The organism is Streptomyces sp. NPDC025793, from assembly GCF_055558375.1.
Window position 1 is genome coordinate 1 of the sequence record NZ_JBVHMR010000013.1, and the last position, 54,674, is coordinate 54,674.

General features: G+C 73.8%; 52 protein-coding genes and 2 pseudogenes (1 of these 54 running past the window's edge). 28 read left to right on the forward strand and 26 right to left on the reverse strand.

Features of this window, described 5'->3' with window-relative positions; translation table 11 throughout:
• Window positions 1-273: 273 nt before the first annotated feature.
• Window positions 274-1,317 carry an NUDIX hydrolase gene (locus tag ACZ4MF_RS24010; RefSeq protein ID WP_467493971.1) on the forward strand — a complete coding sequence of 348 codons (1,044 nt, stop codon included), beginning with the start codon at window positions 274-276 and terminating at the stop codon, window positions 1,315-1,317.
• A gap of 18 nt (window positions 1,318-1,335) precedes the next feature.
• Here ACZ4MF_RS24010 and ACZ4MF_RS24015 read toward each other — a convergent pair whose 3' ends face one another.
• Together ACZ4MF_RS24015 and ACZ4MF_RS24020 are read right to left on the reverse strand one after the other, a co-directional pair.
• The gene (locus ACZ4MF_RS24015) at window positions 1,336-2,040 is read right to left on the reverse strand and encodes an MBL fold metallo-hydrolase (protein WP_467493972.1); all 705 of its coding nucleotides are present in this window, start codon (window positions 2,038-2,040) and stop codon (window positions 1,336-1,338) included.
• Between the two features lie 83 nt (window positions 2,041-2,123).
• Entirely contained in the window at window positions 2,124-3,476 is a 1,353-nt protein-coding gene (locus ACZ4MF_RS24020; RefSeq protein ID WP_467493973.1) for a M20/M25/M40 family metallo-hydrolase, read from the reverse strand.
• Window positions 3,477-3,607: 131 nt separating this feature from the next.
• Between ACZ4MF_RS24020 and ACZ4MF_RS24025 the strand changes: the two genes are divergently transcribed.
• On the forward strand, window positions 3,608-4,849 hold the full coding sequence (locus ACZ4MF_RS24025) for a geranylgeranyl reductase family protein (RefSeq protein WP_467493974.1): 1,242 nt from the start codon (window positions 3,608-3,610) through the stop codon (window positions 4,847-4,849).
• Here the strand turns inward: ACZ4MF_RS24025 and ACZ4MF_RS24030 are convergent.
• On the reverse strand, window positions 4,839-5,288 hold the full coding sequence (locus tag ACZ4MF_RS24030; RefSeq protein ID WP_467493975.1) for a nitroreductase family deazaflavin-dependent oxidoreductase: 450 nt from the start codon (window positions 5,286-5,288) through the stop codon (window positions 4,839-4,841). The genes ACZ4MF_RS24025 and ACZ4MF_RS24030 overlap by 11 nt on opposite strands.
• A gap of 127 nt (window positions 5,289-5,415) precedes the next feature.
• On the opposite strand from ACZ4MF_RS24030, the gene ACZ4MF_RS24035 reads away from it, so the two are divergent.
• The 3 genes from ACZ4MF_RS24035 (at window position 5,416) to ACZ4MF_RS24045 (ending at window position 8,106) form a co-directional block, all read left to right on the forward strand.
• A complete protein-coding gene (locus ACZ4MF_RS24035) occupies window positions 5,416-6,102 on the forward strand; it encodes a TetR/AcrR family transcriptional regulator (protein ID WP_467493976.1) in 687 nt (228 codons plus the stop codon).
• A 103-nt stretch (window positions 6,103-6,205) separates the two neighbouring features.
• Complete coding sequence (locus tag ACZ4MF_RS24040) at window positions 6,206-7,444, forward strand: sensor histidine kinase (RefSeq protein ID WP_467493977.1); 1,239 nt, start codon at window positions 6,206-6,208, stop codon at window positions 7,442-7,444.
• The gene (locus tag ACZ4MF_RS24045) at window positions 7,441-8,106 is read left to right on the forward strand and encodes a response regulator (protein ID WP_467493978.1); all 666 of its coding nucleotides are present in this window, start codon (window positions 7,441-7,443) and stop codon (window positions 8,104-8,106) included. The genes ACZ4MF_RS24040 and ACZ4MF_RS24045 overlap by 4 nt, the downstream gene beginning before the upstream one ends.
• Here ACZ4MF_RS24045 and ACZ4MF_RS24050 read toward each other — a convergent pair.
• The 3 genes and pseudogenes from ACZ4MF_RS24050 to ACZ4MF_RS24060 form a co-directional block, all read right to left on the reverse strand.
• Complete coding sequence (locus ACZ4MF_RS24050; protein ID WP_467493979.1) at window positions 8,067-8,351, reverse strand: DUF6332 family protein; 285 nt, start codon at window positions 8,349-8,351, stop codon at window positions 8,067-8,069. The two genes, ACZ4MF_RS24045 and ACZ4MF_RS24050, sit on opposite strands and share 40 nt — an antisense overlap.
• 62 nt (window positions 8,352-8,413) lie before the next feature.
• Window positions 8,414-8,710: pseudogene (locus tag ACZ4MF_RS24055) on the reverse strand (leucine zipper domain-containing protein); the annotation flags it as partial.
• A gap of 102 nt (window positions 8,711-8,812) precedes the next feature.
• Window positions 8,813-10,309, reverse strand: coding sequence for an MFS transporter (locus tag ACZ4MF_RS24060; RefSeq protein WP_467493980.1), 1,497 nt, complete (start codon window positions 10,307-10,309; stop codon window positions 8,813-8,815).
• 85 nt (window positions 10,310-10,394) lie between these two features.
• Here ACZ4MF_RS24060 and ACZ4MF_RS24065 point away from each other — a divergent pair, with 85 nt between their 5' ends.
• A complete protein-coding gene (locus ACZ4MF_RS24065; protein ID WP_467493981.1) occupies window positions 10,395-10,793 on the forward strand; it encodes a MarR family winged helix-turn-helix transcriptional regulator in 399 nt (132 codons plus the stop codon).
• Window positions 10,794-10,827: 34 nt separating this feature from the next.
• Here the strand turns inward: ACZ4MF_RS24065 and ACZ4MF_RS24070 are convergent, their stop codons facing one another.
• A complete protein-coding gene (locus tag ACZ4MF_RS24070) occupies window positions 10,828-11,604 on the reverse strand; it encodes a maleylpyruvate isomerase family mycothiol-dependent enzyme (RefSeq protein WP_467493982.1) in 777 nt (258 codons plus the stop codon).
• Between the two features lie 73 nt (window positions 11,605-11,677).
• Window positions 11,678-12,856, reverse strand: a complete 1,179-nt coding sequence (locus tag ACZ4MF_RS24075; protein WP_467493983.1) for an MFS transporter — start codon at window positions 12,854-12,856, stop codon at window positions 11,678-11,680.
• 417 nt (window positions 12,857-13,273) lie between these two features.
• On the opposite strand from ACZ4MF_RS24075, the gene ACZ4MF_RS24080 reads away from it, so the two are divergent.
• Entirely contained in the window at window positions 13,274-13,669 is a 396-nt protein-coding gene (locus ACZ4MF_RS24080; RefSeq protein ID WP_467493984.1) for a luciferase domain-containing protein, read from the forward strand.
• A gap of 323 nt (window positions 13,670-13,992) precedes the next feature.
• Here the strand turns inward: ACZ4MF_RS24080 and ACZ4MF_RS24085 are convergent, their stop codons facing one another.
• Entirely contained in the window at window positions 13,993-14,772 is a 780-nt protein-coding gene (locus tag ACZ4MF_RS24085; RefSeq protein WP_467493985.1) for a DeoR/GlpR family DNA-binding transcription regulator, read from the reverse strand.
• Between the two features lie 123 nt (window positions 14,773-14,895).
• Between ACZ4MF_RS24085 and ACZ4MF_RS24090 the strand changes: the two genes are divergently transcribed.
• Both ACZ4MF_RS24090 and ACZ4MF_RS24095 read left to right on the forward strand, forming a co-directional pair.
• Window positions 14,896-15,777 (forward strand): SIS domain-containing protein, encoded by an 882-nt coding sequence (locus ACZ4MF_RS24090; protein WP_467493986.1) that lies wholly within the window; start codon window positions 14,896-14,898, stop codon window positions 15,775-15,777.
• 328 nt (window positions 15,778-16,105) lie between these two features.
• Window positions 16,106-16,966 (forward strand): class II fructose-bisphosphate aldolase, encoded by an 861-nt coding sequence (locus ACZ4MF_RS24095; RefSeq protein ID WP_467493987.1) that lies wholly within the window; start codon window positions 16,106-16,108, stop codon window positions 16,964-16,966.
• 8 nt (window positions 16,967-16,974) lie between these two features.
• Here the strand turns inward: ACZ4MF_RS24095 and ACZ4MF_RS24100 are convergent, their stop codons facing one another.
• Window positions 16,975-18,108, reverse strand: coding sequence for a methyltransferase (locus tag ACZ4MF_RS24100; protein WP_467493988.1), 1,134 nt, complete (start codon window positions 18,106-18,108; stop codon window positions 16,975-16,977).
• A gap of 79 nt (window positions 18,109-18,187) precedes the next feature.
• Between ACZ4MF_RS24100 and ACZ4MF_RS24105 the strand changes: the two genes are divergently transcribed.
• The 3 genes from ACZ4MF_RS24105 to ACZ4MF_RS24115 are packed head-to-tail and all read left to right on the forward strand — an operon-like array spanning window position 18,188 to window position 20,854.
• Entirely contained in the window at window positions 18,188-18,838 is a 651-nt protein-coding gene (locus ACZ4MF_RS24105; RefSeq protein ID WP_467493989.1) for an alpha-ketoglutarate-dependent dioxygenase AlkB family protein, read from the forward strand.
• Window positions 18,839-18,884: 46 nt separating this feature from the next.
• Entirely contained in the window at window positions 18,885-20,123 is a 1,239-nt protein-coding gene (locus tag ACZ4MF_RS24110) for an ROK family protein (RefSeq protein ID WP_467493990.1), read from the forward strand.
• Window positions 20,120-20,854, forward strand: coding sequence for an NUDIX domain-containing protein (locus ACZ4MF_RS24115; protein WP_467493991.1), 735 nt, complete (start codon window positions 20,120-20,122; stop codon window positions 20,852-20,854). The genes ACZ4MF_RS24110 and ACZ4MF_RS24115 overlap by 4 nt, the downstream gene beginning before the upstream one ends.
• Before the next feature lie 145 nt (window positions 20,855-20,999).
• Here the strand turns inward: ACZ4MF_RS24115 and ACZ4MF_RS24120 are convergent, their stop codons facing one another.
• From ACZ4MF_RS24120 to ACZ4MF_RS24130, 3 genes are read right to left on the reverse strand one after another with little or no spacing between them, the layout of a single operon-like run.
• Window positions 21,000-21,908 (reverse strand): phosphotriesterase family protein, encoded by a 909-nt coding sequence (locus tag ACZ4MF_RS24120; protein WP_467493992.1) that lies wholly within the window; start codon window positions 21,906-21,908, stop codon window positions 21,000-21,002.
• Entirely contained in the window at window positions 21,905-22,483 is a 579-nt protein-coding gene (locus tag ACZ4MF_RS24125; RefSeq protein WP_467493993.1) for a DUF4865 family protein, read from the reverse strand. Before ACZ4MF_RS24125 ends, ACZ4MF_RS24120 begins: the two co-directional genes overlap by 4 nt.
• Window positions 22,484-22,488: 5 nt before the next feature.
• Window positions 22,489-23,079: a TetR/AcrR family transcriptional regulator gene (locus tag ACZ4MF_RS24130; RefSeq protein WP_467493994.1), complete on the reverse strand. Its 591-nt coding sequence runs from the start codon at window positions 23,077-23,079 to the stop codon at window positions 22,489-22,491.
• A 207-nt stretch (window positions 23,080-23,286) separates the two neighbouring features.
• Between ACZ4MF_RS24130 and ACZ4MF_RS24135 the strand changes: the two genes are divergently transcribed.
• From ACZ4MF_RS24135 to ACZ4MF_RS24145, 3 genes are read left to right on the forward strand one after another with little or no spacing between them, the layout of a single operon-like run.
• Window positions 23,287-23,580, forward strand: coding sequence for an SHOCT domain-containing protein (locus ACZ4MF_RS24135; protein WP_467493995.1), 294 nt, complete (start codon window positions 23,287-23,289; stop codon window positions 23,578-23,580).
• Complete coding sequence (locus ACZ4MF_RS24140; RefSeq protein ID WP_467493996.1) at window positions 23,577-24,329, forward strand: ABC transporter ATP-binding protein; 753 nt, start codon at window positions 23,577-23,579, stop codon at window positions 24,327-24,329. The genes ACZ4MF_RS24135 and ACZ4MF_RS24140 overlap by 4 nt, the downstream gene beginning before the upstream one ends.
• Window positions 24,326-26,887, forward strand: a complete 2,562-nt coding sequence (locus tag ACZ4MF_RS24145; RefSeq protein WP_467493997.1) for an ABC transporter permease — start codon at window positions 24,326-24,328, stop codon at window positions 26,885-26,887. The genes ACZ4MF_RS24140 and ACZ4MF_RS24145 overlap by 4 nt, the downstream gene beginning before the upstream one ends.
• 924 nt (window positions 26,888-27,811) lie before the next feature.
• Here the strand turns inward: ACZ4MF_RS24145 and ACZ4MF_RS24150 are convergent.
• Window positions 27,812-28,291, reverse strand: a pseudogene (locus tag ACZ4MF_RS24150) (ATP-binding protein); the annotation flags it as partial.
• Between the two features lie 251 nt (window positions 28,292-28,542).
• Window positions 28,543-28,866, reverse strand: coding sequence for a hypothetical protein (locus ACZ4MF_RS24155; protein ID WP_071374519.1), 324 nt, complete (start codon window positions 28,864-28,866; stop codon window positions 28,543-28,545).
• 304 nt (window positions 28,867-29,170) lie between these two features.
• Here ACZ4MF_RS24155 and cds1 point away from each other — a divergent pair, with 304 nt between their 5' ends.
• Window positions 29,171-30,295: an L-cysteine desulfhydrase Cds1 gene (gene cds1, locus ACZ4MF_RS24160; RefSeq protein ID WP_467493998.1), complete on the forward strand. Its 1,125-nt coding sequence runs from the start codon at window positions 29,171-29,173 to the stop codon at window positions 30,293-30,295.
• 61 nt (window positions 30,296-30,356) lie between these two features.
• On the opposite strand, the gene ACZ4MF_RS24165 is transcribed toward cds1, so the two are convergent.
• Window positions 30,357-30,818, reverse strand: coding sequence for an SRPBCC family protein (locus tag ACZ4MF_RS24165; RefSeq protein ID WP_467493999.1), 462 nt, complete (start codon window positions 30,816-30,818; stop codon window positions 30,357-30,359).
• A 77-nt stretch (window positions 30,819-30,895) separates the two neighbouring features.
• Window positions 30,896-31,738: a DeoR/GlpR family DNA-binding transcription regulator gene (locus tag ACZ4MF_RS24170; RefSeq protein WP_467494000.1), complete on the reverse strand. Its 843-nt coding sequence runs from the start codon at window positions 31,736-31,738 to the stop codon at window positions 30,896-30,898.
• Window positions 31,739-32,034: 296 nt separating this feature from the next.
• Between ACZ4MF_RS24170 and ACZ4MF_RS24175 the strand changes: the two genes are divergently transcribed.
• Window positions 32,035-34,410 carry a hypothetical protein gene (locus ACZ4MF_RS24175; protein ID WP_467494001.1) on the forward strand — a complete coding sequence of 792 codons (2,376 nt, stop codon included), beginning with the start codon at window positions 32,035-32,037 and terminating at the stop codon, window positions 34,408-34,410.
• Window positions 34,411-34,436: 26 nt separating this feature from the next.
• Here ACZ4MF_RS24175 and ACZ4MF_RS24180 read toward each other — a convergent pair whose 3' ends face one another.
• From ACZ4MF_RS24180 to ACZ4MF_RS24195, 4 genes are all read right to left on the reverse strand, one after another.
• Window positions 34,437-36,875: a right-handed parallel beta-helix repeat-containing protein gene (locus tag ACZ4MF_RS24180; RefSeq protein ID WP_467494002.1), complete on the reverse strand. Its 2,439-nt coding sequence runs from the start codon at window positions 36,873-36,875 to the stop codon at window positions 34,437-34,439.
• Window positions 36,876-37,106: 231 nt separating this feature from the next.
• The gene (locus ACZ4MF_RS24185; protein WP_467494003.1) at window positions 37,107-37,715 is read right to left on the reverse strand and encodes an Rv1733c family protein; all 609 of its coding nucleotides are present in this window, start codon (window positions 37,713-37,715) and stop codon (window positions 37,107-37,109) included.
• Window positions 37,716-37,901: 186 nt separating this feature from the next.
• Window positions 37,902-38,726: an MOSC domain-containing protein gene (locus tag ACZ4MF_RS24190; RefSeq protein ID WP_467494004.1), complete on the reverse strand. Its 825-nt coding sequence runs from the start codon at window positions 38,724-38,726 to the stop codon at window positions 37,902-37,904.
• Between the two features lie 43 nt (window positions 38,727-38,769).
• On the reverse strand, window positions 38,770-39,204 hold the full coding sequence (locus ACZ4MF_RS24195) for a DUF6643 family protein (protein WP_467494005.1): 435 nt from the start codon (window positions 39,202-39,204) through the stop codon (window positions 38,770-38,772).
• Window positions 39,205-39,491: 287 nt separating this feature from the next.
• On the opposite strand from ACZ4MF_RS24195, the gene ACZ4MF_RS24200 reads away from it, so the two are divergent.
• The gene (locus tag ACZ4MF_RS24200) at window positions 39,492-40,766 is read left to right on the forward strand and encodes a TerD family protein (RefSeq protein WP_467494006.1); all 1,275 of its coding nucleotides are present in this window, start codon (window positions 39,492-39,494) and stop codon (window positions 40,764-40,766) included.
• 6 nt (window positions 40,767-40,772) lie between these two features.
• On the opposite strand, the gene ACZ4MF_RS24205 is transcribed toward ACZ4MF_RS24200, so the two are convergent.
• Window positions 40,773-41,948: a glycosyltransferase gene (locus tag ACZ4MF_RS24205; protein ID WP_467494007.1), complete on the reverse strand. Its 1,176-nt coding sequence runs from the start codon at window positions 41,946-41,948 to the stop codon at window positions 40,773-40,775.
• A gap of 57 nt (window positions 41,949-42,005) precedes the next feature.
• Between ACZ4MF_RS24205 and ACZ4MF_RS24210 the strand changes: the two genes are divergently transcribed.
• Together ACZ4MF_RS24210 and ACZ4MF_RS24215 are read left to right on the forward strand one after the other, a co-directional pair.
• A complete protein-coding gene (locus ACZ4MF_RS24210) occupies window positions 42,006-42,791 on the forward strand; it encodes a glutamate racemase (protein ID WP_467494008.1) in 786 nt (261 codons plus the stop codon).
• A gap of 100 nt (window positions 42,792-42,891) precedes the next feature.
• A complete protein-coding gene (locus tag ACZ4MF_RS24215; protein ID WP_467494009.1) occupies window positions 42,892-43,437 on the forward strand; it encodes a hypothetical protein in 546 nt (181 codons plus the stop codon).
• Between the two features lie 27 nt (window positions 43,438-43,464).
• On the opposite strand, the gene ACZ4MF_RS24220 is transcribed toward ACZ4MF_RS24215, so the two are convergent.
• Complete coding sequence (locus tag ACZ4MF_RS24220; RefSeq protein ID WP_467494010.1) at window positions 43,465-44,436, reverse strand: O-antigen ligase family protein; 972 nt, start codon at window positions 44,434-44,436, stop codon at window positions 43,465-43,467.
• 417 nt (window positions 44,437-44,853) lie between these two features.
• Between ACZ4MF_RS24220 and lnt the strand changes: the two genes are divergently transcribed.
• From lnt to ACZ4MF_RS24250, 6 genes are all read left to right on the forward strand, one after another.
• Window positions 44,854-46,461, forward strand: a complete 1,608-nt coding sequence (gene lnt / locus ACZ4MF_RS24225; RefSeq protein WP_467494011.1) for an apolipoprotein N-acyltransferase — start codon at window positions 44,854-44,856, stop codon at window positions 46,459-46,461.
• A 68-nt stretch (window positions 46,462-46,529) separates the two neighbouring features.
• Window positions 46,530-47,009 (forward strand): NUDIX hydrolase, encoded by a 480-nt coding sequence (locus tag ACZ4MF_RS24230; protein ID WP_467494012.1) that lies wholly within the window; start codon window positions 46,530-46,532, stop codon window positions 47,007-47,009.
• 54 nt (window positions 47,010-47,063) lie between these two features.
• Window positions 47,064-47,879, forward strand: a complete 816-nt coding sequence (locus tag ACZ4MF_RS24235) for a 3-hydroxybutyrate dehydrogenase (RefSeq protein WP_467494013.1) — start codon at window positions 47,064-47,066, stop codon at window positions 47,877-47,879.
• Window positions 47,880-47,957: 78 nt separating this feature from the next.
• Entirely contained in the window at window positions 47,958-49,877 is a 1,920-nt protein-coding gene (locus ACZ4MF_RS24240) for a helix-turn-helix domain-containing protein (protein WP_467494014.1), read from the forward strand.
• Window positions 49,878-49,998: 121 nt separating this feature from the next.
• Window positions 49,999-50,559 (forward strand): pyridoxamine 5'-phosphate oxidase family protein, encoded by a 561-nt coding sequence (locus ACZ4MF_RS24245; RefSeq protein WP_467494015.1) that lies wholly within the window; start codon window positions 49,999-50,001, stop codon window positions 50,557-50,559.
• Window positions 50,560-50,579: 20 nt separating this feature from the next.
• On the forward strand, window positions 50,580-51,035 hold the full coding sequence (locus tag ACZ4MF_RS24250; RefSeq protein ID WP_467494016.1) for a VOC family protein: 456 nt from the start codon (window positions 50,580-50,582) through the stop codon (window positions 51,033-51,035).
• Between the two features lie 8 nt (window positions 51,036-51,043).
• On the opposite strand, the gene ACZ4MF_RS24255 is transcribed toward ACZ4MF_RS24250, so the two are convergent.
• The gene (locus tag ACZ4MF_RS24255; protein ID WP_467494017.1) at window positions 51,044-51,409 is read right to left on the reverse strand and encodes a DUF1330 domain-containing protein; all 366 of its coding nucleotides are present in this window, start codon (window positions 51,407-51,409) and stop codon (window positions 51,044-51,046) included.
• Window positions 51,410-51,706: 297 nt separating this feature from the next.
• On the opposite strand from ACZ4MF_RS24255, the gene ACZ4MF_RS24260 reads away from it, so the two are divergent.
• A complete protein-coding gene (locus ACZ4MF_RS24260; protein WP_467494018.1) occupies window positions 51,707-52,381 on the forward strand; it encodes an ankyrin repeat domain-containing protein in 675 nt (224 codons plus the stop codon).
• 124 nt (window positions 52,382-52,505) lie between these two features.
• Here ACZ4MF_RS24260 and ACZ4MF_RS24265 read toward each other — a convergent pair whose 3' ends face one another.
• Both ACZ4MF_RS24265 and ACZ4MF_RS24270 read right to left on the reverse strand, forming a co-directional pair.
• Window positions 52,506-53,579, reverse strand: a complete 1,074-nt coding sequence (locus tag ACZ4MF_RS24265; protein WP_467494019.1) for an NAD(+)/NADH kinase — start codon at window positions 53,577-53,579, stop codon at window positions 52,506-52,508.
• 196 nt (window positions 53,580-53,775) lie between these two features.
• Window positions 53,776-54,582, reverse strand: coding sequence for a helix-turn-helix transcriptional regulator (locus ACZ4MF_RS24270; RefSeq protein ID WP_467494020.1), 807 nt, complete (start codon window positions 54,580-54,582; stop codon window positions 53,776-53,778).
• 54 nt (window positions 54,583-54,636) lie between these two features.
• On the opposite strand from ACZ4MF_RS24270, the gene ACZ4MF_RS24275 reads away from it, so the two are divergent.
• On the forward strand, window positions 54,637-54,674 hold the start of the coding sequence (locus tag ACZ4MF_RS24275) for an MFS transporter (RefSeq protein ID WP_467494021.1). The gene runs 1,357 nt beyond the window's last position; 38 of the gene's 1,395 nt are visible here — the first part of the coding sequence; the start codon lies at window positions 54,637-54,639; its stop codon lies off the right edge, out of view.

A 54,674-nucleotide genomic window follows, 5' to 3' on the forward strand; every position in this document is an offset into this window, starting at 1 on the left:
CCCCCCCCCCCCCCCGCCCGCCCCCCCCCCCCCCCCCCGCCCGTAGGCGCGCGCCCCGCCCTCTGTCTGGGCCCCCTTGTTGGGGGGGTGGGCCGCCGCCCCGGCGCTCCCCCCCCCCCCCCACCCCCTGGCTTCGGCGCTCTCCGCGCGCATGCCGGTGTTCCCGCCGCAGGGGGCACCGGCACTCCTGTGCGGGCGCCCTCACCGGGGCGGGGTTTCCGTGGCAGGGTGTTGCGGGCAAGCCACAGGGGGCCAACAGAAGAGGGGGAGTCCGTGACCGTCGTCTGGATCAACGGCGCGTTCGGTGCGGGGAAGACCACCGCCGCACGGGAACTGATCGAGCTGATCCCGAACAGCACGCTCTTCGACCCCGAGGTCGTCGGCGGGTCGCTCACGCACCTCCTGCCGCCCAAGCGCCTCGCCGAGGTCGGCGACATCCAGGACCTGCCGATCTGGCGCCGGCTGGTCGTCGACACGGCCGCCGCGATGCTGGCCGAGCTGGGCGGGACCCTCGTGGTGCCCATGACCCTGCTCCGCCAGGAGTACCGCGACGAGATCTTCGGCGGCCTCGCCACCCGCAGGATCCCCGTGCACCATCTGCTCCTCGCCCCGGCCGAAACGATCCTGCGCGAGCGGATGGCCGGCCGGGAGATCCCGCCCGACCTGCCCGACGGCGAGATACGGATACGGCAGTGGTCGTACGACCACATCGAGCCCTACCGCGCCGCCCTCGCCTCCTGGCTCACCGCCGACGCCCACCTCGTGGACACCGGCGACCTCACCCCGCATGAGACCGCCGTCCGCATCGCCGACGCCGTCTCCGGCGGGACCGTACCCCCCTGCGACATCGTGCAGACCCCCGAGCCGACCGCCGAGACGCTCGCCGCCGGGGTGCTGCTCTTTGACGAACACGACCGGGTGCTGCTCGTCGACCCGACCTACAAGCCCGGCTGGGAGTTCCCCGGCGGGGTGGTCGAGCGGGGTGAGGCGCCCGCCCGCGCCGGGATGCGGGAGGTCGCCGAGGAGACCGGGATAGAGCTGCGGGAGGTGCCCCGGCTGCTCGTCGTGGACTGGGAGCGGCCCGCGCCGCCCGGCTTCGGCGGGCTGCGGCTGCTGTTCGACGGCGGCAGACTGGAGCCCGCCGAGGCGTCCCGGGTGCTGCTGCCGGGCCCGGAGCTGCGCGCCTGGCGCTTCGCCGGCGAGCAGGAGGCCGCAGGGATGCTCCCGCCGGTCCGCTATGAGCGGCTGCGCTGGGCGCTGCGGGCCCGTGAGCGGGGCACCGCCCTGTATCTGGAGGGCGGGGTGCCGGTCGGCTGATCCCCGGTGGTCCGGTGTTCAGGCGGTGGCTGCCACCTCGCACAGCGCCGCCGCCGCACCCGTCAGCACCGGGTCGCCGTGCCCGAAGCACGCCACCTCCGCGTCCAGCTCCGCCAACCGCCGCAGAGAGGCGAAAAGTTGCGGGCGGTCGAGGTTGAACACCCCTGGGATCACCGAGCCGTCGGCCGGTGACGCGGCCACCGTGTCCCCGGTGAACAGCACGCCCTCGGTGGGCAGGAACAGCGCGATGCTGCCGTCCGTGTGCCCGGGGACATGGAGCACGCGTGCCCCGCCGCCGAAGTCGAGCACCTCGCCGTCGGACACGTCGGTGACCGAGGAGGGCGGCACCGGCGTCCCCTGCGGCAGTCGCCTGCTCACTTCCAGGCGGATCGGCAGCTCCCAGTCCTCGAACCGGGGCCGCGGGCCGGGGAGTTCCCCGCGGACGACCGGGGCGTCGAGGCGGTGCGCCAGCACCTCGGCGCCGCTCAGCGCGGCGAACTCGCCCGCCCCGCCCACGTGGTCCTCGTGGAAATGGGTCAGCACGATCCGCCGTACGTCCGAGGGCGCGTGCCCCAGCGCCGTGATCGCGTCGGCGATCGCCGGGCCGGCACCGATCGTGCCCGCGTCGACGAGCGTCAACTCGTCGTCGTCGCGCCAGAGATAGGCCTGGCCGACGGGGAAGCGCAGCAGGTGCAGCCGGGGGAGCAGTTCGATGACGTCCATGCCCCGACCGTAGGCAGCGCCCCCGCCCACAGGCGAGGGCGCTCTGCCGCCGGCAGAAGCGGCGGACGGGAGACCCGGAGGGGTCAGCCGGCGTAGTTGCGCAGGAACAGTGCCTCGGCGACCGACAGGCGCTCCAGCTCCTCGGGGGAGACGCTCTCGTTGACCGCGTGGATCTGCGCCTCCGGCTCGCTGAGACCGATGAGCAGGATCTCGGCCCGCGGGTAGAGCCCGGCGAGGGTGTTGCACAGCGGGATGGAGCCGCCCTGTCCGGCGTACTGCATGGTCTCGCCGGGGTAGGCCGCGGCCATCGCGTCGGCCATGGCCCGGTAGGCCGGGCTGGTGGGGTCGGCGCGGAAGGGCTGGCCCTGGCCGATGTGCTCGGTGCTGACCCGGGCGCCCCACGGGGTGTGCGCCTCGATGTGCGCCTGGAGCAGCTTGGTCGCCTCGGCGGCGTCCACGCCCGGCGGTACCCGCAGGCTGATCAGGGCCCGGGCCGTGGACTGCACCGAGGGGGTCGCGCCGACGACCGGCGGGCAGTCGATGCCGAGGACGCTGACCGCGGGGCGGGCCCACAGGCGGTCGGCGACGGCGCCGCCGCCGGTCAGTTCGACACCGTCGAGCACCCGGGCGTCGGAGCGGAACTGCTCCTCGGTGTACTCCAGGCCGTCCCACGTGGCCGAGGCGTCGAGACCGTCGACGGTGGTCGAGCCGTCCGCGGCGCGCAGCGAGTCCAGGACCCGGATGAGCGCGGCCAGCGCGTCCGGGGCGGCACCGCCGAACTGGCCCGAGTGCAGGTTGCCCTCCAGGGTGTCGATCTGCACCCGGAGCAGGGTCATCCCGCGCAGGATGGTGGTCACGGTGGGCAGGCCGGCCCGGAAGTTGCCCGCGTCGCCGATCACGATCGTGTCGGCCGCGAGCAGCTCGGGGTGCTGCTCGGCGTAGCGCTCCAGGCCGCCGGTGCCCTGCTCCTCCGAGCCCTCGACGATCATCTTCACGTTCACCGGGACGCCGCCGTTCGCCTTCAGGGCGCGCAGCGCGAGCAGGTGCATGATGAAGCCGCCCTTGCAGTCGGCGCTCCCGCGGCCGTACCAGCGGCCGTCACGCTCGGTCAGCTCGAACGGCGGGGTGGTCCAGCCGGCCTCGTCCAGCGGCGGCTGCACGTCGTAGTGGGCGTAGAGCAGAACCGTTTTCGCACCCTCGGGGCCCGGCAGGTAGCCGTAGACCGACTGGGTGCCGTCCGGGGTGTCCAGCAGGGCCACGTCGACGAAGCCCTCGGCGGTGAGCGCCTCGGTGATCCAGCGCGCGGCGGCCTCGCTCTCGCTCTTCGGGAACTGCGCGAAGTCGGCCACCGACCGGAAGGCGACGAGCTCGGTCAGCTCCGCCTTCGCCCGGGGCATCAGCGAGGCGACGGTCTCGGCGACCGGATTCGACGACATGGGCACGCTCCTCGTGGGTGCGACGTTGAACGGGGTGAGTACCCCGATACTCCCACAGTGGCCTGCGGCGACGACCGCCGTAGGATGCGGGGGACACTACGGCAGCGGCTGGATCGGAGCAGTAGACCATCGTGAGCGGCGAGAACTCTTCGGCGGACGACGTGCAGCAGGTGTGGGACGTCGTCGTGGTGGGCGCGGGACCCGCGGGGGCCTCGGCCGCCTATGCGGCCGCGGTCGCCGGACGGCGCGTGCTGTTGCTGGAGAAAGCCGAGTTGCCGCGCTACAAAACCTGTGGCGGCGGCATCATCGGCCCCTCGCGCGACGCCCTGCCCCCGGGCTTCGAGCTGCCCTTCCGCGACCGGGTGCACGCGGTCACGTTCTCCCACAACGGCCGTTTCGCCCGCACCCGCCGCTCCAAGCAGATGCTGTTCGGCCTGATCAACCGCCCCGAGTTCGACCAGCAGCTGGTCGAGCACGCCCAGAAGGCGGGCGCCGAGCTGCGTACGGGCGTCACGGTGCAGCGCGTGGAGCAGCACGGCTCGGCGGTCCCCGACCGGCGCACGGTCGCCGTCCTGCTCCAGGGCGGCGAGACGGTGCTGGCCCGCGCGGTCGTCGGCGCCGACGGCAGCGCCAGCCGGATAGGGGCCCATGTCGGGGTGAAGCCGGCCCAGGTGGACCTCGGCCTGGAGGCGGAGATCCCGGTCCCGGAGTCCGTCGCCGAGGACTGGAAGGGCCGGGTCCTCATCGACTGGGGCCCGATGCCGGGCAGTTACGGCTGGGTGTTCCCGAAGGGCGACACCCTGACGGTCGGCGTGATCTCCGCGCGCGGCGAAGGCGCCGCCACGAAGCGGTACTTGGAGGACTTCATCGCCCGGCTCGGCCTGGCCGGCTTCGAGCCGTCCATCTCCTCCGGGCATCTGACCCGCTGCCGCGCGGACGACTCGCCGTTGTCCCGGGGGCGGGTGCTGGTCTGCGGTGACGCGGCCGGTCTGCTGGAGCCGTGGACGCGCGAGGGCATCTCCTTCGCGCTGCGCTCGGGCCGGCTCGCGGGGGAGTGGGCGGTGCGCATCGCCGAGGCGCACGACGCGGTCGACACCCGCCGCCAGGCCCTGAACTACGCGTTCGCGGTCAAGGCCGGACTCGGCGTCGAGATGAGCGTCGGCAAGCGGTTGCTGACCGCGTTCGAGAAGCGTCCCGGCCTCTTCCACGCGGCCCTCACCGGATTCCGCCCCGCCTGGCGGGCGTTCCGGGAGATCACCCAGGGCAAGACCTCGGTCGCCGAGATCGTCCGCTCCCGCCCGCTCGCCCAGCGCGCCCTGACCGCGCTGGACCGGGAACAGAGCGCCCCGGCGGAGGATCCGGTCAGTTCGTGACGGTGATCCGGAAGACGGGGTGGTCGGGGGCGATACGGCGCAGGTCCTCGTCCGGGGAGTCGGGGCCGACGCCGTCGAAGAAGACTCCGACCTCCGCCTTCCAGCGCTTGAGGTAGGCGCGCAGCAGCGGGACCTTGTCGTCGTCGGCGACCTCGGCGGCGGTGAAGACGTCCACGCTGCTGCCGAGCCGCAGTTCGCCCCCGCCGACCGCCCGCATGTTGCGGGTCCACTGGACATGGCCGCGCGGGGCGACCAGGTACTGCTGCCCGTCGACCGTCAGCAGGTTCACCGGAGTCGTACGCCACTGCCCGCTCTTGCGTCCGCGCACCGCGAGGACCCGGGAACCCCAGATGCTGATGCCGCGCCCGGTGAGCCAGGCCACCGTCCGGTTGAAGACGTTGACGGTGAACCAGCCCGGCTTCTTGACGTGTGACGACATGGTGACCCCCACGGTTTGGGAGAGCGGTGCTCTCGGTTGGCTCCAGTGTGGGGGAGGTCGGCACGAGAATGCAAGAGCGCTGCTCTCTTTTGTGTGCACTGCTCTCTCTCGTGGCAGACTGGAGGGTATGAGCACCCCACAGGGCGCCCGCGCACGGGCCAGGACGGAAGTCACCGCCGCCATCAAGGAAGCGGCCTGCAGACAGCTGGCGGACGAGGGCGCGGCGAAGCTCTCACTGCGGGCCGTCGCGCGCGAACTCGGCATGGTCTCCTCGGCCCTGTACCGGTACTTCCCCAGCCGCGACGAGCTGCTGACCGCCCTGATCATCGACGCCTACGACTCCCTCGGCGAGCGTGCGGAGCGGGCGCACGACGCGGCGCGCGGTGCCGCGCCCGTGGCCCGCTGGACCGCCGTGTGCGAGGCGGTGCGGGGCTGGGCGCTCGCGCATCCGCACGAGTACGCGCTGATCTACGGCTCGCCCGTGCCCGGCTACGCCGCCCCCGAGACCACCGTCCCGGCCGCCTCCCGCGTGGGTCTCGTTCTCATCGACATCATCCGCGCCGCGCACGAGGGCCCCGGTCTCGCCGACCTGCCCCTGCCCGCCACCCTGCGCCCCGAGGCCGAGCGCATGGCCGCCGACCTCGCCCCCGACCTGCCCCCCGAGGTCGCCGTGGCGATGGTGGCGGCCTGGGCCCAGCTGTTCGGGCTGGTGAGCTTCGAGCTGTTCGGCCAGTTCCACAAGGTGGTCGAGGACCGGGAGAGCTTCTTCCGGCACACGGTCACGCAGCTGGCACACGGGGTCGGGCTGCGGTAGGGGCGAGGTCCCCCGTGGTGGGCGTCGTACTCCCCGGGGAGTACGAGTGATCACCTCGCCCGGCGGACGTCCGGCGCCGCCGCCGGCGTCTAGCGTGGCGGGCATGGAAGAGCAGCGCGCCCCCTCGCCGCGGTGGCGGTACGGGCCCCCGTGGTCGCGGTACGGACCTGCCTGGCGCGACGGCCCGGACGACACGGAGCCGCACCGGGGGCGGGCCTGGCCCTGGCGCTCGACGACGCTGTTCACCGTGTTCGTGCTGGTCGGCAGCAACTTCGCCGGGCACGGCCAGCCGCACCGGGTGCCGCTCGATCTCTACGCGCGCGTGCTGCTGCTCGCCGCCTCGCTCCTGCTGCTGTGGCGCCACCGCCACCCGGTGGCCGTGGTGTTCGGCACGGCGGCGGTGACCCTCGGCTACCTGGCCACGGGCTACCCCTACGGACCGGTCTGTCTGACGGTCGCGGTGGCCTGCTTCAGCGCGGTCGTGGCCGGGCACCGGCGGGCCGCCTGGGCGGCCGTGGGACTGCTGTGGGCCGGGCACGCCCTGGTCGCGCTCTGGCTGTACCGCTGGCTGCCGCCCCCGGGGGACAAGGGCGCGGGCGTCATCCAGGAGATCGGCCTCGCCGCCTGGGTGCTGGCGGTCTTCGCCGTGGCCGAACTGGCCCGGGTGCGGCGCGAACAGTGGGCCCGGGAGCGGGCGGACCGCGCGCAGGCGGCCCGGCGGCGCGCCGACGAGGAACGGCTGCGGATCGCCCGCGAACTGCACGACGTCCTCGCGCACAGCATCTCCGTCATCAACGTCCAGGCCGGGATGGGCCTCGCGCTGCTCGACAGCGACCCCGAGCAGGCGCGGACCGCGCTCACCACCATCAAGGCCGCCAGCAAGGAGGCCCTCGGCGAGGTGCGCCAGGTGCTCGACACCCTGCGCGCCCCCGGCGCCGCCCCGCGCACGCCCGCCCCGGGCCTGGACCGGCTGCCGGAACTGGTGGAACAGGCGGCCGCCGCCGGGCTGACCGTCGAGGTCGAGGGCGTGCTGCCGCAGCTGCCGGCGGGGGCCGACCTGGCCGCGTTCCGCATCGTCCAGGAGGCGCTGACCAACGTCGTACGGCACTCCGGATCGCGGCACGCGCGCGTGGCGTTCGCCCATGACGGCGACGCGCTGCGGCTGCGCGTCGACGACGACGGACCCGCGACCGGCGCCGACGCCGGGGGCAGCGGGAACGGGCTGGCCGGCATGCGGGAGCGGGCGGCCGCGCTCGGTGGCACCATCGAGGCGGGCCCGCGCCCCGACGGCGGCTTCCGGGTGCTCGCCGTACTGCCGTCGCATCTCAGGGAGGACCAGTGATCCGGGTACTGCTCGCCGACGACCAGTCGCTCGTGCGGGCCGGTTTCAGAGCGCTGCTCGACGCGCAGCCGGACATCGAGGTGGCCGGCGAGGCGGCCGACGGCGAGGCGGCGCTGCGCCTGGTGCGCGAACGGGCGCCGGACGTCGTCCTCATGGACATCCGCATGCCCCGGCTCGACGGCCTGGCCGCGACCCGGCGCATCACGGACGACGCGGATCTGGCGGACGTCAAGGTGGTCATGCTCACCACCTTCGAGCTCGACGAGTACGTCTTCGAGGCCATCCGCTGCGGTGCCTCCGGCTTCCTGGTGAAGGACACCGAACCGGACGAACTCGTGCGCGCCGTACGGGCGGTGGTCGACGGCGACGCGCTGCTGTCGCCCGGCGTCACCCGGCGCCTGATCGCCGAGTTCGCGGCCCGCTCCAAGGAGCCCGCGGCGGCCGACGCCCTCGCCCGGCTGACCGAGCGGGAGCGGGAGGTGATGGCGCTGGTCGGCATCGGCCTGTCCAACGAGGAGATCGCCCGCCGCCTGGTGGTCAGCCCGCTGACGGCCAAGACCCATGTGAGCCGCGCGATGGTGAAACTGGGCGTCCGCGACCGCGCCCAACTCGTCGTGCTGGCCTACGAGTCGGGGTTGGTGCGACCCGGCTGGCTGGGCTGAGCGCCCCGCCGGAAGCGCACCAGCACGCTCACCACCCGGGCCAGGAAGACCACGGGCGCGACCACGAGACCGGCCCACACCAGCGCCGTCCCCAGCGCTCGGAGCAGAGAGAAGAGCAGCGCCGGCCCCGCGACGGCTCCGAACAGCACCGCGGCCGCGAACCCGGCGCTCACCAGCGCATAGCCGATCTCGACCGTGGCCGCGTCCTGCCGGGCCTTGGTGCGGCGTCCCCCGTGGCTGTCCATCACCTCAGCCTCACAGACGTGCGCCCGGCGGGCAAACCAACTCCCGCCGGGCGCACGTAACGAGGCTTCCCCCTAGGGCCTGCGAGGAAGTCCGGCCCCCGCCGGTGGGTGCGGCGTGCGTCGAGCACCGCGGCCTCGACGTGTTCGGCAGTACGCCTCGGGCAGGTGCGGGGCCGGCTGGATCGGTCGTGCAGGCCGTCCCATCCCTCGGCCCAAAAACGCGCCACCCATCGGTGCGCGCACTGGCGCGACACTCCCAGCTCCTTCGCCACGTGTGCCACCGGACGCAGATCGTGCACGACACGGCGCACCAGAAGGCATCTGCCGTGGAAGGTCAGCCGGGCATTAGCGTGGGTCACCAAGACCTCCGGTTGTCGTGAAGACAGGCATCTCCACTACGCCCGGAGGTCCTCTTTTGATCAACTACCGACGCGAGTCACCAACCTCTTGGCCGAGTACACCTAGTCGCGGACCGCCACGCGCTCCGCTTCCGCCTCCCGCACCGTGGACGTGGACCGGGCGACCACCACGGACGGTCGGCCACGGCGGCCGCGCAGACCGGTGAGCGTGATCAGCAGGCCCGCCAGCGCGATGCCCGTGACGACGAGGAAGCCGGGCCGGTAGCTGTCGAGGACGGCCTGCGGGGTGGCGTGTGCGGGGGCGCCCGCGGTGACCACGGCCGTCACCACCGCCAGGAACAGCGCGCCGCCCACCTGCACCGAGGTGTTGAGCAGACCGGAGACCATGCCCTGCTCATGGTCCTCGACGCCGTTGGTGGCCTGGATGTTGAGCGAGGGGAAGACCAGCGCGCAGGCGGCGCCGATCAGCAGCATCGACGGCAGGACGACCGCCGCGTACACGGGGTCGAGATCGACGCGCAGGAACAGGGCGTACCCGAGCGCCATGAAGGCGAAGCCCAGCGCGATCAGCCGGGGCGTACCGAACCGGTCGACGATCGCGCCGACCTTCGTGGACGACACCGCCACCAGTGCGCCGGCCGGCAGGAACGCGAGCGCCGTGTGCAGCGCGGACCAGCCGAGCAGGGACTGCATGTAGAGCGTCGTCAGGAACTGGAAGCCCACGTAGGAGCCGAAGAAGGCGATGGCGCCGAGCTGGGCGCGCACCTGGCTGCCCGAGCGCAGCACGCCCAGCCGGATCAGCGGGCTCGGCGAACGCCGCTCGACCAGGACGAACGCGGTGAGCAGCACGGCGACGGCGAGGAACGACAGCAGCGTACGGGCCGAGGCCCAGCCGGCCTCGGGGGCCTGGACGACGGTGTAGACCAGCAGCAGCATCGACGCGGTGCCGAGGACGGCGCCCGGGATGTCGTAGCCGGCGTGGTTCTCCTCGCGGGCGCTGCGCGGCAGCAGCCGCAGGCCCGCGGCCAGTGCGAGCAGCGCGATCGGCGCGGGCAGCAGCATGGTGAAGCGCCAGCTGGCCTCGGTGAGCAGGCCGGAGAGCACCAGCCCCATGGAGAACCCGGTGGCGGCGCAGGTGGTGTAGATGGACAGGGCCCGGTTGCGCAGCGGGCCCTCCGGGAACGTCGTGGTGATGATCGACAGTCCGGCCGGCGCGGTGAAGGCCGCGCTGAGGCCCTTGACGAAGCGGCTGGCGATCAGCAGCGGACCGGAGTCCACGAGCCCGCCGAGCAGCGAGGCGAGCGCGAAGACGCCGAGCGCGACGAGGAACACCTGGCGCCGGCCGAGCAGGTCGGCGGTGCGTCCGCCGAGGAGGAGCAGGCCTCCGTAGCCCAGGATGTAGCCGCTGACGATCCATTGCAGCGTCGACGTGGACAGATGCAGGTCGGAGCCGATGGAGGGGAGCGCGACACCGACCATCGACACGTCCAGCGCGTCGAGGAACATCGCCGCGCAGAGCACCAGCAGGGTGCCCCACAGGCGAGGAGTCCAGCGGACGGCCGGGGACGGGGCCGCGGAAGGGGTGAGCGGAGAGGTCATGCCGAAGACAGTACATGCACATGCATCGAATGCAAATGCATTTAATTACGGTGCAACAATCTTGCTTCTCTGCTACGGTGCGCCCATGGCGGCGAACAGGGCCGAGCAGGCACTCGTGGAGCAGTGGCGGGACATCCTGGCCCTGCACGCCCGCACCCAGTGCGAGCTGGACCGGGCGCTGCACGAACACGGCCTGTGCGCCAGCGACTTCGAGGTCCTCGACCTGCTGGCCGAGGGGGTGGCGGCCGACGGCGGCTGCGCCTACCGCGTGCAGGAGATCTCCGAGCGGGTCCACCTCAGTCAGAGCGCCCTGTCCCGGCTGATCGGCCGCCTGGAGAAGGACGGCCTGGTCGACCGTGCGATGTGTGCAGAGGACCGGCGCGGGGTCCGGGTGGCCCTGACGGGCAAGGGGCGCGCGCTGTACGGCGAGGTGCGGCCCGTGCAGCGCGCGGTGCTGGCGCGGATGCTGACCTGCGCCGACTGAAAGAGGGTCAGGGGGCGGAGGGGCTGGCAGGGTGTCAGATGCCGCCCTTCTCCCGCCACAGCTCGGCCAGCGAGTGATCGCCGCGCACGCTCGGCACCGGCCTGCGGTTCCACAGCGCCAGGTACAACTCTTCGGCGGGCCCGAACAGTTCGGCCTCGGCCTCGCCGGTCTCGTCATCTGTGCCGGCCGTGTTCCGCACGGTCACCGCCGGCTCGGCCGACAGTCGTACGGTCCACACGGCGTCCGCCCCTTGCACCCCTTCCGCTCCTGCGTGCAGCGCGCGCACCCGCAGGACGCGCGGCTCCTCCGTGCGCAGTCGGCTCCGGGAGCGGGCGTGGAAGCCGCGCAGCAGTTCGTCGATGCCGTCGACCGCGAAGTCCGGGGCGATCGGGGCGGCCGTACCGCCGCGCGCCGCCTCCGCGTCGTACCGGTGGACGGTCGTCTCGTGTGCCTGCCGGCGGGTCCAGAACGCCAGCGGTGAGGGGCTGGGCGCCGGAAGGAACGTCCAGCACTCCAGGTCGGAGGGTGCGGCGGCCAGGGCGTCGACCAGCAGGCGGTGACTGTCCCGGTACCAGGCCACCAGCTCGGCGCCGTCCAGCTCCGGCGGGTCGCCGAAGGGGCGCCGTGCGGTGCCCCCTTCGGTGATGTAGCCGGCGGCCCAGCGGTGCACGGCGCCGGTGTGCCGCAGCAGGTCGCGCACCTGCCACTCCGGGCAGGTGGGCACCTTGGCGTCGGTCCCCGCGGCGTCGGCGGCCGCCGCGAGCAGTCGGCCCTCGCGGTCCAGGGTCTGAAGGAAGTCGGCAGTCTCCATGGGGCGAGTGTGCCGGATGGAGTCCGCTCGAAGGCCCGCCTTTTCCGCTCCACCGCCGCGTGCCCGAGGTCCGTCAGCGCCCCATGGTCCGCCGCGTCGTGACCCCGATGAACGCGGCGACGGCGGCCAGCGCCGCCACGCTCGTGAGCGCGGTCGGCAGGGAGAACCAGTCGGCCATGAAGCCGATCGAGGGCGGCCCGAGGAGCATGCCGCCGTAGCCCAGCGTCGAGGCGACGGCGACCCCGGACGGGCCGGCCAGCGCGCCCGCCCGCTCCACGGCGACCGGGAAGAGGTTGGCGAGCCCGAGCCCGGTGACGGCGAAGCCGATCAGCGCCGCCCACACGGACGGCGCGAGGGAGCCGAGCAGCATGCCCGCCGCCGCGACGGCGCCTCCGGCGATCACGGTGCGCGCGCGGCCGAGGCGTTCCAGGAGCGTGGTCCCGGTCGCCCGGCCGATGGTCATGGCCAGCGCGAAACACGAGTACCCGGCCGCCGCCACACCCGACGAGGCCGCCAGGTCCTGCTGGAGATGGAGCGCGCCCCAGTCGGCCATGGCGCCCTCGCCGTAGGCCGTGCAGAGCGCGACCAGCCCGAAGACGAGGACCAGCCCGCGGTGACCACCGCGTCGCGGGCCGCCGGTCCGCGGTTTCTGGTGCGGCGAGGGGCGGGTCCGGGCCGGCGCGGGTGGCTCCTGCCGCAGCAGGGTGCGCCCGGCGAGGGCGGTGACGAGCAGCCCCGCGACGGTGAGGCCGAGCAGATGCCGGGTGGGGGTGAGCGCACCGGCGACCAGTCCGCCGACGCCCGCGCCGATCATGCCGCCGAGGCTGAACGCGGCATGGAACGTGGGCATGATCGGCCGCCGCAGTGCGGCCACCAGATCGACGGCGGCGCTGTTGAAGGCCACGTTGATCCCGCCGTAGGCGGCGCCGAAGACCAGCAGTACGGCGCCGAGCGCGGGCGCGGAGTGGGTGAGCGGGGGCAGGGCGACGCTGAGGGAGAGCAGAACGGCGCAGACCACGGTGACCGGATGGCTGCCGTAGCGCCGGCACAGGCGCCCGGTGAGGGTCATCGTGATCACCGCACCGGCGGAGACGCCGAGGAGCGCCAGGCCCAGATCACTGGCCGAGGCGTGGGTCTGCTCCTTGATGTCGGGAATCCGGACGACCCACCCGGCGAAGATGAAGCCGTCCAGGGCGAAGAAGGCGGTCAGGGCGATCCGCAGCCGGGTGAGATCGGTACTGCTGCCCGGCACGACGTTGTGCGATCGGGTTTTGTTTATTTGCGGCACAAACTCAGATTAGGGGGAGGCCGAGGGGAGGTGCAAGGTCTTTCCAGGGTGCTCGCGTGTACGGACGGGCCAAGAGTGTTCACATCGCGAGACAACCGGAAACGCGTCAGCGCTCGCCTCGGCGACGAGCGCCTCTCCATGCCGTACGGGCCGCCCTCGGCCGCGTGCGACCGGCTCCGGCCTGTCCGTGGCGGGAACGATGTGTCCTTGAGCTGCGCCTACTTGTGCGCGTTGATGCCGGCCGTGCCGTCAACCCCGCGCACCGTGTGCCTCGTTCGGGGTGGCCGGAGTCTTTCCGTGCGCGGTCCTCCGGTGGATACAGGTCGGTTAATGCTTGCTCACAAGCTGGTTGCCGAGGGGTGAGCGGTCCATGATGGCCCCATGACGTTGGCCTCGCGCGCGCTCGCGCAACTGGCGACCTGGCCCGACCTGAGCCAGGCGATCCCGAGCTGCGGCCTGGGAGGGGCGGTGAGTTCGGCCCACGGCGAGATCGCCCACTTCCACTCGGACCGCGATGTCGATCTACGGCTGACCGACCGGGCCATCCGGCGCTTCGCCAAGGACCTGAGGGACTCGGGGGCGATCAGGATCGTGCCCGGCTCTCAGTGGGTGACCCTGCGCCTCGACGCCGCGAGCGACGTCGACCTGCTGCTCACCCTGGTGAGCGTGGCCCTCCAGGCCCAGCAGGCCTGGCCCGACCCGGCCGACCGGCCGCAGACCGGGTGCAACGACCAGCGGGGGGCGGGGTTCGTGAAGGCCGACCTGGGGCGGTTCTGAGGCGGTCGGCACGGAAAGCGGACCTCGGCGCGGAAGGGGCTGGATCCGAGGCCCCCGGGTCCGAAGTGGCCGGATCCGGTGTGGGCGGAGCCGGATCCGTGGGTGGCGCGCGCCGCTTCTGTGCGGGCCTGCGCGGTGCCCGGGCTCGGTGTGGGTCGATGTGTCGTGGGTGAGGGTTCTGCGCCGGCCGGTGTGCCGGGTGGGTCCGGTGTGGGCCGGTGTCGTGCCCGGGGGGTGCGCACCGGCCGCCGTGCCCGGTGGGCTCGGCGCGGGCCGGTCGCGGCCGGGGCCGGCCGTCGCGTCGGCGGGGCTCGGGCCGGGTGTCACACCGCCAGGACCCGGATCCCTGCCTCCTCGAAGAGGCGTACCGTCTCCTGCGGTACCGCCGTGTCCGTCACGAGCGTGTGCACCAGCTCCGCTCCGCAGATCCGGGCGAAGGCGCGCCGGCCCAGCTTGCTGGAGTCGGCGGCGACCACCACCCGCTCGGCGCGCTCGCACAGCAGCCGGTTGATCGCGGCCTCCGCCTCGTCGTGCGCCGCCGCCCCGTGCGTGGCGTCGAAGGCGACGACGCCGAGTACCGCCACGTCGAGCGTGATCTGCCCGAGCACCCCGTCCGCGAGCGGGCCGATGAGCTCGTACGACTGCGGGCGCGCGACCCCGCCCGTCACCACGATCTTGAACTGGGGCCGCACCGCGAGCTCGTTGGCGATGTTGAGCGCGTTGGTGACGACGGTCAGTGCCGGTGAGCCGCTGGACAGGTCGCCGCGCACGGCCAGGGCGCGGGTCACCTCCGTGGTGGTCGTACCGCCCGTGAGCCCCACCGCCTCGCCCGGCGCCAGCAGATCGGCCACGGCCTTGGCGATGCGCTGCTTCTCGGAGGCGCGGCGGGCGGTCTTGTAGCGCAGCGGGAGTTCGTACGACACCCCGTGCACCACCGCTCCGCCCCGGGTGCGCACCAGCATCTGCTGCTCCGCGAGCTGGTCGAAGTCCCGGCGGATCGTCGCCGCCGACACCTCCAGCTCGGCCGCCGCCTCCTCGACCTCCAGCCGGCCGCGCTCCACGAGCAGTTCCAGCAGCGCCTTCCAGCGGGCGTCCCGGGACATCCGCAGCCTCCTTCTCCGTGTTCCCGGTGACCCTAGCGCACGGTCCTCTGCGCGTGGATGCTTGATTGTGCTCGAAAGCCCGCTATATCTTGCAGGAACAATCAGCGAGGGAAGGGTGTGGGCATGACCCATGTCGAGGACGAGCTGAACAGCCAGCCGGAGTGCTGGGCGCGGGCCGCCGAAGGGGCGCAGCGGTACAAGGCCGCGCTGCCGGAGTCCGGGGAGCGGGTCGCGATCGTGGGGTGCGGGACCTCGTACTTCATGGCGCAGGCGGTGGCCGGGCTGCGGGAGGGCGCCGGGCAGGGCGAGACCGACGCGTTCGCCGCCTCCGAGTTCCCGTACGGGCGGTCGTACGACCGGGTCGTCGCCCTCACCCGCTCCGGTACGACGACCGAAGTGCTGGAGCTGCTCGGCGCGCTGCGGGGACGGACGCGGACCACCGCCGTCACCGCCGACCCCGACACCCCCGTCATGTCCGCCGCCGAGGACCTCGTCGTCCTGGACTTCGCCGACGAACGCTCCGTCGTCCAGACCCGGTTCGCCACCACCGCCCTCACCCTCCTCCGCGCCCATCTCGGCCTGCACACCGACTCCGTCGTCGCCGACGCGCGCACGGCTCTCACCACTCCTCTTCCCGAACAACTCGTCGCCTGCACCCAGTTCACCTTCCTCGGCCGCGGCTGGACCGTCGGGCTCGCGAACGAGGCCGGTCTGAAGATGCGCGAGGCCTCCCTGTCCTGGACCGAGGCCTATCCGGCGATGGAGTACCGGCACGGCCCGATCAGCATCACCACCGGGGGCAGGGCCGCGTGGATGCTCGGCGAGGCACCCGACGGGCTCGCCCAACAGGTCGGCGCCACCGGCGGGTTGTGGATCGAGGGCGAACTCGACCCGCTGGCCGAACTCGTCCGGGTCCAGCGGCTCGCGGTCGCCGTGGCCGCCGCACACGGCCTCGACCCCGACCGGCCGCGCCATCTCACCCGCTCGGTGATCCTCGCCCCCTGACGCCCTGACGCCCTGACGCCCTGACGCCCTGACGCCCTAGCGCCCTAGCGCCCTGACGCCCTGACGCCCTAGCGCCCTGACGCCCTGGCGCCCGCGCAGCGCCGGCCCCGGCCGGCGCGCGGCCGGGCTCCCGCCGGCCTTCCCCGATGCGTGGCCCACGCGCAGCCACCGCCCAGCCACCGCCCGCCCGGCCCCGCCGCCCATCTCCGGCGGCAGCCCGGCTCACCCTCTGCCGGCAGCCGGCCGAGCCCTGGCCGTTTCCGGTCGAACCTCCGGCCGCCCCGCCCCTGCGGCCACCCCCGGTCCGCGTTTCGGAAGGACACCCGAAGTGCCCCTCGTGAACACAGGCGAGCTGATCACCTCCGCTTCCGCGGCCCGCTCCGCGGTCGCCGCGTTCAACGTCATCACCCTGGAACACATCGAAGCCGTCATCGCCGGCGCCGAGTCGGCCGAAGCCCCCGTCGTCCTCCAGGTCAGTGAGAACGCCGTCAAGTTCCGCTACGGACGGCTGTTGCCGCTGGCCCGCGCCGCCGTCGCCGCCGCCGAACGGGCCACCGTGCCCGTCGCGTTGCACCTGGACCATGTGCAGAGCGACGACCTGTTGCGTCAGGCGCCGGGCGCGGGGTTCGGCTCGGTGATGTACGACGCGGCCCGGCTGCCGTACGCCGACAACCTCTCCGTCACCCGGGCCGCCGCCGACTGGGCGCATTCCCAAGGACTCTGGATCGAGGCCGAGTTGGGGCAGGTCGGCGGCAAGGACGGCAGACCTCCGCTGGACGCCCACGCGCCCGGCGCGCGCACCGATCCCGACCAGGCCCGTGACTTCGTGGCCGGAACCGGCGTCGACGCGCTCGCCGTCGCCGTCGGCAGCGTGCACGCCATGACCACCCGCACGGCCCGCCTCGACCACGCACTGCTGAAGCAGCTGTCCGCGGCGCTCGCCGTCCCGCTCGTCCTGCACGGCTCCTCCGGCGTACCGGACGACGGCCTGGTCGAGGCGGTCGCGGGCGGCATCGCCAAGGTCAACGTCGGCACGGCGCTCAACGTGGCGATGACCGGGGCGATCCGGGAGTTCCTCGCCACCCACCCCGAGGCCGTCGACTCGCGGAAGTACCTGAGCGTGGGGAGGGAGGCGATGGCGGACGAGGTACGCCGGATCATCGGGGTGCTGAGCCGCACCTTCGGCTGACCGGTCGTTCAGTCCTTCCTGACCGCCCGCAACACCACGAACTTCGGGTCGGAGGCGACCAGTTCGCTGTTGCCGAACAACCGTTTCAACTTCACGTGGTACCCGAGATGGCGGTTGCCGATCACCCACAGCTCGCCGCCCGGCCGCAGCGCGCGCTTCGCGCCGGTGAACATGCGCCATGCCGTCGCGTCGGTCGTCGCCTGGTGGGAGTGGAACGGCGGGTTGTTCAGGACGAGGTCCACGCTGCCCGGGGCCACCCCGGCCAGCCCGTCGCCGACCCGGAACTCCGCGTGCCCGGGCACCCCGTTGGCCTTGTACGTCGCCTCCGCCGAGGCCACCGCCTGGAACGACTCGTCGACGAACAGCACCTCGGCCGACGGGTCCGCCAGCGCCACCGCCGTACCGACGACGCCGTTGCCGCAGCCGAGGTCCACCACACGGGCGGCGCCCGGGCCGGGCAGGTGCCGCAGCAGGAAACGCGTGCCGATGTCGAGACGGTCGGCGCAGAAGACGCCGGCGTGGTTGACGACCGTGCGCCCGGAGGCCGGCCCGACGTCGTCCGGGAGGGCGTAGGTGTACGGCCACGGGTTCGCGGGCCGCTCCAGCGCCGGGTCCGGGGTGCAGAAGATCAGCCGGGCCTTCTGCCGGGCCAGCGAGGTGCGGGTCGGACCGAGGACCCGCTCGAAGAGCTGGAGCGTGGAGGTGTGGATCTCCTTCACCATGCCGGTGCCGACGACGACCGTGCCCGCGTGCACGGCGGGCGCCAGCCGCAGCAGCTGGTCCTCCAGCAGGGCGAGGCTCTTCGGCACCCGTACCAGCAGCACGTCCACGCGCTCCGGCGGCGGGTCCTGGGTGGTGAGCAGCTGGACGGCACCCGGCTCCATGCCGGCCCGCGCCAGATTCGCCCGGGTCGCCTCCTGGCTGAGGAAGGAGTCGGTGATCTGCGTCGGGTGGTACGCGGCGAGCGCCGTCGCCAGTGCGCCCCAGCGGTCCCCGACCACCACGACCGCGCCGGTGAGCGGCACCTGTTCCTCGGCCAGGTGGCGCAGCAGGTACGCGTCGGAGGCGTCCCAGGCACGCAGCCGGTCGCGGGGATCCTCGGGGAAGCGGGTCAGCTCGACCTCGCCCCACGGTGTCGTCATACGGTCGCTCATCGTGCCCCCAGGCTAGCGGAGCCGCAGATCAGGGGTGGTGCGGCGGGCCTGCGCCATGATGGAGCGCGTGGACGCGGAGCTGTTTCCCCGGGAGAGCGCGCAGGTCGCGCCGGGCGCCGTGCACGCCCCGGGCCGGCTGGACGACGAGGAGCAGCGGCACCTGCTGGCCGCCTGCCGGGACTGGGCCCGGCCCCCGGCCGGACTGCGCACGGTCCGCACGCCCGGCGGCGGCACGATGACCGCCCGGCAGGTCTGCCTGGGCTGGCACTGGTACCCGTACGCCTATGCCCGCACGGCCGTCGACGGCGACGGCGCCCCGGTGAAGCCCTTCCCGGCCTGGCTCGGCGAGCTGGGCCGCCGCGCGGTCGCCGACACGCTCGGCCCGGCGGCGGTCCCCTCGGCGCCGTACGACATCGCGCTGATCAACTTCTACGACGGCGACGCCCGCATGGGCATGCACCGCGACGCCGACGAGCGCGTGGACGCACCGGTGGTCTCGCTGAGCCTCGGCGACACGTGCGTGTTCCGCTTCGGCAACACCGAGACGCGCGCCCGGCCGTACACCGACGTGGAGCTGCGCAGCGGCGATCTGTTCGTCTTCGGCGGGCCGTCCCGGCGGGCCTACCACGGGGTGCCGCGCGTACGTCCCGGTACGGCACCGCCCTGGCTGGGTCTCGGCGGACGGCTGAACATCACCCTGCGGGTGAGCGGGCTGTAGCAGGCGGCCCGGACCCACGGTTGCGGATCATGGGAGACTCGCCCTCATGAGCGGCAAGGCGGACCCCCGGACGGAGGGGGAGAGGACGACCCCGAGGGCGCGACTGGACCGGGGGCGCGGCGCGCTCGGGCCCGCGCTGGAGCTCGTGCACACCGGGCGCGCACCGACCCGGGCCGTGCTCACCGCCGAGCTCGGGGTCACCCGGGCGACGGCGGGTGCGGTGGCCGCCGAGCTGGAGGCGCTCGGGCTGATCCGGGTGGACGCCCGGCCCGGCGCGGCCGCCGGCTCCCAGGGCCGGCCCTCGCACCGGCTGGAGCTGGCCGAGGACGGGCCGGTGGCGCTGGCGGCCCAGGTCCACGCCGACGGGTTCCGGGCCGCGCTCGTCGGCCTCGGCGGCCGGATCGTGGCGACCGCGCCGGGCTGCGAGACCGTCGACGCCGACCCGGCGAAGGTGCTCGGCTCGGTGGTGGAGGCGGGCGCCGAGCTGTTGCGCACGACCGGCCGCCGCTGCGTCGGCGCCGGGCTCGCCGTACCGTCGGCCGTAGCCGAACCCGACGGACTCGCCCTCAACCCCCTGCACCTGGCCTGGCCCGTCGGCGCCCCCGTCCGGCGGATCTTCGCGGAGTGCGTGCGCGCCGCGGGCCTCACCGGCCCCGCGTTCGCAGGCAACGACGTCAACCTCGCCGCGCTCGCCGAACACCGGCACGGCGCCGGCCGGGGCGCCCGCGACCTGCTGTGCGTGGCCACCGGGCACCGGGGCGTCGGCGGTGCCCTGGTCCTCGACGGCCGTCTGCACACGGGCAGTTCGGGCCTCGCGCTGGAGGTCGGCCACCTCACGGTCAACCCGGAGGGCCGCCCCTGTCACTGCGGCAGCCGTGGCTGTCTGGACGTCGAGGCGGACCCGCTGGCGCTGTTGGTCGAGGCGGGCCGCGAGCCGGGCCCCGAGGTGTCCCTGCTCCAGCAGGCCAACGACCTGCTGCGCACGCAGCACGGCGACCCGACCGTCCGTACGGCCGCCGAGGCGCTCATCGACCGCCTGGGCCTCGGTCTCGCCGGGCTCGTCAACATCCTCAACCCCGACCGCATCATCCTCGGCGGCCTGCACCGCACCCTGCTGGACGCCGACCCCGGCCGGCTGCGCGCGGTCGTCGCGGACCGCAGCCTGTGGGGCCAGAGCGGCGGCGTACCGATCCTGCCGTGCACGCTGGACCACAACAGCCTGGTCGGCGCGGCCGAACTGGCCTGGCAGCCGGTCCTGGACGACCCGCTGGCGGCCCTGCGGTGACCGCGCACGGCCCCGCGACGGTGGAACTCCTGCCCGCCGTACGCCTGCGCCTGGTCGAGACGGCTCTGCCGGCACTGTCGGGACCGCACCGCTCGGCGATGGACGAGGTGTGGGAAGAGGCGGTCCGTGCGAACCCGGCCCTCTTCGACGGCCCGGCGGCAGCACTCGTCGGGGTGGAGCGTGACGGGGCGGACGGCCTGGTGCTGACCTGGGCCCGGGCCACCTACCGGTACCGCGCGCTGCGGCACGTGCCCGGCTCGCCCGCGCTCTCGTCCCTGTTCGTGGCCGTGGTCCAGCCCGCCGACGACGGCCGTCTGACGGTGGGCCGGATGTCCCCCTCGACCGCCGCTCCCGGCCGCTGGCAGCTGCCCGGCGGAACCGTCGAACCCCCGGCCGGGCCCCACGAGTTGGACCTTGCGGCGCTGCGTGCCCACGCGGCCCGCGAACTGGCCGAGGAGACCGGCTCCGACACCCCGCCCGAAGCCCTGACCTGGTGGCTGACCACCCGGGGCGAGCGCGGCGGCGTCGGCGTGCTGTTCCTCGCCCCGCCGCGTCCCGCACCGGATCTGCACGACCGGTACGCCGAGCTGGTGGCGGCGGAGACCGCCCGCGGTGACGATCCCGAGTTCGACCGGATCGAACTGGTCGGCTCACCAGCGGACCTGTCCACCCTCCCGGGCCCGCACGTGGACTACCTGCACCCGGTCCTACGCCACTACGCCGACAGCTGAGCCTGGTCACACCGCCGTCGGCGCCGTCACCAGCGGCCCCGCTCCGGCGCCGAATCCGCCCGGCTCCCGGCCGCCCGGTCGCGGACCGCGCGCTGGGCCCCGGCACGCGCCGGAGGACCACCCCGCGCACGAGGCCGACCAGCACTCACCGCCGGGCGATCCCGAACGCCCGCCCCGGATGCTCCGTGAGGATCCGCTCCACCAGCTCCGTACCCAACTCCGCCACCAGCCGCGGCCGCACCCTGCGCAGCAGATACGGCATGCCGGGCCCGCCGTCGACCGAGCGGGCGCCGGCGAGCACGGTGTCGCAGCCGAGCAGCAGCCGGTCGGCGAAGCCGGCCTCCGCCAGGTCGCGCACCGCGCCGGGCATCCGCCAGTCGGTGGCGTGGTGTGCGCGGGACGGCCCGTCGAAGGCCAGCCAGCAACCCGAACGCGCGGCCTCCCGCTGCACCACCGGATCGGGGGAGCGGTTCAGATGCCCGAGGACCACCCGCTCACCCGGTACGTCCAACTCCCCGCACAGCAGGTCCAGTACGTCCAGCGCGCCGGTGCCCATCTCCAGGTGCACGGCGATGGGCGCGCCGGTGGCACGGCTCGCCTCGGCCGCCGCCGTCATCGTCCAGCGGGCGTGCGCGTCGAGCGCGTGGAAGCCGCCCGCCACCTTGATCAGCCCGGCCCGGACCCCGGTCGTACCGATACCCTCGGTCAGCTCGGACACGAACACCTCCGCCAGGCGGCCGCGCAGCCCGGCGAGCAACTCCGGTGTGTAGTGCGCGGCTTGGTGCAGGCCGGTGGCGCACACCAGCGTCACTCCCGTGGCCCGGGACAGCTCGGGCAGGTCCGCCGCCCGGCGCCCCAAGCCGTACGGCGTCCACTGCACGACGGCCGCACCGCCCGCCGCCCGGAACGCCCCCAGTTCGGCCCGGGCCGCGGCGGTGTCGTTCAGCTCCTGGCCCGGGAACATCGGGCTGGTCAGGAAGAGATGGTCGTGCGCGTCGCACACGCCCAGGTCCTCGGGTGCGATGTCGCCGAGGACCGTACGGACGCGACTCACCACTGCCGGCCCCGCGGGAGCCGGTCCCGGCCGGGCGCGGACAGGTGCAGCACCTGGAAGACGTCCCCCTCGGCCTTCGGGGTGTCATGCTCCCACAGCGAGAAGTGCACCAGCTCCCACGCGCGCGTGTCCACGGCCGCCGCCGCCAGCACCGCGCCGTCCTCGGCGGCCAGCCGCTCCGCCTCGGCGACGGCATCCTCCACCGTCCCGGCCAACTCCACGCCCTCCGCGACCGGTTGACGGCGCCGCACGGCGAACGCCGCGCGCGTACCCGTCCCCTCGGCGCGGCCCAGCCCGGTCCACTGCCGTACGGTGGGCCTGCCGAAGTCGTTCACCAGCCCCTGGAAGGCGCCGCCCCACAGGAAGCGGTTCATGCCCTCGACCGTGTTCCACAGGTAGAACGGTGCGTACTGGTTCACCACGGAGCCGTACCGCCCGCGTTCGCGCAGCAGGTACGCCTTGAAGCCGAGGCCGTCCCAGTCGTCGAGCAGATGCCCGATCCGGGCGACCCGGGTACGGATGATCCCCGTGTCGTAGTCGGCGGGGAGCGTCAGCTCGTACTGCATGGCATGCATCGGATTCAGCGGTCCTTTCCGGTGGCCGGAGGAGTCAGCAGGGAGAGCAGGCCGCGAACGCCCGTGTCGAACGCGGCGGGGGAGCCCGAGGCGCGGGCGAGGACGTAGCCGCCCTGGATCGTCGCGAGGACGGCCGCGCCGATCTCCTCGCCGTCCAGTCCGGGCGCGAACTGCCCCTGCCGCTTGCCCTCTTCGACGAGCTCGGCGATCCGCCGCCGGATGAACGTGATCGTCTCGTCCACCGGTGCGCGCAGCTCTTCGCTGGCGATCACGTCCGGGTCCATCGTGAGGCGGCCGACCGGGCAGCCGCGCAGCACGTCACGCTCGCGCAGCAGGTAGGCCTCGATGCGCTCGTACGGCGTGCCCGGCCCGGCGAGGACGCGCTCGGCCGTGGCGCGCAGTTCGTCGGCGGTCCGCCGGATCGCCGCCAGGGCGAGATCGGGCTTGCCCTTGAAGTGGTGGTACATGCTGCCCTGGCCCGCGCCCGCGCGCTCCAGGATCGCCTTCGGGCTCGTGCCCACGTAACCGCGCTCCCACAGCAGCTCGCGCGTGGACTCGATCAGTCGTTCCGGGGTGCTCATGCGGCTACTGTACATACTAGTCGTTACAACTCGCCAGTCCCCGAGTAGCGTCCGTTCCGAGGAGCGCCCGACCGCGCGGAGCAGGCGCACCCCGTCGCCGTACTCCCCAGGGGGTACACGCGGTGCCGCCGGCCGCACGACGACCCGGGCCCCCTGCCGGAGGGAGTCTCGTGGCGTCCCCGAAGACCGGGGACGACGCGACGACAAGGGAGATGACCCGAGATGCAGACCCTGGCGAGCTGGCACGGCGGGCCCGGCCCGTGGATCCTGTTCTTCCCGCTGATCTGGGCGGCCGTCGTGATCGGCGCCGTCACCCTGCTGCGCCGCACCGGGTGGCGCGGTCGCGGCGGCCCCTGGTACCGGCCCGCCGACGGCGGCCGCCCGGCCGGGGACTCCCCGCTCGCGGTGCTGGGCCGCCGCTTCGCCTCCGGCGAGATCGACGAGGACGAGTACTGGCGCCGCCTGTCCGTCCTGGACGAGCAGTTCGGCCGCACGGGCAAGGGCGGCCCGGCATGACCACGACGACCGCACTGCGGAAGGCCGCGGCCGGCGTGAGGGACGCGGTCAAGGTGTACGGCGGTGGCCACACCGCCGTACACGCGCTCGACGGTGTCACCGTGGACTTCCCGGCCGGACGCTTCACGGCGATCATGGGCCCCTCCGGCTCCGGCAAGTCCACGCTCATGCACTGCGCGGCCGGCCTCGACACCCTCACCTCCGGCACCGCCCGCATCGGGGACACCGACCTGGGCGCGCTGGACGACCGCCGCCTGACCCTGCTGCGCCGCGACCGGATCGGGTTCGTCTTCCAGGCGTTCAACCTGGTGCCGACCCTGACGGTCGCCGAGAACATCACCCTCCCGCTGGACCTGGCCGGCCGGCGCGGCGACCCGGCGTGGACCGACGCGCTCGTGGACGTCGTCGGGCTGCGCGACCGGCTGCACCACCGGCCGTCCGAACTCTCCGGCGGCCAGCAGCAACGCGTCGCCGTGGCACGGGCGTTCGCCGGCCGGCCCGACGTCGTCTTCGCCGACGAGCCCACCGGCAACCTCGACTCCCGCTCCGGCGCCGAGGTCCTCGGACTGCTCGGCCGGGCCGTGCGGGAGATGGACCGCACGGTCGTCATGGTCACGCACGACCCGGTGGCGGCCGCGCACGCCGACGAGGTGCTCTTCCTCGCCGACGGCCGCCTGGTCGACCGCATGGCAGCGCCCACCGCCGACCGCGTCCTGGACCGCATGAAGGCCTTCGAGGTGCGGTCATGAACGCCTCGCTCCGGCTGAGCCGCGCCTCGCTGCGCGCGCACCGACGCCGCTTCGCCGGCACCTTCCTCGCCGTGTTCCTCGGCGTCGCGTTCCTGACCGGCACCCTCGTCATGGGCGACACGCTCAGGTCGAGCTTCGGTGCCATGTTCGGCGAGGCCACCGTCGGCACGGACGCCGTGGTGCGCGGCGCCGACGCCATCACCGCCCCCGGCCAGGGCCAGGGCGTACGGCAGCCCGTCGAGACCTCGCTGGTGCGCACCGTCGAGCGGGTACCCGGCGTGGCCGCAGCCGTCCCGGACATCGAGGGGCGCGGCCAACTCGTGGGCGCCGACGGCAAACCCGTCGGCGGTCAGGGGCCGCCCACCCTCGCCGGGAACTGGATCACCGACCCGCGGCTCAACCCGTACCGGCTGGCCGAGGGCCGCGGCCCCGCCCGCACCGGCGAGGTCGTGGTGAACCGGGGCGCGGCGAAGAAGGCGGGCCTGAAGATCGGTTCCACCACCACCCTGCGCACCCCCGACCCGGTGCGCGTGACCGTCGTGGGCCTCGCCACCTTCGGCGGCCAGGACGGCATGGCCCAGGTGACCTTCACCGGCATGACCCAGGCGGATGCCGAGCGGTATCTCACCGCCCGGCCGGGGCAGGCGGCGGCCATCGACGTGCGGGCGGCGCCCGGAGTCGGTCAGAGAGAGCTCGTGCGGCGACTGACTCCCGCACTGCCCAAGGGAGTCGAGGTCATCACCGGGCAGCAGTCGGCGCGCGAGAACACCGACATGGTCTCCGGCCAGTTCCTGACCCTCTTCACCACCTTCCTGCTCGTGTTCTCCGGCGTCGCCCTGCTCGTCGCCACCTTCTCCATCCACAACACGTTCGCGATCGTGGTCGCCCAACGCACCCGCGACAACGCCCTGTTGCGGGCCCTGGGCGCCGCCCGCCGGCAGGTGACCGCCATCGCCCTCGCCGAGGCGCTCGCGGTCGCGCTCACCGCCTCGCTCACCGGGCTCGCGGGCGGCATCGGCATCGCCGCCGGGCTCCAGGCGCTCTTTCCCGCGATCGGTTTCCCTTTCCCCGACGGAGAGTTGGTGATCAAGACCCTGTCGATGGCGCTGCCGTTCGCGGTCGGCGTCGTGGTCTGTGTGGCCTCCGCGCTGCTGCCCGCCGTGCGCGCCGGACGCACCGCGCCGCTCGCCGCGCTGCGCGAGACGGACGTCGACACCTCGGGCGCCTCCCGCTCGCGTGCGGTCACCGGCGCCGCCCTCGGCGCGCTCGCGCTCGCGGCGACCCTCGGCGGTGTCCTCGTGACCCCGTCCGTATGGCTCGCGGGACTCGGCGCGCTGCTCGCCCTGGCGGCCTTCGTCGTCCTCGGGCCGGTCGCCGCGACCACCGTCGTACGCCTGCTCGGCCGTCCGCTGGACCGGCTGCGCGGGGTCACCGGCGGCCTCGCCCGGCGCAACGCCCTGCGCAGCCCGAAGCGGACGGCCGCCACCGCGAGCGCGCTGATGATCGGCGTGGCCGTGGTGTCCCTGTTCACCGTCTTCGGCGCTTCGCTGAAGGCCACCATGGACCAGACGGTGTCCCGGTCCTTCGCGGGCGACGTCGCCGTGAGCAACCCGGCCTTCGGCGCGGGCGGCAGCGGACTCAGCCCCCGGCTCGCCCCGGCTCTGAACCGGCTGCCCCAGGTGGACACCGCCGTCGGTCTCGGCCGCGGGGTCGCCGAAGTCGACGGCAGGGGCAGGGCGTTGACGGTCACCGACCCGGCCGCGCTCGCCCGCGCCTTCGACCTCGGCACGGTCACCGGTTCGCTGCGCGACATCGGCACCGACGGCATCGCCCTCACCCGGGCGGAGGCCGGCCGGCAGCATCTGCGCACCGGTGACACCGCCCGCCTGACCTTCACCGACGGCACGAGCGAGAACTTCACCGTCCGGGCCGTGTACGGCCGCTCCGAACTCGCCGGCGACTACGTCATCACCCGGGCCGCCTGGGCCCCGCACCGTACCCAGGACTCCGACACCCTGATCGCCGTCACCTTCAGGCACGGGGTGGGCGCCGACGCGGGCAAGGCGGCGGTGCAGCAGGTCGCGGCACGCTACGGCAACCCGCAGGTGCAGACCCGCGACGAGTACGCGCAGTCCTCGGCGGGCGGGATCGACATGATGCTCACCCTCGTCTACGCCCTGCTCGCCCTCGCGGTGCTCATCGCCCTGCTCGGCATCGCCAACACCCTGACCCTCGCGCTGCACGAACGCACCCGGGAACTGGGGCTGTTGCGGGCCGTCGGGCAGACCCGCACCCAGCTGCGGGCCATGGTCCGCTGGGAGTCGGTCCTGGTCGCCGCGTTCGGCACGGTCGGCGGACTCGGCCTCGGCGCCTTCCTCGGCTGGGTGCTGGTGAAGGCCTCCGACGGCGCGAGCGACACCGCGTTCGCCTTCGTCCTGCCGCCCGCACGGCTCGCCGTGGTCGCCCTCGTCGGCCTCACCGCCGGCGCCCTCGCCGGCCTGCGCCCGGCCCGACGAGCGGCCCGCCTCGACGTCCTGCGGTCGATCGCCATGCAGTGACCGCCCCGAGGAGCGCGGGACCCGCCGGGCGCGTCCGCGTCGGATCTGCTGCCGGGTGCGGTGTGCCCTGGAGTGGGTGGCGCGGCCGTCGGGGTCCCGGGGGCGCGGGGTCTGTTGCGGTCGGCCGGGTGGGATCTGGAGCCGGGGATGGTCCGGCGTGGTTCGGCGGGCGGGTGTGGTCGTCCGGTTCACGGGCTGCGGGGTCCACTGCGAGTGGCCGCGTGGGGTGTGTGGCCGGGCTCGGTCCGAGCTGATCTGGTGGGCGGGCGCGGCCGTCGGGGTCCCGGGGGCGCGGGGTCCGTTGCGGTCGGCCGGGTGGGATCTGGAGCTGGGTATGGTTCGGCGGGTGGGTGTGGTCGTCGGGGTCCCAGGGGCGTGCGATCCGCTGTGACCGGCCGCGTGGGATCTGCAGTCGAGCAGGATCTGACCCGGTTCGGCAGGTGGGTGTGGTCGTCCGGGTTGGATTCCGGGGTGCGGGGTCCACCGCGACCGGCCGCGTCGGGACTGCAACCGCGTTCGGTCCGACCCGGCTCGGCGGATGGGCGTGGTCGTCGGCGTTCCGGGAGTGCGGGAACTGCCGCGATCGGCCGCGTCGGAGGTGCAGCCGGGTACGGTCCGAACCGGCCCGGCGGGCAGGCGCGCCCGTCCGCGTCCGGAGGCGGCCTCACCGCCCGGTCAGCCGGGAACGGCCGACCGGGCGGGAGCCTGTGCCCCGGGCCCGGCGGAGGCGTGTGCCACCGCGGGAACGGGAGCCGGGGACGGGGCCGGTGCGGGCGCAGGAGCCGCGCTCGCGGCAGCGACGGCGGCGCCCACGGGCGTTCCGGCGGTCACCACAGCTGCGGCGGTCACGGGAGTCCCCGCGGCCACCGAAGCCGCCACCGTGACCGGCACCGTGGCCACCACGGGCACGGGTACCGGCGTCGGCCGGGCCGGCTGTGCCGCCCGTGCCGGACGGTGCGGGGCCTGCGCCGGATGCGTCCGGGCCTCCTCCGGGGCGGGCAGCGTGAACCACACGACCTTGCCGTTCTCGCCGTCCGGCCGCGCGCCCCAGCTGTCGCTGACCGCGGCCACCATCGCCAGCCCCCGGCCGCAGGTGGCCAGCGGCCCGACGTCCGGCGCGTCCGCGGCCGTGTCGGCCGGCACCGGCAGCCGCGGGTCGCTGTCGCGCACCGAGACCGTGAGCCGGTCCGCCAGCAACTCCAGCTCGACGGTGCACGTCTTGTCGGGTCTGGCGTGCCGGTGGACGTTGCTCAGCAGCTCCGTCACACCGAGTGCGGCCCGGTCTATCAACGGGTCCATATGCCAGTAGCGCAACTGCGCAGATACGATTCTGCGGACCTGGCCGATCCGCGACGGCAGGGCTTGAAGCTCCACCGTGCAGTGCCTGCTCGGATGACTGATCACGGCTCGCGACTCCCCGATGTAGAGGTCCGAAGGGACCGGAAGAACACGGAGAACAACGGATCCAGCAGGGTGCTTGCGTCCAAACGTCGCCTGCTGTCATGGCCGGCGGGCTGGTTCGCAGCGTTATCGCCGGTAAACCCAGAGTGACGTGTGTGAACAGCGTGACAGGGCGGATGCGCGCCCGCAACTCGCCGCGGCGCGACGCTGCTCGGAGTGTGTGACCGGTTCCCCCACCCGCGGCCCTGCGGCACTCAACCGCCGCGGCCGGCGGCCCGGCGCACCGCCTCGATGAACCGCCGGGCCGCGGGCGGCCCCGGCTCGCCGGGGGCGGGGTCGTGCTCGCCCAGCGTCAGCAGATACCGCTGGCCGTTGAGGTCGGCCAGTGCCCGGTCGTCCGCCGCGAACCACGGCTTCGACGCCCGCACCGCCTGCACGGGCGCACTGTCGATCTCGCTGCCGTAGCTGTTGAGCAACTCCAGCCTGCCGTCGTTGATCCGGACCTGCCCGGCCCGCGTGAGCGAACGCAGCCGCTTGCCGATCCGCACGCCCGTGGCCGTGAACTCCGGCTCCGCCATCGCTTGCAGCCCCCTTGCGCGTGTGCTTCCGCGACCCAGTGTGCGCCCCTGGGGACGACAGGTCCCGTCGCGTGCAGTCTGCCCCGAGGGGGCCGAGAGCACCAGTACACGCGGGGCGCGTGCGACGACCGCCCGGAGCACTCCCGCCAGTGCGCCCCCGGTCGGCGCGCCCACCTGTGCCCCAGGGCCGCTTTGGGTCGCCCAAAGATGCGTTTATGCAGGTGGGACGCGGTGTCAAAGATGCCTATGCTCGACGTGTCGGCCGCGTCAGGCGTTGTCGGCGCCCAGCGTAAGGAGTACCGCCGTGAGCACCACCCCCCGGATCCGCACCGGCGCCACCCTCGACGTGGACCGCAGCGACCCGGCGTACCGCGACTGGCTGAAAGAAGCCGTACGCAAGGTCCAGGCCGACGCCAACCGCTCGGCGGACACGCACCTGCTCCGCTTCCCGCTGCCCGAGCGGTGGGGCATCGACCTCTACCTCAAAGACGAGTCGACGCACCCCACCGGGAGCCTCAAGCACCGCCTCGCGCGTTCCCTGTTCCTCTACGGCCTCTGCAATGGCTGGATCCGCCCCGGTCGCCCGGTGATCGAGGCGTCCAGCGGCTCGACGGCCGTCTCTGAGGCCTACTTCGCCAAGCTGATCGGCGTGCCCTTCATCGCGGTCATGCCACGCACGACCAGCGCTGAGAAGTGCCGCCTGATCGAGTTCCACGGCGGGCGGTGCCACTTCGTGGACGACTCACGGAAGATGTACGAGGAGTCGGCCCGACTCGCGGTGGAGACCGGCGGCCACTACATGGACCAGTTCACCTACGCCGAGCGGGCCACCGACTGGCGTGGCAACAACAACATCGCCGAATCCATCTTCCGCCAGCTGGAGTTGGAGCGCTTCCCGGAGCCGGCCTGGATCGTCGCCACCGCGGGCACCGGCGGCACCTCCGCGACCCTCGCCCGCTACGTCCACTACATGCAGTACGACACCCGCGTCTGCGTCGCCGACCCGGACAACTCCTGCTTCTTCGAGGGCTGGACGACCGGCGATGCCGACGTCACCTGCGACTGCGGCTCCCGGATCGAGGGCATCGGCCGGCCACGCATGGAACCGAGCTTCGTGCCCGGCGCGATCGACCGGATGATGAAGGTGCCGGACGCGGCGAGCGTCGCCGCCGTACGCGCCCTGGAGCGGGCCATCGGCCGCAAGGCGGGCGGCTCCACGGGCACCGGGCTGTGGAGCGCGCTGAAGATCGTCTCCGAGATGGTGGCCGAGGGCCGGACCGGCAGCGTCGTCACCCTGCTGTGCGACCCGGGCGACCGCTACCTCGACAAGTACTACTCCGATACCTGGCTCGCGGAGCAGGGCCTCGACATCACACCGTACTCGGCGGCGATCGACACCCTGCTGACGACGGGCGTCTGGCCGGACTGAGCTCCCGGACGGGCCGGCGGGTGGTCCACGGGCGGTCGGCCGGGACGGCGTCGCGGGCGGGTCAGCGCAGGCGCCGGTCGAGTGCGGCGACCGCCGTGCGAAAGGAGCGGCCGACTCCGGGGCGGGCCAGTCCGCACACCAGCCGGAAGGGCGCCGTGCCGTCGAGGGCGAAGGTCATCCGCACCCGGGTTCCCGAGCCGGCCGGAGCCAGCCGCCACTCCTCTATCCAGGCGCGGGCGCCCGGCGTGTTCGTGGCGTCGACCCGATAGGCGTACACCTCGGGCCCCTTCGCCGCGAGCACCGTCTCCCGGAAACGGATGCCGCCGCGCAGCCGCACCTCGCGCCCGCCCTCGGTCGGCCGGGCGGAGGCGATGGCCGTGAACCACTGCGGCCAGCCGGGCACGTCCTCGGCGAGGGCGTGGAAGACGGCCTCCGGAGGGGCGGCCATGTCCCGTGTGAACACGAGCCGTACCGGCGCGCTGTCGACGAACTCCGGCCCGACCGGGCGCAGACGGTGCGGCATGACGCGAACCCCCTCGTGGAGTCTGAAGTCCTGTCCCGAAGCAGGCAGTTGGGGGAGTCAGCGTAGTTGACGGACCGTCAGATGTCCTCGGTTGCCTCGATGCCGCCCTCGCCCTCGCCCGCCACGATCAGCCGCGGCAGATGCTCCGAGATCTCCGTACGCGCCTCGGCCGGCAGCCCCGCGTCGGTGACGAGCGTGTCCACCTGCTCCAGCGTGGCGAACGAACTGAGGCCCACCGTTCCCCACTTGGTGTGGTCGGCGACCACCACGACCCGGCGCGCGGAGTGCACCAGTCGCCGGTTGGTCTCGGCCTCCGCGAGGTTCGGCGTGGACAGCCCCGCCTCGACCGATATGCCGTGCACACCGAGGAACAGCAGATCGAAGTGGAGGGCGGCGATGGCCTGGTCGGCGACCGGCCCCACCAACGAGTCCGACGGCGTGCGCACCCCGCCCGTCAGCACCACCGTGGCCGCGCCCTGGCGCTGACCCGAGGTGCGCTGCGCCGCGTGGAAGACGTCCGCGACCCGCACCGAGTTCGTCACGACGGTGAGGTCGGGCACCTCCAGCAGATGCTGCGCGAGCGCGTACGTCGTCGTACCGCCGGACAGGGCGATCGCCGCGCCCGGGCTGACCAGCCGGGCCGCCGTCCGCGCGATGTCCTCCTTGGCGGTCAGCTCCAGACCCGACTTGGCCTCGAACCCCGGCTCATGGGTGCTGGCCTCGACCACCGGCACCGCCCCGCCGTGCACCTTCTCCAGCATGCCCTGACGGGCGAGGGAGTCCAGGTCACGGCGCACGGTCATGTCCGAGACCCCGAGCTTGCGGGTCAGCTCGTTGACCCGCACACCGCCCCGGCGCCGGACCTCGTCCAGGATCAGGGCGCGGCGCTGCTCCGCGAGGAGGTTCTGATTCTCACTCACGCACGCACCGGTCCTTTCGCCGCCAACCGTCCGACCCGCCCGCCGCACCGGCTCCGACCAGGAGAATCCGGAGAACCGGGAGTGCGCGGGCGTCCCATCCTTTCACGGCCCGGCAGGGGTCGCGCCACCCGCCTGTCACGACGCGCACATGCCACTCGTGTCGCACGCGTTGCGTCACGACGTCACACGGATCGGGGAGATTCCGTGACGAGCGGTGCGCGGCACCGGCGGAGCGGAGATCCTGTAGCCCGCATCGACTCAGACCGTTCGGCCGTGGGCACGGGAGTGCGACGACAGTGGAACGCGCGCAGAACCGCCCCACGGGGCGGCAGACCGACGGGCCCGGCGAGGCGGGCACCGACCGGGCGGACCGGCCTGCCGCGCCGCAGGCCGAGCTGGAGCTGCTGGTGCACGGGGTCGGCGGCACCACACCCGAGAAGATGCTCGGCGACCCGCGCACGGTCCGGATCACCGGCGACGACACGGCCGCCGTGTTCCGCCGCGCGGCGGACGCCGAACCGGGGAAGGCACCGCGCGGCGACCCGGTGCGGGAGGCGTACGTCTGGTGCAACCTGACCTCCGGAGACAGCAGCCGCGCCCTGTGGCTGTTACTGCTGCCTTTCATGGTGGTCAACCTCGCCCACTGGATGCGCCCCGCCGCGACGGACCGGCCGCGCGCCGTCCGCCTGTACGGCCTCCTCGTGCGCCTCACCGCCCTCACTCTCACCGTGCTGCTGGTGGCCGCCGCCTGCGAGGTGGCCCTGGACCTGGTCGCCTGGCAGTGCGCGGGCGCCCCCGAGTGCGCCCGCCGCCACACCTGGCTGACGTTCTCCGGCGTCGCGGCGTCCGTCGCGGACGGCGGCTGGTGGAGCCTGCCCGGCCGTCGGCTCGCCCTCGCGGCGCTGGTGCCGGTCGCGCTGACCGCCCTGCTCTGGTACCTCTCGCGCCGCACCTGGAGTGCGTACGAGTCGCACCGGCCGATGTCCCGCGAACCGGAGCCGGAGACCGACGGCAGCGCGCTGGCGATGCCCGGCTTCTGGTATGGGCGCCGCCTCGTGGCCCGGCTGCGCGCCGCGCACACCGCGGCCGGCCTGCTGACCGTGGCCGCCGCCCTCGCGACCCCGGCGACCCGCTTCGACCACCGGCCGGGCGGTCCCGTGGCCCTGAACGTCCTGAGCTGGCTGCTGACCACGGCTTTGCTGGCCGGGGCGGCAGCGGCGGTGGGCGTGGTCTGCCGCCGGGGCCGCAGCGAGAACACCCTCGACCGGGCGCTCGACCGGCATCTCGTACGCCGCCTGCCGCTCGCCGCGCTCGGCCTGCTGCTGCTCACCGCGCTCTACGCCGGCTGGTCCCGGCCCGGCTGGCACTCCACCGGGCGGCTGTCCGGCGACCCGGCCTTCGGCACGCTCATGCTGGCCCAGGGGCTGCTCGTGATCGCCCTCGCCGTCGTCGCCCGGGACCTGCACCGCCGCGCTCCCGACCGGCGCGCCGGGATGCGGGGCCTCGGCGGCCCGGCCGTCGCGCTGCTCGCATGCTCCCTGGGCGGTGTCATGTCCGGCGGGGTCGCCCAACGCGTCGCGGGCTGGCTGGACGGCACCGGCGCCCTGCCCGCCGGGCCGCCCGTGCTGCTGACCTGGCAGGCGTCCACGATCCCGCCGGTCCTCGCGGTCCTGCTGCTCCTCGGTGTCCGGCTCGGACTGGGCACCGCCCGGCTCGCCCGCGCCGAACGCGCCCGCATCCGCCACGAGCACCCCGGCGAACCCGAGGACCCCGACCGCACCCGCACCATCGCCCAGGTCCGGGCCATGGCCACCCTCACCGACCGCGCACCCCTCGTCGTCGCCGTGCTGACCGCCACCACCTTCGTGCTCGGCGCCCTGGCCCTGGCCGGCGCCATGACCACCGGCAAGACACCCGACGGCGCAGCCCGCCGCACCGTCGACGTGCTGCGGGAGGCGGCAGAGACCTCGCAGGCGCTGGGCTCCTGGCTGGTCGGGTTCGGCTTCCTGCTGTTCGTGACCTGGGGCCGGCGCGCCTACAAGGACGCCTCGGCACGGCGCACCATCGGCATCCTGTGGGACGTCGGCACCTTCTGGCCGCGCGCCGCCCACCCCTTCGCGCCCCCGTGCTACGCGGAGCGCGCCGTGCCCGACCTGAGCTGGCGGATGGCGACCTGGACGCAGCGCACCGGCGGCCGCCTGGTCCTCTCCGGCCACTCCCAGGGCAGCGTCCTGGCCGCGGCCGCCGCCTGGCAGCTGACCCCGTCGACCCGCAAACGGATCGCCCTGCTGACCTATGGCTCCCCGCTGGAGCGTCTCTACGGCCGTTGGTTCCCCGCCCACTTCGGACCGCCGGCGCTCGCCGCCCTGCACCACGACGTCGCCTGCTGGCGCAACCTCTACCGCCGGACCGACCCCATCGGCGGACCCGTCCGCGTCCCCGACGACACCACGCCAGAGGTCGACCACGGCCCCTTGCGGGACCCCCTCGCCTACGGCCGCACCCCGGACCATCCGCTCCCGGCACCCATCCTCGGCCACTCCGACTACCAGGCGGACCCCGACTTCGACCGGGAACGCGCTCGCCTGCTGGCCCGGTTGCGCCCGGAGCTGCCGGGGCAACGCCCGCGGCCCCGACCGGATCTGCGGCACTCCGCGGGCGGCGTCGACTAGACCGTGCACCAGGTGCCGCCCGGTGCTCAGGGCAGTTCGGGCAGATCCTCCGCGTACAGCAGGGTGAGGTCGTCGGTGCTCGGGTCGGCGAGCTGGGCGACGCGGCTCGCGTGCCGCTCCACCATCGCCTCGAACGTCTGCCGGGCGGTGCGGCCGTTGCCGAACGCCGGGCCCTTCGGGATCGCCGTGAAGTACTTCAGCAGCGCCTCGGACGTGCCCGGCGCCAGCCGGTACTCGTGCTCGTCGGCCTGCTGCTCCACGATCCGCAGCAGCTCCTCGGGGCCGTAGTCGCCGAAGGTGATGGTGCGGGAGAAGCGAGAGGCGACACCGGGGTTGACGGACAGGAAGCGCTCCATCTCCGCCGTGTACCCGGCGACGATCACCACCACCGCGTCCCGCTGGTCCTCCATCAGCTTCACCAGGGTGTCGATGGCCTCCTTGCCGAAGTCCCGCCCTGCGTCCTCCGGTGACAGCGCGTACGCCTCGTCGATGAACAGCACGCCGCCGTGCGCCCGTTGGAAGGCCTCCTGGGTGCGGATCGCCGTGGAGCCGATGTGCTCGCCGACCAGGTCGACCCGGGACACCTCCACCAGGTGCCCCTTCTCCAGCACGCCGAGCGAGGCGAGGATCTCGCCGTAGAGCCGGGCGACCGTCGTCTTGCCGGTGCCGGGGGAGCCGGTGAACACCAGATGCCGTTTGACCGAGGCCGCCTTCAGGCCCGCCCGCTGCCGGCGCCGACCCACCTCGATCATGTCGGTCAGCGCCCGCACCTCGCGCTTGACGCTCTCCAGGCCGACCAGCGCGTCGAGTTCCCCGAGCACGTCCTTCGAGGTGCGCGCCGGCACGGCCGGTTCCGCGGTGTCGGCCACCGGCTCCTGCTCCGTGGTGCGCTGCCCGGGGATCGAGCCGAGCAGACCGCCGGCGTGCGTCGCCGTCTGCACGACGGTCTCCCGCACCGCCGGCGGACGCAGACCCCCGCTCTCGTCGCTGGTGCAGTCCTCCACGACCGGGCCCGTCCCGGCACCGGCGTCCGGGCCGTTGTCGGCGAACTCGAAACCGCCGCGCGCACAACGCTCCGTACGGCACTTGCGCAGGGTCGCCCGGCAGCCGTCGATCACGTGGAAGCCGTACCCGCTGCTGCCGCTGACCCGGCAGTTGAGGAAGCTGCCGCGACCGCCCGCGGAGACGTAGAAACCGGCCTCGGCGGGGGAGTCGACCGTGCACCGCTCGACGGTGGGGTCGGCGCCCTTGGTGACGATCACGCCGGTCTGGGTGCCGTCCAGGGTGCAGTTGTTCAGCGTGCCGCCGCTGCCGTGGTCGCGGAACCAGGCGCCGGTGGCCGCCTCCCGGATACGGCAGTCGTCGAGCTGCGCGGTCGCCCCGTCGCTCACCGACACCGCCGTGTTGCGCACCTGGGACAGGTCGCTGTCCACGACGTCCGCGCGCGAGCCGCGGTCCAGCACGAACAGCGCGTCCGGCACGTCGTGCACCCGGCAGGAGTCGAGGACGGCCGTGGCGCCGTCGCTCACCCACACCGCCGGATAGTCGCCCGTGCTGTCGAAGATCTCGCACTGGTTGGCGTCCACCCGCGTGCCCGGGTCCCACACCGACAGGCCGTTGCGCCCGAACTGACGGACCGTCGTGCGGGTCAGCGTCAGCACCGAGCGGGACCGCAGGTCGACCGCGTTCTCCGGGATGTCGTGGATACGGCAGTCGGCGAGGGTGAGCACCGCGTCGGTGTCCAGCGTGACGCCGTCGGCGGTGGTGCGGTGCACGTCGCAGTCGGTCAGATGGGCGGTGGCGCGCTGGCTCACCTGCACGCCGGAGCCACGGACCTCGTAGATCTCACAACCCACCGCCTCCAGGGCGGAGTTCTCGCCGGTCGCCGTCAGCCCGGGACCGGAGGCGTGATGCACGCGGCAGCGCACCAGGCGCGGGTGGGCGCCGCCGCGGATGGCCACGCCCGCCTGTCCGGCCGCGACGACCTCGCACTCGTCGAACACCCCGCTGCCGCCGTCGAGAACGGCGATGCCGACGCCCGCGGGGTTGTCCACCGTGCAGCGGCGCACGGTCGGGCGGGCACCGCCGCGCACCTCGATGCCGACGGCGGAGCGCGTGACGATCCGCACGTCCATCAGTTCGGGGGTGCCCTCCTCGACCAGCAGCGCCGGTGCCGCCACGTCCTGGCCCTCCACGTGCAGGTCCTGGACCACGGCCGAGGCCCGCACCGTCAGCGGCACTCCCGCCTCGGGCGCGATCCGCACCGATCCGGGGGAGCCCTCGGGGCCGCGGAGCGTCACGGACCGCTGCACGACGAGGTTCTCCCGGTAGGTGCCGGGGGCGATGGTGAGGACGTCGCCGTCGGCGGCGGCCTCCAGGGCGGCGGCGAGAGATGCGTACTCACCCGTGCGGCGCCGCCACCGCGACGTACCGGTGTGCGTCACCTGGACCGTGCCCTGTGCCATGGCGTTGCCGTGCCCCCACCTCGTCGTACTGATGACTCGATCCCGCGCGGGACCGTGCCGCCGGTGACGGGAGCGCGGCGGTGCCCGGACCTGGGGCCGGTGCGCCTGCGCGCTCTTCGAAAACCTGCGTGTCCCTGCGGATCGCTCATCCGCGGGTTGTCGCCGAAAGCGTTTCGGCCGGTCCACCGTAGCGTGTGCGTGCCTGGCGGGTTGACCAGAGCCGTCAGGCCGTCAGCTGCCGGTGCCCGCCTTGCCCCAGTCCGGGCCGGCCCGGTCCCAGGCCTGGTCCCAGCACGCGTACCGCCGGCGGATCATGCGCCATACGACCAGCCGCCGGACACCCTCGACCAGGCCGGCGATCAGCAGGGCCGCGCCGAATCCGGCCAGCACCGCGTGCGTCGTCGCGGTGGGGGAGTCCAGCGGCCGCGTGGTTATTCGGCCCTGCGGGTCCGTCCAGACGGCGAAGTGGTCACCCGCGTGCGGGGACTTGAGGTCCGCCAGGGCCGCGCCGTGCTGCGCGGTGCCGTCCGGTGCGGTCCAGTCGGCGAGGACGCGGTGGCGCGACTCGCGCACCGCGGCGGCGTCGGGATCCGTCTCCAGCGAGGGGGTGTCCTTGAGGGCGCGCACCACCGTGGCGGTGACGAGATGGCGCGTGTGCTGCTGCTCGCGCACCGACCGCTGAAGCGAGCCCTGGGCGACGGCCTCGACCAGACCACCCGTCACGGGCGCGGCCACGGCGATCAGCACCAGCGCCACGAGCGCCACCCATGCCTCGGCCAGATCGGTCGGTCGGCGCAGCGGGTTGTGCCGCCAGCGCCACAGTCCCCTGATGGCCCGCATGTCCCCACCCCCTTCCGCTCCGTCATAGCCCCCGGGGCGGGCGTGCGTCCGTGCCCCGGAGCAAGAGAGAGCGACGTCACGTCCGCCGCGGACGGTCCCGAGCGCGACTTCTCAGGCGATTCTCATGCACTGTCAACGACCGTGCCCCCCTTTCGGTTCCCGTCCGCATCCGGCCGTTGTCGCGTGTCACTCCAGCACCCGCACCGGGTCCCCGACCCTGATGGTGCCGGGCGTGACGGGCACCAGGTTCTGCCCGAAGACCAGCATCGAGCCGGCCCTGCGGTGGCGGGCCAGGGTGAGCAGGGGCTCCCGGCCGCGTACGGCGGTGTCCTGGTCGGTGGTGGTGACGACGCACCGTCCGCTCGGCTTCGCGACGCGCAGGACCACGTCGCCGACGCGGATGCGGGACCAGTGGTCCTCGGCCCAGGCCTCGGTGCCCGCGACGACGAGGTTGGGCCGGAAGCGGTTCATCGGCAGCGGACCCTCGTGGCCGTGAGTGCCCTCCGCTATCAGGGAGTTGAGGGCGTCGAGGGAGGCCGCGGAGGTGACCAGCAGGGGATAGCCGTCGGCGAAGCTGACCGTCTCGCCGGGCAGGGCGTACGCGGGATCGACCGGCCGACGGGTGGCCGGATCGTCCATGTGCACCAGGCGGACGTCCGCCTCCAGAAGGGCGCTGCACCAGGCATGCGCGGGCGGCGCGGCCGGGACCGCCTCCACCTTCGTGCCGAAGATGCTGATCGGCACGGTCTCGCCCGGCTCGGGCACGGTCACCCGCAACGGCGCCCGGCCGGGCGCGGACAGCAGAACGCCGCCGCCGGGCAGCAGCTCGGCGGCGGCCAGCGCGAGGCGCGGCTGCTCGCGCTGGGTGACGACCTTTCCCCCGTCGTCGATCAGTGTCCAGCGCCGGTCTCCGGCCAGGCCCCAGGGCTCCACCACAGCTTCCCGGGGCGCGAATCCCCGGAACGCCTTGACCGGATGGACGTGGATCGACTGCACTTCGGCGTGTTCCATGACGCCATCGTGCCAGGCGGCACCGACAGCGAGGAGGCGCCGGTCAGTAGCCGCGATACTGCTGGTTGTTGTACGGGTCCTGGTAGGGAGCCGGTGCGGGCCGCGGCGCGGGACGCATGGCCTCGTACCCCGTGCCGCCCGCCATCGGGCGCTGCGGCTGCGGGGCCTGCGGACCGGGGTAGCCGCGCGGGGCGCTCGCCTGCTGTGGGATGTACGCCGTGGGCGCCTGCTGGAGCGGCGCGGGCTGCGGCGTCTGCGGGTAGCCGTAGGCGGGGGGCTGCGGTGAGGGGGCCGCCGGGAGGGCGGGCAGTGCCGACGGCAGGGCGGGCAGGTTGCCGCCCATGTCGTAGGCGGCGGGGACCCGGATCGGGGCGATCTGCGGGGTGCCCCGCTCGGCGACGAGGGAGTCGTAGATCGGGGTGTCCGGGAAGGAGGCGGAGTAGTAGCCGCCACCATAAGTGGAGCGGGGGGAGGTCATGGCACATAAGTTAAGCCCACGATGTGCTCGTTGGGGAGACCGATAAGAGGGTTCTTTTCCGTGTCGGCAGTGACCTGGGATCCCCAATCCGAGCGAACTTGGCAAAATGGGGCGCCGACCCGCGTTTGAATCATGTAAAGGGAGACTTTCCGCGGGGTTACCGGCGGTCGACCGGCGATCTTCCGGTGCTGTTCAGGGGAGTTCGCCCGCCCCGGGAATAGGTTGTGCGGGTAGGGATGACCGGACGGCCGGGGGTGCCCGGGAGTCGACACGGATTGGGGCGGGACATGTCAATGCCGAAAGGGTCGAACGCGCCGGTGCCGACCACGGCCCTGCGCGTCGAATTGGGCTGGCGCTCCGGTCCCGGCGTGCCCGGCGCGGACGCCTCGGCGCTGCTGCTGGCCGCCGGACGGGTCCGCTCCGACGGGGACTTCGTCTTCTACAACCAGCCCGCGCACCCCTCCGGCGCCGTACGCCACGAGGGCAAGCGGACGGCCGGCGGACAGGTCACCGACACTCTTTTTGTCGACCTCGCGCGCGTGGAGGGAGCGATCGAGCGGATCGTCCTCGCCGCATCCGCCGACGGCGGCACGTTCGCACAGGTCCCCGGCCTCTACATCGAGGTGACCGACGGAGCGACCGGCTCCGTCGTCGTCCGCTTCGACAGCCCCGGTGCGACCTCGGAGACGGCCTTCGTGCTCGGTGAGTTCTACCGCCGCCAGGGCGGCTGGAAGTTCCGTGCCGTCGCCCAGGGCTACAGCAGCGGTCTCGAAGGCCTGGCGACGGACTTCGGGATCACCGTGGACGAACCGCAGCGCGCCGCACCGCCCACGGTGCTGACGCCGCCGGCACCCGCGACGCCCCCCGTACCGCCCCCGCCGCCGGCGTCCCCCGTGGCACTCCCGGTCGCCGCACCGCCCCCCGCGCCGGTCCGCCTGTCCAAGGTCACGCTCACCAAGGCCGCCCCCTCCGTCTCGCTCGCCAAGCAGGGCGGAACGTCCGGTGCCCTGCGCGTGAACCTCAACTGGCAGGTGCGCAAACAGTTTTCGGGCTGGGGCGGCCGCTGGGGAGGCGGCGGCAGCGGGGACCTCGACCTCGACCTGTGCGCCCTGTACGAACTCGCCGACGGCCGCAAGGGAGTCGTCCAGGCCCTCGGCAACGCCTTCGGATCGCTGCACCGGCCGCCGTACATCCATCTCGACGGCGACGACCGCACCGGAGCCGTGGCCGCCGGGGAGAACCTCACCGTCAATCTCGACCACCTGCGGGACTTCCGCCGCATCCTCGTCTTCGTCACCATCTACGAAGGCGCCAGCTCCTTCGCCGACCTGCACGCCACCGTCACCCTCCGGCCGCAGCACGGCGCACCCATCGACTTCTCGCTCGACGAGTGCACCGTCCCCTCGACGGTGTGCGCGCTCGCCCTGATCACGAACACCGGCGGCGACCTCCTCGTACAGCGCGAGGCCCGCTATCTCGTGCCGGAGCGCGGAGTGAGCCCGCAGCGGACCGTGGACCGCGCCTACGGCTGGGGCATGAACTGGACGCCCGGCCGCAAGTGACCGGGCTCAGCCCTCGTCGGGCACGGCATCGGGACGCGCGTACGTACGGCCCTTCCAGGCGGCCCCGCGCCCCCGGTGGTGCTGCACGGCCGAGTCCACCGTCATCAGCAGGTACAGCAGCGCGGTGAACGGCAGCAGCGGAGCGAGCCACAGCGGCTGGCCGTAGTAGCGCAGCATCGGCACGTACGTGCCCGCCATCACCGCCCACGCCAGCGCGCCGAACAGGGCCGTCGTCACGCTCCCGCCGGCCGCGCCCGCGATCAGTGCGGCGGGCGGCACCAGGTAGACCAGGGCGAGCCCGGCGACCGTACCGAGGAGCAGCAGCGGGTTGTGCCGCAACTGGGCGTAGGCGCTGCGCGAGACCATCCGCCACAGGTCGTGCAGCCGCGGATAGGGCCGCACGCTGTCCACCCGCTCGGCCAGCCCCAGCCAGACGTGGCCGCCGGCGCCCTTCACCGCGCGCGCGAGCGCCACGTCGTCGATCACGGCGTGCCGGATGGCGTCCGGGATGCGCGCCCGCTCCGCCATGTCCGCGCGCAGCAGGACACAGCCGCCCGCCGCCGCGGCCGTGCGCGATCCCCGGCGGCCGATCCACCGGAAGGGATACAGCTGCGCGAAGAAGTACACGAACGCCGGCACCACCAGCCGCTCCCACACGCTCTCCACCCGCAGCCGCGCCATCTGCGACACGACGTCGAAGCCACCGGCCCCCGCGGCCGCGACCAACTCGCGCAGGCTGTCCGGCGCGTGCGCGATGTCCGCGTCCGTCAGCAGCAGGTACTCGGGATCACGTGCGCGTGCCAGGCCGATGCCGTACCGCACCGCCCACAGCTTGCCCGTCCAGCCCGCCGGCGGCTCCCCCGGAGAGTCCACCGTCAGCGGCAGGCCGCCGTGCCGCCGGGACAGCTCCCGGGCCAGTTCGCCCGTGCCGTCCGTACTCCCGTCGTCCACCAGGAAGACCTCCGCCCGCCCCGGATACTCCTGCGCCAGCAGCGACGGCAGGCTCGCGGGCAGCACGGCGGCCTCGTCGCGGGCCGGTACGACGACGCACACGGACGGCCATGCGTCCGGTTCCCGGCGTGGCGGCAGCCGGATGTCCGTGCGCCAGAAGAAGCCCTGGCAGAGCAGCAGCCAGCACCAGGCGGCCAGTGAGACGACGGTGATCCACAGCAGGGTGCTCACGGCCGCAGTCTGCCCCACCCGGGCGGTCCGCAAGGGCGGATCGTCTATCGTGGCCGGGTGAAGATCGCGCTCATGGACTCCGGAATCGGCCTGCTCCCCGCCGCCGCAGCGGTACGGCGGCTGCGCCCCGACGCGGATCTCGTGCTCTCCTGGGACCCGGACGGGATGCCCTGGGGACCGCGGACCCCGGAGGACATCACGCAGCGGGCCATCGCCGTGGCCGAGGCGGCCGCCGCCCACGATCCCGACGTCCTGATCGTCGCCTGCAACACCGCGTCCGTGCACTCCCTGCCGCAGATGCGGGCGCGTTTCGAACCGGATCTGCCGATCATCGGAACCGTCCCGGCGATCAAGCCGGCCGCCGCGGGCGGCGGCCACGTCGCCATCTGGGCCACCCCCGCCACCACCGGCAGTGCCTACCAGCGTGGTCTGATCGAGCAGTTCGCCGCGGGCGTCACCGTCACCGAGGTGGCCTGCCCCGGCCTCGCGGACGCCGTGCACCACGCCGACGAGGCCGCGGTGGAGGCCGCGATCGCCTCGGCCGCCGCCCGCACCCCGAAGGACGTCAGCACCGTCGTCCTCGGCTGCACCAACTACGAGCTGGTCGGCGAGCGGATCCGCGCGGCCGTCCAGCGTCCGGACGCCCAGCCGCTCGTCCTGCACGGTTCCGCCGGTGCGGTGGCCGCCCAGGCCCTGCGCCGGATCGGCGCCGAGCCGGCCGCCGACGCCGTCGCCGACACCACCCTCACGGTGCTGCTCAGCGGCCGCGAGGCCACGCTCCCCGACACCGCTCTCACGTACGCGGAAGGCCGCTTCCTGCGGGCCGTCAGCCCGGTCCGCTGACCGGCGGCGACGGCGCACCGCGAGCGAGCCCGTCCCGCCCGGGCCGGTCGTCCTCCGCACGCCGGTACCCGCGCGGCGAAACCTGAGTAACCTCATAAACATGAGGGACCACCCCCAGGCCGAGGACCCCGCGCACCCCGACGTCTGGACCGGGCGGGCCACCAACCGCGTGCAGTGGCTGCTGGCCCTGGTCGGTGCGGCGTGCATGGCGCTCGGCATCGAGCTGGCCGTGGACTCGGCCTGGACCTCCGGCGTCGCCCCGCTGGCGATGTCCGTCGTGGGCTGCATCGCGGCCGGGCTGCTGGTCCTGTTCGGCACGCTCGCCTTCGTGCACGTCGACCTCAGGCTCGACAGGGAGTGCGTCGAGGTGCGCTGCGGCCACATAGGGCTCCCGCGCCGCCGCATCCCGCTCTCCCACGTGGCCGGCGCCGACTTCACCGCCCTGGTCACGCCCCGGCACTGGGGCGGCTGGGGCTACCGGTGGCGCCCCGAGAAGGGCACCGCGGTCGTCGTACGCCGGGGTGAGGGTGTCGTGCTGCGCCTGTGGGACGGGCACACCTTCACGATCACGGTGGACAACGCGGAGTCGGCGGTACGGGTCATCCGGGCCCGGCTGCGGGCCGGCCAACCAGGCCCGGCGGCCTGACGCCTCGCACCGGGGCGGCCCCGTCGCTCAGAGCCGCGGTTCCGCGCCCTGGCGCGCCCAGGGCCGTGCCGTCGCCCACCCGGCCAGCAGTCCGGCGCCCGCCGTCACCGACGTGAAGCTCAGCGCGTTGCCCAGCGAGGCGAGCGCGGCCAGCGCCGTCAGGGCGGCGCCCGTGGTGAGGGCGACCGGCGTCGAGCGAGGCGTACGCCACAGCGCGTGCAGCACCCAGCAGAACGCGGCCCCGATCAGCACCACCCCGACCAGGCCCTGCTCCGAGGCCACCTGCAACGGGGCCGAGTGCGGCTTGCCGTCGGAGGGCACCGTCCGCGTCGCCGCCGGGCTCAGTTCGCCGAACCGGTCCGGGCCGACCCCGAGGCCCCCGTGCCGGTCCGCCATCCGCAGCGCGTCCTGCCACAGTTCCACCCGGTGCCCGGTGAGCCGCCCTTCGAGCACGTCCGCGAGGCCGTCGGGCAGCACACCGGCGGCAAGCGCCCACGTCGTGCCCGCGACCAGGGCAGCCGCCGCGGCCAGCCCCAGCAGGGACAGACCCCGGCGGGTCACCGAACCAGCGGCCAGCGCGCACAGCAGGACGGCGGTGCTCGCCGCGCAACCGGCCGCCGAGCCGAGGACGGCCGCGGTCAGTACGGCTGCGGCGGCCAGCGCCCACAGCCCCAGCCGCAGTGCCGGTCCCGGCGCGGCCCAGGCGGCACAGCACGCGGCTCCCGTGGCCAGTGCCAGCAGGGCGGCCGTGCCGCCGGCGTGGCCGAGCGGAGTGGCGTACCAGACGCCGGGGGAGAGATCGGGCTGCGCCACGGCCAGCGCCAGAGCGGCCAGCGCGCCGACACCGGGCGCGGCGACCGGGAGCAGTGCTCCGGAGACCCGGCCGGCGGCATGACCGGCGGTCACGGCCAGCACCGCGAGCAGCACACCCTCGGGCCGTCCGTCGTGGGCGGCCGCGGTGATCAGCGCCCACCCGGCGCAGGCCCCGAGCAGGATCATGCCCGCGCCGTCAGAAACGTTTCCCCTGACGTTCACGGCGCTCACCGCGTTCGCCGCAGCCGTACCGGCCGCAGGCCTCATCTCCGTCGAGCCCACCCGCCGCCCCTCGTCCCCCGCACACCCATGCCGGGCCCACGACAGGTCACGGCGCCGGGTCCGGTCGCACTGCCGAGGCTGGGCACACCGTAGCGGCTGATGACCGCTTTGGGCACGAGATGCGGCGGATCGTCGTGATGAGGAGCGTGGTGAGAAGGGGGAGGCCCGAGGCAGGGCCGGCGAGCGGCGGCACGGTGCGGTCCCGGGGGCCGACGGTCCGCCACACGACGGTGACCAGCGGAGACCGCCCCGGGCTGCCGCCGGTGCCGGCCCCCGAACCGTGCTGTTCGCGGTCAGCTCGGCCGCCGTACACTCACCCGGGTGACCGTCACCGCAACCTCCGTGGACCAGCCGGACCAGCTCCAGCCGTCCGCCTCCGGCACGCGCGGCGCCCGGCTGCTGCGCCTGGTCCCGGCCCTCGCCTCCGCGCTCTGCGGAGTGCTGCTCTACGTCAGCTTCCCGCCCCGCCCCCTGTGGTGGCTGGCGCTGCCCGCCTTCGCCGGCTTCGGCTGGGTGCTGCGCGGCCGGAGCTGGAAGGCGGCCCTCGGCCTCGGCTACCTCTTCGGGCTGGGCTTCCTGCTGCCGCTGCTCGTGTGGACCGGTGTGGAGGTCGGCCCCGGTCCCTGGCTGGCCCTGGTCGCCATCGAGGCGGTCTTCGTCGCCCTGGTCGGCGTCGGGGTCGCCGCCGTCTCCGGGCTGCCCGCCTGGCCGGTGTGGGCCGCGGCCGTATGGATCGCGGGCGAGGCGGTACGCGCGCGCGTACCGTTCAACGGCTTCCCCTGGGGCAAGATCGCCTTCGGCCAGGCCGACGGCGTCTTCCTGCCGCTGGCCGCGGTGGGCGGCACGCCCGTGCTGGGCTTCGGGGTCGTGCTGTGCGGCTTCGGGCTGTACGAGGCCGGGCGGCTGCTCGCCGAGAAGCGCCGGAGCGCGGCCGTACGGCGCGGGGCCGCGGCCGCCGCGCTGCTGAGCGTGGCCGTCCCGGTGGCGGGCGCGGTCGCCGCCCGGGCGCTCGTGAGCGACAAGGCCGAGGAGGGCACCCGGACCGTCGCGGTCATCCAGGGCAACGTGCCGCGCTTCGGGCTGGAGTTCAGCGCCCAGCGCCGGGCCGTGCTCGACTACCACGTGCGCGAGACGCTCAGGCTCGCCGCCGACATCAAGGCGGGCAAGGTCGCGAGGCCCGACTACGTGCTGTGGCCGGAGAACTCCTCCGACATCGATCCCTTCGTCAACCCCGACGCGGCCGCCGTCATCGACGAGGCCGCCAAGGCGGTCGGCGTGCCCGTCTCGGTCGGCGCGGCCGTGGAGCGTGACGGCAAGCTGTTCAACGAGCAGGTCCTGTGGGACCCGGCCAAGGGACCGACGCAGACCTACGACAAGCGGCAGATCCAGCCGTTCGGCGAGTACCTCCCGCTGCGCGGGATCGTCGGCGCGATCAACGAGCACTGGACCAGCATGGTCCGCCAGGGCTTCAGCCGGGGCAGCAAGCCGGGCGTGTTCGACATGGACGGGGCCAAGGTCGGCCTGGCCACCTGCTACGAGGCCGCCTTCGACTGGGCCGTGCGGGACACCGTCACGCACGGCGCGGAGATGATCTCCGTACCCAGCAACAACGCCACCTTCGACCGCAGCGAGATGACCTACCAGCAGCTCGCCATGTCCCGGATCCGCGCCGTCGAGCACAGCCGCACCGTCACCGTGCCGGTGACCAGCGGGGTCAGCTCGATCATCATGCCGGACGGGCGGATCACGCAGAGGACCGGCATGTTCGTGCCCGCCTACCTCGTGCAGAAGGTGCCGCTGCGCACCTCCGAGACCCCCGCGACCGAGCTGGGCATCCTCCCGGAGATCGCCCTCGTGCTGGTCGCCGCGGGCGGCGTCGGCTGGGCGATCGGATCCGGGCTGCGCGCCCGGCGCACCGGCGGCGCGTGACCGCACGACCGGCGTACGGATCCTGAACCGGCAGGAGAGGGCACGCCGGTCCGGTTAGGGTCGAGGCCATGGCTACTCCTGACTTCATCCGCACGCTCAGGGCCTCGGCCGGCCAGCAGCTGCTCTGGCTTCCCGGGGTCACCGCGATCGTCTTCGACGACGAGGGCAGGGTCCTGCTGGGCCGGCGGACCGACACCCGCAAGTGGTCGGTGATCGGCGGCATCCCGGACCCGGGTGAGCAGCCCGCGGCCTGCGCCGTGCGGGAGGTCTTCGAGGAGACCGCGGTGCACTGTGTCGCCGAGCGGATCGTCCTGGTGCAGGCCCTGGAGCCGGTGACCTATCCCAATGGCGACACCTGCCAGTACATGGACGTCACCATCCGCTGCCGCGCCGTGGGCGGCGAGGCCCGCGTCAACGACGACGAGTCGCTGGAGGTGGGCTGGTTCGCCCCGGACGCGCTGCCCGACCTCAACGAGTTCGGTCTCCTCCGGATCAAGCAGGCCATGTGCGAGGAACCCACATGGTTTGCCCCTACGACTTTTGACTGAAGTGTGGGTGGGCACCACATGTGATGACGGGTGGGTGCCGCTTAGGGTCGACACATGACCGCCCCCAGCCTCCCGTCCGGCCCGCGCTCCCAGCGGCTCTCGCCGGACCTCGGCGGCCGCACCGCACTCGTCACCGGCGCCGCCGGCGGCATCGGCCGCGCCTGCGTGCTGCGGCTCGCCGCCGCCGGGGCCGAGGTGCGGGCCGTCGACCGCGACGCGGCGGGCCTGGCCGAGCTGGCGGCGGAGGCGGAGCGGGCCCCCGGCCTGCCCGGGACCGTCGTACCGCACGCCCTGGACCTCACCGACCTCGACGCCGCCGAACGGGCCGCCGCCGGTACCGATGTGCTGGTCAACAACGCGGGCCTGCAACTGGTGCGCCCCATCGAGGAGTTCCCGCCCGATGTCTTCCACACGGTGCTCACCGTGATGCTGGAGGCGCCCTTCCGGCTCATCCGCGGCGCGCTGCCGCACATGTACGCGCAGGGCTGGGGCCGGATCGTCAACGTGTCCTCCGTCCACGGTCTGCGTGCCTCCGCCTTCAAGTCGGCCTATGTGGCCGCCAAACACGGACTGGAGGGCCTGTCCAAGACGGCCGCGCTGGAAGGCGCGCCCCACGGGGTCACCTCGAACTGCGTGAACCCCGCCTATGTGCGCACCCCCCTGGTCGAGAAGCAGATCGCGGACCAGGCGCGGGCGCACGGCATCCCCGAGGAGCGTGTGCTGTCCGAGATCCTGCTGAAGGACAGCGCCGTCCGGCGGCTCATCGAACCGGAGGAGGTCGCCGAGGCCGTGGCCTATCTGTGCGGCCCCCAGGCGTCCTTCGTCACCGGCACTTCGCTGGTGCTCGACGGCGGATGGTCGGCCCACTGAGGTGAGGGCCGGGAGCGCCCCGAGGAGAGTTGTCCACAGGCTCGGCGGGCCGGGCCGATGATGCGCAATCCTGTGACCATGTCTCGCGATCACCTCCAGCCGGCACCACGCCACAGCCCCGAGGTCCCCTACCTGGAGCTGCTGGCCCGCGACGCCTCGGTGGAGGCGTACGAGCAGCCGGTGCTGCTCGCCCGCGCCGAGGGCCGGCCGGCAGCGCGGATCGCCGAGCTGGAGCAGGCCAGGGCGCTCGCCCTGCGCGTCCGGGCCGAGCTGGAGGGCCGCCGGCGCCGCGAGGCGGAGCTGTCCGCGCTCTTCGAGACCGCCCACGACCTCGCGGGCCTGCGCGATCTGGACGCCGTCCTCCAGGCGATCGTGCAGCGCGCCCGCTCCCTGCTCGGCACGGACGTCGCCTACCTCACCCTGAACGACCCGGCCCACGGCGACACGTACATGCGCGTGACCGAGGGTTCCGTCTCGGCCCGCTTCCAGCAGCTCCGGCTCGGCCTGGGGGAGGGGCTCGGCGGACTGGTCGCGCAGACCACACGGCCGTACGTCACCGACGACTACTTCGAGGACGCCCGCTTCCGGCACACCCGCACCATCGACGCCGGCGTCCATGACGAGGGCCTGGTCGCCATCCTCGGCGTCCCCCTGGTGCTCGGCCCGCACGTGATCGGCGTCCTCTTCGCCGCCGACCGCCGGGCCCGTGTCTTCGAACGCGAGCAGATCGCCCTGCTGGGCTCCTTCGCCGCGCTCGCCGCCGCCGCCATCGACACCGCCAACCTGCTCACCGAGACCCGCGCGGCGCTGGCAGGCCTGGAGAGCGCCAACGAGATCATCCGGGACCGCAGCGCGGTCATCGAACGCGCCTCGGACGTCCACGACCGGCTCGCCGAACTCGTCCTGCGCGGCGGCGGGGTGCGCGACGTGGCCGCCGCCGTCTCCGAAGTCCTCGACGGCACCGTGGAGTTCACCGAGGCCGGCGCGGCACCGGCCGAGGCGCTGGAGGCCGCGCGGGCCGAGGGACATGCCGTACGGCACGGCCGTGACTGGATCGCACCGGTGGCCGCGGGCGACGAAGTCCTCGGCGCGCTGGTCCTGCGCGGACACCCCGGCCTCGACCCCGTCGACCAGCGCACGCTGGAGCGGGCGGCGATGGTCACCTCGCTGCTCCTGCTCGCCCGGCGCTCCGCCGCCGAGGCCGAACAGCGGGTGCGGGGCGAGCTGTTGGACGACCTGCTGGACGCCCGCGACCGGGACCCGCGCCTGCTGCGCGAGCGCGCCGCCCGGCTCCATGCCGATCTGGACGCGACCCATGTCGTCCTCGCCGCCCGCCTCGACGCCCCGGCCGCCGACGCCGACGAGGAGGCCGCGGCCCGCCGCCGCCTGTGGGCGGCAGCCTCCCATCTCGCCGCCACCCGGCAGGGCCTGGCCGCCGCACGCGACGGCGGCACCGTCCTGCTGTTGCCGCTCGGCGCCGGCGACAGCGCCACGGAGGTGGCCCGCCGCACCGCCCGCCACCTGGGCAGGACCGTCCGCCAACCCGTCACGGTCGGCGCCTCCGCCCCCGTCTCGGGTCTCGCCGCCCGGCCCGAGACCGTGGCCGGCGCCTACGCCGAGGGCCGCCGCTGCCTGGACGCGCTGCGCCTGCTGGGCCGGGCCGGGGACGGTGCGGCGGCCGAGGACTTCGGCTTCCTCGGCCTGCTCCTCGCGGGCGAACGGGACGTCGCCGGATTCGTCGAGCGCACCGTGGGCCCCGTCGTGGCGTACGACGAGCGGCGGGGCACCGATCTGCTGCGCACCGTGGACGCGTACTTCTCCTGCGGCATGAGCCCGGCCCGCACCAAGGACGCCCTCCACGTCCACGTCAACACGGTCGCCCAGCGCCTGGAACGCGTGAGCCGGCTCCTCGGCGCGGACTGGCAGACCCCGGCCCGCGCCCTGGAGATCCAACTCGCCCTGCGACTGCACCGGCTGGCCGCCCCGGACAGACGCTGATTCCGGTACGGACATGCCGTACGGCCGCCCAGGCACGCGGGCTCCGCCCGGCCATGCGCGCGGCGATGATTTCCGCGCTGCCCGGCGGTCGTTATGAGGGAGGAGAGAAAGGAGATCCGTCATGCCGACACAAGACCCCGCGCGGCCACAGCCAACGGCTTCGCTCGACGCCCGCTACAGTTCCGCCCTCCAGCCCCGGCCCGGTGCCGAGAACGCCACCGCCACCGAATGGGCCGAGGCCCAGCGGCACCTGGAAGCCGCCGAGATCTTCTGGGTGTCCACGGTGCGCCGCGACGGCCGGCTGCACGTGACCCCCGTGATCGCCGCCTGGCACGACGGGGTGCTGTACTTCGCCACCGGCCCGGGAGAACAGAAGGCGAGGAACCTCGCCCATCATGCCCAGTGCGCGCTGACCACCGGCGGAAACTCGCTCACCGAGGGGCTCGACCTCGTGGTCGAGGGCACGGCGGAGCGGGTGACCGATCCCGCGGTGCTGGAGGGGGTGATCGCGGCGTACGAGGCGAAGTACGGGTCGCACATCACCTCGCCGGAGGGCACCTTCCACGGGATCGGGGACGCGTTCCGCGCAGGTGACGCGGTGGTGTTCGCGGTCGCCCCGGACACGGCGTACGGCTTCGGCCGGGACAACGGGGTCTACACGCACACGCGGTGGGTGTTCTGACGGTCTTTTACCATAGGGCCATGGTCACCCATCCCACACTCCAGCTGACCGTCGACTGCGCCGAGCCGGAGCGGCTCGCCGTGTTCTGGGCGGTCGCGCTGGGGTACGAAGTCGAGCCGCCGCCAGCGCCGTTCGCCACCTGGCGTGCGTACTGGCTGGACCAGGGCGTGCCGGAGGAGGAGCTGGGCACGGGCGACTGCGCCGACTCCGTGATCGATCCGCGGGGCGTCGGGCCACGGATCTGGTTCCAGCAGGTGCCCGAGCCGAAGGCCGGCAAGAACCGGCTGCACCTCGATCTGGGAGTGAGCGGCGGGCGGAGCGTCCCGTTCGCCACGCGGAAGGAGCGCGTGCTCGCCGAGGCGCTGCGCCTGGAGAGCGCGGGCGCCGCCCGGCTGCGCGTGCAGGACGCGGAGGGTTCGGGGTCCTTCTCCGTCGTGATGAGGGACCCGGAGGGCAACGAGTTCTGCGTCCACTGACCACGGCCTCATCGACGGCGTGACGGCCCCGGCACGGAGTGCTCCGCACGGAGCTTCGCCGCGCGCTCGCGCGGGTCGTACCCGGGGGCGACGCCCTCCACGAGGACGAGGTCTCCGTCGATGTGGTCGGCCCGCAGCCGCAGGATGTCCTGGTAGGCGGGAGAGTGGTACCAGGCGCGGGCCGCGTCCAGGTCGGGGAACTCGATCAGCACCATGCTGCCCTCCCAGGCGCCCTCGACCACTTCGGCGGGCGGACCGTGGACCACGAACCGGCCGCCGAACGGCATGAGGGTCTCCTGGATCCGTTCCAAGTACTCCAGGACGTCCGGGTGATGACGGCGGCTTCGAAGGTGCGCGAAACCGTAGGCGGACATGGGCGGCTCCTTCGTCTCCGGCACGTCGGTGCGCCGGACCGAAAGTAGCCGCGCGGGCTTCCGGCCGGCCATTACCCCGGAGGTAAGCGCCCGACACGGCCCGGAGTCCGCCTCCGCGCCCTGCCGTTGTGCAGGCGGGTGTCCGTACCTCTGCGCCGGCGGCCGGTACGGTCTGGGCCGCGTGCGAGTGCGGGAGGCGCGCTGTCGACGGGTTCAGCCGCAATCGGTGCGGGGGTCGTGCGCGGGACCGGCCGGGAGGTGGCGGAGCACGGCGTCCGGTTTCATACACTCGCCGTCGTGGATCATGAGAAAGTCGCACACTGGGACGGTGCCACGCGCCGGTCGAGCCTCAAGGACGCGTACGCGGCACTGCGCGACCGGCTCGCCGACGCCGCCCGGGACGGTCACTGGCACAACGTGCTGGCCCTCCTCGGCGAGAACCGGGACTGGGTCAACACCGCGCGAGTGGAAGGCCGTAGCGGCTTCACGCCCCTGCACCAGGCCGCCTGGCACGGTGCCTCGGCCGAGACGGTCGAGCGGCTGCTGGAGGCCGGCGCGTGGCGGACCCTGCGCACCGGCGACGGGGCGCGCGCCGTGGACATCGCCGCGCAGCGCGGCCACCACCACATCACCGCCCCGTTGTGCCCGGACATCCGGCACCCGCTGCCCGCCGACGTGTCCGGCCGCCTCCAGTACCACCTGCACCAGCTGATCCGGCACCGGGCGGGACTGGAGGGCGGCACCGACCTCGCCACCCAGCAGGGGATGCGGTTGCCGGAGGTGGAGGTGCTGACCGAACTGGCGCACCCGGTGTGCTGGTTCCCCGTGCCCGGCATGTACGGCGGCTTCAAGATCGCCCTTTGCGGCCGCGAGCTGACCGTGGACAGTTGGATCCGCGTCGTCGGGGGGTCCGAGCGGACGGACGTCGTCACGATCGACGGGGTGAACATCCAGGAGGGCGGGCAGCTGTAGCCGGCCAGGCGCGGGCCAGGGGCGGCCCGCCGGGGCGGCACGAGCGCGGACGGCCTACGGCGAGCAGGGCTTACAGCGTCCCGGCTTACGAGGGGGTCGCGCGGCGGCTCGCGACGAGCCCGGCTCACGGCGGGGGCGGTCCGTCGGCCGGAGCCGGGGGCAGCGCGAGGTGGGCCAGATCGCCCGGCGGGGGAGTGCTGACCGGCCACAGCGGAGCCGCCTCGCCGTCGGCCAGCGCGGCCGGGGCGTCGGTGAGGTTCATGCGCTCGCGCAACCGGCCGTAGAAGTCCATCGGGCCCAGCCGGACGGCCTTGAGCCGGTGGGGAGCGGCGTACACGCCGATCCAGTCCCCGGGGCTCAGCACCCCGCGCAACTGGCCGTCGATGCTCACGGCGGCCTGGCCCGAACGCTCCAGCACCCGCAGCCCGATGGGCTCGTCGGGGGCGGCCACGACCGAGCGGTTGAACACCATGTGCGGGGCGACCGGCGTGAAGACGAGCCCGTCGGCGCGCGGCGAGACCACCGGACCGCCCGCGGCGAAGCTGTACGCCGTCGACCCCGTGGGCGTGGCCACCAGCAGCGCGTCGGCGGAGTACGAGGCGAGCAGCCGGCCCGCCAGGTAGACGCCGACCGACACCTGGCGGTCCCGGGTCAGCCGCTCCACGACGACGTCGTTCAGCGCCGTGACGTTCAGGGCCACGCCCCACTCGTTCCCCGTCTCGCACTCCGGGCGCACCCGCGGCGGCGGCAGCATCGGCCCGCGCCCGTACCGCATCAGCGCCTCCATCTGCGCCGGCACCTCCAGCCGGCACGACGCGCGCATCGTCAGCAGCATCCGGCGCTCGACCGTGATCCGCCCGTCCCGTACGGCGTCCAGCGCCACGCGCACCGCGGAGACCGGGACCTCCGTCAGAAAGCCGACCCGGCCGAGGTCGACGCCGAGGACCAGGGCGTCGTGCTCGGCGGCCAGCCGGGCACCGCGCAGAAACGTGCCGTCGCCGCCGAGGGTGACGATCAGGTCCGGATCGCCCGCGGCCTCGACCTCCTCCAGCGCGCTGTGCCGCGCGCCCTCCTGCCACACGTCGATGTCCGCGCAGCCCACCGCGTGCTCGGCGCACCACTCGCGCACGGCCCGTGCGGCGACCACCGCCTCGGAGCGCCCGCCGTGCACCACCAGGCCGACACGGTTCACCGTCATACCCGCCTCCGCCTTTCCGCCGGCTGCTCCCGGACCCGTCACCGAGCGCCATCCTCGCCGCGCACCCCGGGGGCGCGGCACGCGCCACGCCGCCGGTTGCCGCGACCGGACGCGCCACGCCGCGGGTCCCGGCCGAGAGCCCCGCCGGTGGTGGTCGGGGGATGCGCCGGTGCCGGCGGAGGTGCTCGCAGGTGTGTCAGCCGGGGATGTCGGGGATGTCGGGGGTGCCGGGAGTACCAGGGGTACGGGGGGCGCCGCCGGGGTCCGCCGGGCGCGCGCCCGGCGTATGGCCGAAGGCGCGCCGGAAGACGTCGATGAACGCGCTGGCCGAGGACCAGCCGCAGCGGTGCGCCACCGCCGTCACCGGGGTCTGCTCGGCCAGCAGCACCAGCGCCCGGTGCAGCCGCGCCTGGGTGCGCCACTGCGGAAACGTCATGCCCAGCTCGCGGCGGAACAGCCGCGACAGCGTACGGTCGCTCGCCCCGACCTCCCGGCCCAGCTCGGCGAGGGTACGGCCGTCCGCCGGATCGGCGAGCAGGATGCCGCACAACGCGCGCAGCAGCGGCGACGACGGCGCCGGCAGGTGCAGGGGCTGCTGGGGCGAGGCGCGCAACTGGTCCAGCAGCACCGCGCGCAGCCGCGCCCGCTCGGGGCTGCCGTCGTCCGGGGTACGGGTGTGGGCGATGATCAGCTCACGCAGCAGCGGGGACACGGCGAGCACGGTCGGGGTCTCCAGGCCCAGCGGGTTCTCGGTTGCGGGCAGCCCCATCAGGTGCAACTCCAGCTCCCCGTACGCCTCGTGGGCGTGCACCGTGCCGGCCGGCACCCACAGGGCACGGGTGGCCGGGGCGGCCCAGGAACCGGCGTCGGTGGTGACGGCCACGACTCCCCGGCCCGCGTAGACGATCTGGTGGTCGTCGTGCCGGTGGGCGTCGATCCCCGTACGGGACGCCAGCAACCGGGTGCTTGTCGGAGCGATCGGTTCATGGCGGATTTCTGTCATTGTCTGGCAGTTTATCGAAAGCACGACAGTCCTGTCCGGTCGCAGCATGGCGAGGTGCGAAAGAACGCCTCGATCACCCTGCTGTCCGTGGG

Coding starts and splice junctions, on each gene's coding strand:
- ACZ4MF_RS24015 (WP_467493972.1), bottom strand. CDS start 2,040: ATGGACGTCATCGAACTGCTCCCCCGGCTGCACCTGCTGCGCTTCCCC.
- ACZ4MF_RS24020 (WP_467493973.1), bottom strand. CDS start 3,476: ATGTCGTCGAATCCGGTCGCCGAGACCGTCGCCTCGCTGATGCCCCGG.
- ACZ4MF_RS24030 (WP_467493975.1), bottom strand. CDS start 5,288: ATGTCGTCACACGTCAAGAAGCCGGGCTGGTTCACCGTCAACGTCTTC.
- ACZ4MF_RS24035 (WP_467493976.1), top strand. CDS start 5,416: ATGAGCACCCCACAGGGCGCCCGCGCACGGGCCAGGACGGAAGTCACC.
- ACZ4MF_RS24040 (WP_467493977.1), top strand. CDS start 6,206: ATGGAAGAGCAGCGCGCCCCCTCGCCGCGGTGGCGGTACGGGCCCCCG.
- ACZ4MF_RS24050 (WP_467493979.1), bottom strand. CDS start 8,351: ATGGACAGCCACGGGGGACGCCGCACCAAGGCCCGGCAGGACGCGGCC.
- ACZ4MF_RS24060 (WP_467493980.1), bottom strand. CDS start 10,309: ATGACCTCTCCGCTCACCCCTTCCGCGGCCCCGTCCCCGGCCGTCCGC.
- ACZ4MF_RS24065 (WP_467493981.1), top strand. CDS start 10,395: ATGGCGGCGAACAGGGCCGAGCAGGCACTCGTGGAGCAGTGGCGGGAC.
- ACZ4MF_RS24070 (WP_467493982.1), bottom strand. CDS start 11,604: ATGGAGACTGCCGACTTCCTTCAGACCCTGGACCGCGAGGGCCGACTG.
- ACZ4MF_RS24080 (WP_467493984.1), top strand. CDS start 13,274: ATGACGTTGGCCTCGCGCGCGCTCGCGCAACTGGCGACCTGGCCCGAC.
- ACZ4MF_RS24085 (WP_467493985.1), bottom strand. CDS start 14,772: ATGTCCCGGGACGCCCGCTGGAAGGCGCTGCTGGAACTGCTCGTGGAG.
- ACZ4MF_RS24090 (WP_467493986.1), top strand. CDS start 14,896: ATGACCCATGTCGAGGACGAGCTGAACAGCCAGCCGGAGTGCTGGGCG.
- ACZ4MF_RS24100 (WP_467493988.1), bottom strand. CDS start 18,108: ATGACGACACCGTGGGGCGAGGTCGAGCTGACCCGCTTCCCCGAGGAT.
- ACZ4MF_RS24110 (WP_467493990.1), top strand. CDS start 18,885: ATGAGCGGCAAGGCGGACCCCCGGACGGAGGGGGAGAGGACGACCCCG.
- ACZ4MF_RS24125 (WP_467493993.1), bottom strand. CDS start 22,483: ATGCATGCCATGCAGTACGAGCTGACGCTCCCCGCCGACTACGACACG.
- ACZ4MF_RS24130 (WP_467493994.1), bottom strand. CDS start 23,079: ATGTACAGTAGCCGCATGAGCACCCCGGAACGACTGATCGAGTCCACG.
- ACZ4MF_RS24135 (WP_467493995.1), top strand. CDS start 23,287: ATGCAGACCCTGGCGAGCTGGCACGGCGGGCCCGGCCCGTGGATCCTG.
- ACZ4MF_RS24140 (WP_467493996.1), top strand. CDS start 23,577: ATGACCACGACGACCGCACTGCGGAAGGCCGCGGCCGGCGTGAGGGAC.
- ACZ4MF_RS24145 (WP_467493997.1), top strand. CDS start 24,326: ATGAACGCCTCGCTCCGGCTGAGCCGCGCCTCGCTGCGCGCGCACCGA.
- ACZ4MF_RS24155 (WP_071374519.1), bottom strand. CDS start 28,866: ATGGCGGAGCCGGAGTTCACGGCCACGGGCGTGCGGATCGGCAAGCGG.
- ACZ4MF_RS24165 (WP_467493999.1), bottom strand. CDS start 30,818: ATGCCGCACCGTCTGCGCCCGGTCGGGCCGGAGTTCGTCGACAGCGCG.
- ACZ4MF_RS24180 (WP_467494002.1), bottom strand. CDS start 36,875: ATGGCACAGGGCACGGTCCAGGTGACGCACACCGGTACGTCGCGGTGG.
- ACZ4MF_RS24185 (WP_467494003.1), bottom strand. CDS start 37,715: ATGCGGGCCATCAGGGGACTGTGGCGCTGGCGGCACAACCCGCTGCGC.
- ACZ4MF_RS24190 (WP_467494004.1), bottom strand. CDS start 38,726: ATGGAACACGCCGAAGTGCAGTCGATCCACGTCCATCCGGTCAAGGCG.
- ACZ4MF_RS24195 (WP_467494005.1), bottom strand. CDS start 39,204: ATGACCTCCCCCCGCTCCACTTATGGTGGCGGCTACTACTCCGCCTCC.
- ACZ4MF_RS24200 (WP_467494006.1), top strand. CDS start 39,492: ATGTCAATGCCGAAAGGGTCGAACGCGCCGGTGCCGACCACGGCCCTG.
- ACZ4MF_RS24215 (WP_467494009.1), top strand. CDS start 42,892: ATGAGGGACCACCCCCAGGCCGAGGACCCCGCGCACCCCGACGTCTGG.
- ACZ4MF_RS24220 (WP_467494010.1), bottom strand. CDS start 44,436: ATGATCCTGCTCGGGGCCTGCGCCGGGTGGGCGCTGATCACCGCGGCC.
- ACZ4MF_RS24230 (WP_467494012.1), top strand. CDS start 46,530: ATGGCTACTCCTGACTTCATCCGCACGCTCAGGGCCTCGGCCGGCCAG.
- ACZ4MF_RS24235 (WP_467494013.1), top strand. CDS start 47,064: ATGACCGCCCCCAGCCTCCCGTCCGGCCCGCGCTCCCAGCGGCTCTCG.
- ACZ4MF_RS24240 (WP_467494014.1), top strand. CDS start 47,958: ATGTCTCGCGATCACCTCCAGCCGGCACCACGCCACAGCCCCGAGGTC.
- ACZ4MF_RS24245 (WP_467494015.1), top strand. CDS start 49,999: ATGCCGACACAAGACCCCGCGCGGCCACAGCCAACGGCTTCGCTCGAC.
- ACZ4MF_RS24250 (WP_467494016.1), top strand. CDS start 50,580: ATGGTCACCCATCCCACACTCCAGCTGACCGTCGACTGCGCCGAGCCG.
- ACZ4MF_RS24255 (WP_467494017.1), bottom strand. CDS start 51,409: ATGTCCGCCTACGGTTTCGCGCACCTTCGAAGCCGCCGTCATCACCCG.
- ACZ4MF_RS24265 (WP_467494019.1), bottom strand. CDS start 53,579: ATGACGGTGAACCGTGTCGGCCTGGTGGTGCACGGCGGGCGCTCCGAG.
- ACZ4MF_RS24270 (WP_467494020.1), bottom strand. CDS start 54,582: ATGACAGAAATCCGCCATGAACCGATCGCTCCGACAAGCACCCGGTTG.